Origin of the sequence: Kitasatospora sp. NPDC004669 (assembly GCF_040609455.1) — a bacterium.
Lineage (GTDB): Bacteria > Actinomycetota > Actinomycetes > Streptomycetales > Streptomycetaceae > Kitasatospora.
In genome coordinates this window covers 1-54,074 of record NZ_JBEXKB010000036.1, presented here as the reverse complement: position 1 = coordinate 54,074, position 54,074 = coordinate 1, and the positions used below count along the sequence as shown (strand labels likewise).

The 54,074-nt window shown below is 73.6% G+C and carries 57 protein-coding genes and 4 pseudogenes (1 of these 61 running past the window's edge); 30 read left to right on the top strand and 31 right to left on the bottom strand.

All coding sequences use genetic code 11. From position 1 onward, the window contains the following. The 5 genes from ABZW30_RS27120 to ABZW30_RS27100 all read right to left on the bottom strand — a co-directional run. A protein-coding gene (locus ABZW30_RS27120; RefSeq protein WP_355673804.1) for a hypothetical protein crosses the window boundary here: on the bottom strand, positions 1 to 949 show its 5' portion. Its footprint begins 29 nt before the window's first position; only the first 949 of its 978 coding nucleotides appear in the window; the start codon lies at positions 947 to 949; the stop codon falls past the left edge of the window. A 22-nt stretch (positions 950 to 971) separates the two neighbouring features. Continuing rightward, complete coding sequence (locus ABZW30_RS27115) at positions 972 to 1,415, bottom strand: Imm21 family immunity protein (protein WP_355673803.1); 444 nt, start codon at positions 1,413 to 1,415, stop codon at positions 972 to 974. A 21-nt stretch (positions 1,416 to 1,436) separates the two neighbouring features. Next, entirely contained in the window at positions 1,437 to 2,027 is a 591-nt protein-coding gene (locus tag ABZW30_RS27110) for a DinB family protein (protein ID WP_355673802.1), read from the bottom strand. A 305-nt stretch (positions 2,028 to 2,332) separates the two neighbouring features. Next, on the bottom strand, positions 2,333 to 2,605 hold the full coding sequence (locus ABZW30_RS27105; protein WP_355673801.1) for a hypothetical protein: 273 nt from the start codon (positions 2,603 to 2,605) through the stop codon (positions 2,333 to 2,335). 191 nt (positions 2,606 to 2,796) lie between these two features. Continuing rightward, positions 2,797 to 2,946 carry a DUF6191 domain-containing protein gene (locus tag ABZW30_RS27100; protein ID WP_355673847.1) on the bottom strand — a complete coding sequence of 50 codons (150 nt, stop codon included), beginning with the start codon at positions 2,944 to 2,946 and terminating at the stop codon, positions 2,797 to 2,799. 357 nt (positions 2,947 to 3,303) lie between these two features. Here ABZW30_RS27100 and ABZW30_RS27095 point away from each other — a divergent pair, with 357 nt between their 5' ends. The 3 genes from ABZW30_RS27095 to ABZW30_RS27085 all read left to right on the top strand — a co-directional run bounded on the left by ABZW30_RS27095 (position 3,304) and on the right by ABZW30_RS27085 (position 8,990). Continuing rightward, positions 3,304 to 3,963, top strand: a complete 660-nt coding sequence (locus ABZW30_RS27095; RefSeq protein ID WP_355673849.1) for a hypothetical protein — start codon at positions 3,304 to 3,306, stop codon at positions 3,961 to 3,963. 1 nt (position 3,964) lies between these two features. After that, positions 3,965 to 5,659, top strand: a complete 1,695-nt coding sequence (locus ABZW30_RS27090; protein WP_355673800.1) for a DNA polymerase Y family protein — start codon at positions 3,965 to 3,967, stop codon at positions 5,657 to 5,659. 115 nt (positions 5,660 to 5,774) lie between these two features. Next, the gene (locus tag ABZW30_RS27085; RefSeq protein WP_355673799.1) at positions 5,775 to 8,990 is read left to right on the top strand and encodes an error-prone DNA polymerase; all 3,216 of its coding nucleotides are present in this window, start codon (positions 5,775 to 5,777) and stop codon (positions 8,988 to 8,990) included. A 59-nt stretch (positions 8,991 to 9,049) separates the two neighbouring features. Here the strand turns inward: ABZW30_RS27085 and ABZW30_RS27080 are convergent, their stop codons facing one another. Next, the gene (locus ABZW30_RS27080) at positions 9,050 to 9,868 is read right to left on the bottom strand and encodes a TIGR03084 family metal-binding protein (protein WP_355673798.1); all 819 of its coding nucleotides are present in this window, start codon (positions 9,866 to 9,868) and stop codon (positions 9,050 to 9,052) included. Between the two features lie 157 nt (positions 9,869 to 10,025). Here ABZW30_RS27080 and ABZW30_RS27075 point away from each other — a divergent pair, with 157 nt between their 5' ends. Beyond that, the gene (locus tag ABZW30_RS27075) at positions 10,026 to 10,808 is read left to right on the top strand and encodes a LuxR C-terminal-related transcriptional regulator (protein ID WP_355673797.1); all 783 of its coding nucleotides are present in this window, start codon (positions 10,026 to 10,028) and stop codon (positions 10,806 to 10,808) included. Between the two features lie 77 nt (positions 10,809 to 10,885). Here ABZW30_RS27075 and ABZW30_RS27070 read toward each other — a convergent pair whose 3' ends face one another. The 3 genes from ABZW30_RS27070 to ABZW30_RS27060 are packed head-to-tail and all read right to left on the bottom strand — an operon-like array spanning position 10,886 to position 13,660. Then, on the bottom strand, positions 10,886 to 12,421 hold the full coding sequence (locus tag ABZW30_RS27070) for an AMP-binding protein (RefSeq protein ID WP_355673796.1): 1,536 nt from the start codon (positions 12,419 to 12,421) through the stop codon (positions 10,886 to 10,888). A 51-nt stretch (positions 12,422 to 12,472) separates the two neighbouring features. After that, entirely contained in the window at positions 12,473 to 12,850 is a 378-nt protein-coding gene (locus ABZW30_RS27065; RefSeq protein ID WP_355673795.1) for a MerR family transcriptional regulator, read from the bottom strand. A gap of 45 nt (positions 12,851 to 12,895) precedes the next feature. Continuing rightward, positions 12,896 to 13,660, bottom strand: coding sequence for an SDR family oxidoreductase (locus tag ABZW30_RS27060; protein WP_355673794.1), 765 nt, complete (start codon positions 13,658 to 13,660; stop codon positions 12,896 to 12,898). A 167-nt stretch (positions 13,661 to 13,827) separates the two neighbouring features. Between ABZW30_RS27060 and ABZW30_RS27055 the strand changes: the two genes are divergently transcribed. The 4 genes from ABZW30_RS27055 to ABZW30_RS27040 all read left to right on the top strand — a co-directional run bounded on the left by ABZW30_RS27055 (position 13,828) and on the right by ABZW30_RS27040 (position 16,263). Beyond that, on the top strand, positions 13,828 to 14,289 hold the full coding sequence (locus ABZW30_RS27055) for a group II truncated hemoglobin (protein ID WP_355673793.1): 462 nt from the start codon (positions 13,828 to 13,830) through the stop codon (positions 14,287 to 14,289). Then, positions 14,289 to 14,837, top strand: a complete 549-nt coding sequence (locus ABZW30_RS27050) for a GNAT family N-acetyltransferase (RefSeq protein WP_355673792.1) — start codon at positions 14,289 to 14,291, stop codon at positions 14,835 to 14,837. The genes ABZW30_RS27055 and ABZW30_RS27050 overlap by 1 nt, the downstream gene beginning before the upstream one ends. 4 nt (positions 14,838 to 14,841) lie before the next feature. After that, positions 14,842 to 15,228 carry a VOC family protein gene (locus ABZW30_RS27045; protein WP_355673791.1) on the top strand — a complete coding sequence of 129 codons (387 nt, stop codon included), beginning with the start codon at positions 14,842 to 14,844 and terminating at the stop codon, positions 15,226 to 15,228. A gap of 387 nt (positions 15,229 to 15,615) precedes the next feature. Beyond that, a complete protein-coding gene (locus ABZW30_RS27040) occupies positions 15,616 to 16,263 on the top strand; it encodes an NAD(P)H-binding protein (RefSeq protein ID WP_355673790.1) in 648 nt (215 codons plus the stop codon). Positions 16,264 to 16,286: 23 nt separating this feature from the next. Here the strand turns inward: ABZW30_RS27040 and ABZW30_RS27035 are convergent, their stop codons facing one another. After that, positions 16,287 to 17,069 carry a class III extradiol ring-cleavage dioxygenase gene (locus ABZW30_RS27035; RefSeq protein WP_355673789.1) on the bottom strand — a complete coding sequence of 261 codons (783 nt, stop codon included), beginning with the start codon at positions 17,067 to 17,069 and terminating at the stop codon, positions 16,287 to 16,289. A 114-nt stretch (positions 17,070 to 17,183) separates the two neighbouring features. On the opposite strand from ABZW30_RS27035, the gene ABZW30_RS27030 reads away from it, so the two are divergent. Next, on the top strand, positions 17,184 to 17,651 hold the full coding sequence (locus tag ABZW30_RS27030) for a MarR family transcriptional regulator (RefSeq protein WP_355673846.1): 468 nt from the start codon (positions 17,184 to 17,186) through the stop codon (positions 17,649 to 17,651). On the opposite strand, the gene ABZW30_RS27025 is transcribed toward ABZW30_RS27030, so the two are convergent. Both ABZW30_RS27025 and ABZW30_RS27020 read right to left on the bottom strand, forming a co-directional pair. Continuing rightward, a complete protein-coding gene (locus ABZW30_RS27025) occupies positions 17,617 to 18,924 on the bottom strand; it encodes a sigma-70 family RNA polymerase sigma factor (RefSeq protein ID WP_355673788.1) in 1,308 nt (435 codons plus the stop codon). The genes ABZW30_RS27030 and ABZW30_RS27025 overlap by 35 nt on opposite strands. Positions 18,925 to 18,989: 65 nt before the next feature. Continuing rightward, positions 18,990 to 19,361 (bottom strand): YciI family protein, encoded by a 372-nt coding sequence (locus ABZW30_RS27020; RefSeq protein WP_355673787.1) that lies wholly within the window; start codon positions 19,359 to 19,361, stop codon positions 18,990 to 18,992. 184 nt (positions 19,362 to 19,545) lie between these two features. On the opposite strand from ABZW30_RS27020, the gene ABZW30_RS27015 reads away from it, so the two are divergent. Together ABZW30_RS27015 and ABZW30_RS27010 are read left to right on the top strand one after the other, a co-directional pair. Continuing rightward, positions 19,546 to 19,956: a hypothetical protein gene (locus tag ABZW30_RS27015; RefSeq protein ID WP_355673786.1), complete on the top strand. Its 411-nt coding sequence runs from the start codon at positions 19,546 to 19,548 to the stop codon at positions 19,954 to 19,956. Between the two features lie 394 nt (positions 19,957 to 20,350). After that, positions 20,351 to 20,812 carry a molybdopterin-dependent oxidoreductase gene (locus tag ABZW30_RS27010; protein ID WP_355673785.1) on the top strand — a complete coding sequence of 154 codons (462 nt, stop codon included), beginning with the start codon at positions 20,351 to 20,353 and terminating at the stop codon, positions 20,810 to 20,812. Between the two features lie 13 nt (positions 20,813 to 20,825). Here ABZW30_RS27010 and ABZW30_RS27005 read toward each other — a convergent pair whose 3' ends face one another. Then, positions 20,826 to 21,935, bottom strand: coding sequence for a hypothetical protein (locus ABZW30_RS27005; protein ID WP_355673784.1), 1,110 nt, complete (start codon positions 21,933 to 21,935; stop codon positions 20,826 to 20,828). 109 nt (positions 21,936 to 22,044) lie between these two features. Here ABZW30_RS27005 and ABZW30_RS27000 point away from each other — a divergent pair, with 109 nt between their 5' ends. Continuing rightward, positions 22,045 to 22,563, top strand: a complete 519-nt coding sequence (locus ABZW30_RS27000; RefSeq protein ID WP_355673783.1) for a GNAT family protein — start codon at positions 22,045 to 22,047, stop codon at positions 22,561 to 22,563. Between the two features lie 230 nt (positions 22,564 to 22,793). Next, a complete protein-coding gene (locus tag ABZW30_RS26995) occupies positions 22,794 to 23,831 on the top strand; it encodes a sphingomyelin phosphodiesterase (RefSeq protein ID WP_355673782.1) in 1,038 nt (345 codons plus the stop codon). Between the two features lie 51 nt (positions 23,832 to 23,882). Here ABZW30_RS26995 and ABZW30_RS26990 read toward each other — a convergent pair whose 3' ends face one another. Beyond that, positions 23,883 to 24,911: a LacI family DNA-binding transcriptional regulator gene (locus ABZW30_RS26990; protein WP_355673781.1), complete on the bottom strand. Its 1,029-nt coding sequence runs from the start codon at positions 24,909 to 24,911 to the stop codon at positions 23,883 to 23,885. Between the two features lie 158 nt (positions 24,912 to 25,069). On the opposite strand from ABZW30_RS26990, the gene ABZW30_RS26985 reads away from it, so the two are divergent. Next, positions 25,070 to 26,023 carry a DUF4436 family protein gene (locus ABZW30_RS26985; protein ID WP_355673780.1) on the top strand — a complete coding sequence of 318 codons (954 nt, stop codon included), beginning with the start codon at positions 25,070 to 25,072 and terminating at the stop codon, positions 26,021 to 26,023. Between the two features lie 17 nt (positions 26,024 to 26,040). Here ABZW30_RS26985 and ABZW30_RS26980 read toward each other — a convergent pair whose 3' ends face one another. Further along, complete coding sequence (locus tag ABZW30_RS26980) at positions 26,041 to 26,913, bottom strand: MurR/RpiR family transcriptional regulator (RefSeq protein WP_355673779.1); 873 nt, start codon at positions 26,911 to 26,913, stop codon at positions 26,041 to 26,043. 74 nt (positions 26,914 to 26,987) lie between these two features. Between ABZW30_RS26980 and ABZW30_RS26975 the strand changes: the two genes are divergently transcribed. Further along, complete coding sequence (locus ABZW30_RS26975) at positions 26,988 to 27,845, top strand: DMT family transporter (protein WP_355673778.1); 858 nt, start codon at positions 26,988 to 26,990, stop codon at positions 27,843 to 27,845. 10 nt (positions 27,846 to 27,855) lie between these two features. On the opposite strand, the gene ABZW30_RS26970 is transcribed toward ABZW30_RS26975, so the two are convergent. The 4 genes from ABZW30_RS26970 to ABZW30_RS26955 form a co-directional block, all read right to left on the bottom strand. Beyond that, positions 27,856 to 28,611, bottom strand: a complete 756-nt coding sequence (locus ABZW30_RS26970; RefSeq protein ID WP_355673777.1) for a GNAT family N-acetyltransferase — start codon at positions 28,609 to 28,611, stop codon at positions 27,856 to 27,858. Between the two features lie 105 nt (positions 28,612 to 28,716). Beyond that, positions 28,717 to 29,811 carry an exo-alpha-sialidase gene (locus ABZW30_RS26965; protein ID WP_355673776.1) on the bottom strand — a complete coding sequence of 365 codons (1,095 nt, stop codon included), beginning with the start codon at positions 29,809 to 29,811 and terminating at the stop codon, positions 28,717 to 28,719. A gap of 113 nt (positions 29,812 to 29,924) precedes the next feature. Further along, positions 29,925 to 31,370 carry an NAD(P)/FAD-dependent oxidoreductase gene (locus ABZW30_RS26960; protein ID WP_355673775.1) on the bottom strand — a complete coding sequence of 482 codons (1,446 nt, stop codon included), beginning with the start codon at positions 31,368 to 31,370 and terminating at the stop codon, positions 29,925 to 29,927. Between the two features lie 150 nt (positions 31,371 to 31,520). Then, on the bottom strand, positions 31,521 to 32,255 hold the full coding sequence (locus ABZW30_RS26955; protein WP_355673774.1) for an alpha/beta hydrolase: 735 nt from the start codon (positions 32,253 to 32,255) through the stop codon (positions 31,521 to 31,523). Between the two features lie 75 nt (positions 32,256 to 32,330). Between ABZW30_RS26955 and ABZW30_RS26950 the strand changes: the two are divergent. Continuing rightward, positions 32,331 to 32,651: pseudogene (locus ABZW30_RS26950) on the top strand (HTH domain-containing protein); the annotation flags it as partial. After that, positions 32,647 to 32,739 (top strand): annotated as a pseudogene (locus tag ABZW30_RS26945) (hypothetical protein); the annotation flags it as partial. The pseudogenes ABZW30_RS26950 and ABZW30_RS26945, both read left to right, overlap by 5 nt. 207 nt (positions 32,740 to 32,946) lie before the next feature. Here the strand turns inward: ABZW30_RS26945 and ABZW30_RS26940 are convergent. Next, positions 32,947 to 33,345 (bottom strand): thioredoxin domain-containing protein, encoded by a 399-nt coding sequence (locus ABZW30_RS26940; RefSeq protein ID WP_355673845.1) that lies wholly within the window; start codon positions 33,343 to 33,345, stop codon positions 32,947 to 32,949. A 50-nt stretch (positions 33,346 to 33,395) separates the two neighbouring features. Here ABZW30_RS26940 and ABZW30_RS26935 point away from each other — a divergent pair. The 4 genes and pseudogenes from ABZW30_RS26935 to ABZW30_RS26920 form a co-directional block, all read left to right on the top strand. Continuing rightward, positions 33,396 to 33,587 (top strand): annotated as a pseudogene (locus ABZW30_RS26935) (hypothetical protein); the annotation flags it as partial. An 18-nt stretch (positions 33,588 to 33,605) separates the two neighbouring features. After that, positions 33,606 to 33,734: a hypothetical protein gene (locus ABZW30_RS26930; RefSeq protein ID WP_355673848.1), complete on the top strand. Its 129-nt coding sequence runs from the start codon at positions 33,606 to 33,608 to the stop codon at positions 33,732 to 33,734. Positions 33,735 to 33,767: 33 nt separating this feature from the next. Next, positions 33,768 to 34,340 carry a sigma-70 family RNA polymerase sigma factor gene (locus ABZW30_RS26925; RefSeq protein WP_355673773.1) on the top strand — a complete coding sequence of 191 codons (573 nt, stop codon included), beginning with the start codon at positions 33,768 to 33,770 and terminating at the stop codon, positions 34,338 to 34,340. Continuing rightward, positions 34,337 to 35,107, top strand: coding sequence for a zf-HC2 domain-containing protein (locus ABZW30_RS26920; protein ID WP_355673772.1), 771 nt, complete (start codon positions 34,337 to 34,339; stop codon positions 35,105 to 35,107). Before ABZW30_RS26925 ends, ABZW30_RS26920 begins: the two co-directional genes overlap by 4 nt. A 57-nt stretch (positions 35,108 to 35,164) precedes the next feature. On the opposite strand, the gene ABZW30_RS26915 is transcribed toward ABZW30_RS26920, so the two are convergent. From ABZW30_RS26915 to ABZW30_RS26905, 3 genes are all read right to left on the bottom strand, one after another. After that, positions 35,165 to 35,470 (bottom strand): hypothetical protein, encoded by a 306-nt coding sequence (locus ABZW30_RS26915; protein ID WP_355673771.1) that lies wholly within the window; start codon positions 35,468 to 35,470, stop codon positions 35,165 to 35,167. After that, positions 35,467 to 36,084: a hypothetical protein gene (locus tag ABZW30_RS26910; RefSeq protein ID WP_355673844.1), complete on the bottom strand. Its 618-nt coding sequence runs from the start codon at positions 36,082 to 36,084 to the stop codon at positions 35,467 to 35,469. Before ABZW30_RS26910 ends, ABZW30_RS26915 begins: the two co-directional genes overlap by 4 nt. A gap of 118 nt (positions 36,085 to 36,202) precedes the next feature. Beyond that, on the bottom strand, positions 36,203 to 37,045 hold the full coding sequence (locus ABZW30_RS26905; protein WP_355673770.1) for a YndJ family protein: 843 nt from the start codon (positions 37,043 to 37,045) through the stop codon (positions 36,203 to 36,205). A gap of 157 nt (positions 37,046 to 37,202) precedes the next feature. On the opposite strand from ABZW30_RS26905, the gene ABZW30_RS26900 reads away from it, so the two are divergent. Then, entirely contained in the window at positions 37,203 to 37,472 is a 270-nt protein-coding gene (locus tag ABZW30_RS26900; RefSeq protein WP_355673769.1) for a DUF1876 domain-containing protein, read from the top strand. Next, a complete protein-coding gene (locus ABZW30_RS26895; protein WP_355673768.1) occupies positions 37,469 to 37,672 on the top strand; it encodes a hypothetical protein in 204 nt (67 codons plus the stop codon). Before ABZW30_RS26900 ends, ABZW30_RS26895 begins: the two co-directional genes overlap by 4 nt. 29 nt (positions 37,673 to 37,701) lie before the next feature. On the opposite strand, the gene ABZW30_RS26890 is transcribed toward ABZW30_RS26895, so the two are convergent. The 7 genes from ABZW30_RS26890 to ABZW30_RS26860 all read right to left on the bottom strand — a co-directional run bounded on the left by ABZW30_RS26890 (position 37,702) and on the right by ABZW30_RS26860 (position 45,559). Continuing rightward, positions 37,702 to 38,142, bottom strand: a complete 441-nt coding sequence (locus ABZW30_RS26890) for a PPOX class F420-dependent oxidoreductase (RefSeq protein ID WP_355673767.1) — start codon at positions 38,140 to 38,142, stop codon at positions 37,702 to 37,704. A gap of 28 nt (positions 38,143 to 38,170) precedes the next feature. Next, complete coding sequence (locus ABZW30_RS26885; protein ID WP_355673766.1) at positions 38,171 to 39,784, bottom strand: ubiquinol-cytochrome c reductase cytochrome b subunit; 1,614 nt, start codon at positions 39,782 to 39,784, stop codon at positions 38,171 to 38,173. 205 nt (positions 39,785 to 39,989) lie between these two features. Next, a complete protein-coding gene (locus ABZW30_RS26880) occupies positions 39,990 to 41,528 on the bottom strand; it encodes an MFS transporter (protein WP_355673765.1) in 1,539 nt (512 codons plus the stop codon). A gap of 183 nt (positions 41,529 to 41,711) precedes the next feature. After that, complete coding sequence (locus ABZW30_RS26875; RefSeq protein ID WP_355673764.1) at positions 41,712 to 42,392, bottom strand: TetR/AcrR family transcriptional regulator; 681 nt, start codon at positions 42,390 to 42,392, stop codon at positions 41,712 to 41,714. A gap of 1,064 nt (positions 42,393 to 43,456) precedes the next feature. Beyond that, entirely contained in the window at positions 43,457 to 44,245 is a 789-nt protein-coding gene (locus ABZW30_RS26870) for a VOC family protein (protein ID WP_355673763.1), read from the bottom strand. A 190-nt stretch (positions 44,246 to 44,435) separates the two neighbouring features. After that, positions 44,436 to 44,882, bottom strand: coding sequence for a hemerythrin domain-containing protein (locus ABZW30_RS26865; protein WP_355673762.1), 447 nt, complete (start codon positions 44,880 to 44,882; stop codon positions 44,436 to 44,438). A gap of 80 nt (positions 44,883 to 44,962) precedes the next feature. Beyond that, on the bottom strand, positions 44,963 to 45,559 hold the full coding sequence (locus ABZW30_RS26860; protein ID WP_355673761.1) for a TIGR03086 family metal-binding protein: 597 nt from the start codon (positions 45,557 to 45,559) through the stop codon (positions 44,963 to 44,965). Positions 45,560 to 45,747: 188 nt separating this feature from the next. Between ABZW30_RS26860 and ABZW30_RS26855 the strand changes: the two genes are divergently transcribed. Then, positions 45,748 to 46,320 (top strand): DoxX family membrane protein, encoded by a 573-nt coding sequence (locus tag ABZW30_RS26855; protein WP_355673760.1) that lies wholly within the window; start codon positions 45,748 to 45,750, stop codon positions 46,318 to 46,320. Between the two features lie 239 nt (positions 46,321 to 46,559). Next, positions 46,560 to 48,830: a M9 family metallopeptidase gene (locus ABZW30_RS26850; RefSeq protein ID WP_355673759.1), complete on the top strand. Its 2,271-nt coding sequence runs from the start codon at positions 46,560 to 46,562 to the stop codon at positions 48,828 to 48,830. Between the two features lie 72 nt (positions 48,831 to 48,902). On the opposite strand, the gene ABZW30_RS26845 is transcribed toward ABZW30_RS26850, so the two are convergent. Beyond that, a complete protein-coding gene (locus ABZW30_RS26845) occupies positions 48,903 to 49,664 on the bottom strand; it encodes a PP2C family serine/threonine-protein phosphatase (RefSeq protein ID WP_355673758.1) in 762 nt (253 codons plus the stop codon). A 166-nt stretch (positions 49,665 to 49,830) separates the two neighbouring features. Between ABZW30_RS26845 and ABZW30_RS26840 the strand changes: the two genes are divergently transcribed. The 5 genes and pseudogenes from ABZW30_RS26840 to ABZW30_RS26820 all read left to right on the top strand — a co-directional run. Further along, complete coding sequence (locus ABZW30_RS26840; protein WP_355673757.1) at positions 49,831 to 50,955, top strand: LLM class flavin-dependent oxidoreductase; 1,125 nt, start codon at positions 49,831 to 49,833, stop codon at positions 50,953 to 50,955. Then, the gene (locus tag ABZW30_RS26835; protein ID WP_355673756.1) at positions 50,952 to 51,593 is read left to right on the top strand and encodes an FMN reductase; all 642 of its coding nucleotides are present in this window, start codon (positions 50,952 to 50,954) and stop codon (positions 51,591 to 51,593) included. The genes ABZW30_RS26840 and ABZW30_RS26835 overlap by 4 nt, the downstream gene beginning before the upstream one ends. Before the next feature lie 245 nt (positions 51,594 to 51,838). Further along, a complete protein-coding gene (locus ABZW30_RS26830) occupies positions 51,839 to 52,891 on the top strand; it encodes a Dyp-type peroxidase (protein WP_355673755.1) in 1,053 nt (350 codons plus the stop codon). Between the two features lie 13 nt (positions 52,892 to 52,904). After that, complete coding sequence (locus tag ABZW30_RS26825) at positions 52,905 to 53,756, top strand: family 1 encapsulin nanocompartment shell protein (protein ID WP_355673754.1); 852 nt, start codon at positions 52,905 to 52,907, stop codon at positions 53,754 to 53,756. Between the two features lie 205 nt (positions 53,757 to 53,961). Next, positions 53,962 to 54,074, top strand: a pseudogene (locus ABZW30_RS26820) (electron transfer flavoprotein subunit beta); the annotation flags it as partial.

The following is a 54,074-nucleotide window of genomic DNA, read 5'->3' as shown; positions in this document are numbered from 1 at the left end:
AGTGCCCCGGCAGATCCGCATCGCAGAACACGCACACGTAGTGCTCCTCCCGCACGATCCCGCAGCGCCCGCACTCCGGGCAGCGCCGGAACACCACCGCGTGGGTGAAGCCGCCCGGGTGCGGCAGTCCGACCCGGTCGAGGGCCGCGGCGACGGCGGTCCAGGAGCGGACGTCCGGGCAGTAGCCGGTGGACAGGTTGCTGACCGTCTCCACCTCCCGAGCTTCCCGAGCCTCCCGGGCCTCCCGAGCCCCCCGACCGTCGCCGCCCGAGCGCCGGAACCCGACCTCCCCGGCTCCGAGCACCAACTCCCCGCCCGCGCAGGCCACATGCTCACTGCGGCGCGGGGCGAGCCGCAGCGCTCCGGCCAGGTCGACCACGAAGGTGAACGGCTCCGCCCATTCCGCCGCCGTCCGCTCGCCCGCCCAGGCGGCGAACTCGCCAGCCGTCCGCACCCGTCGACCATCAGGGCCGCCGCCCGACGTCAACTCCCGCAGCTCCGGCGGCCCCACGTACCGGTACGCCCGCCCGAAGCCCTCCTCGACCTCCGTCGCGACGCCCCGCTCGCCCAGCCGCACCTGCCAGTACGCCATCTCGACGGCCGTCCCGCTCAGCCCGGACTCCCGCAGCTCCGCGAGCAATTCTCGCGCCTTCGTAAGCGGAACTCCCTCCCGCAGCACCCGCAGCGCGGCCACCGGGTCGTCGAGTGGCTCCGCGAGCCGCAGCCGGGCCGGACCGTGGGCGGTCAGCAGCGCCTCGCGGACGTCCGCAGGCGCCGCCTCCGGGCCCGCGTGCTCACGCGAGGCGGCGCCGCAGGACGGACAGCGGCGCTCGGCGTCCCACCGCAACTCCCGCCCGCCGTGCAGGAACTGCCCGACGCTCCGGACGGCAGTGCCTCCGCAATCCGTACACCGGACGGCCGTCCTCGCGCCCTGCTCCGCCCACGTCATGCCGACCACCCCGCGAACCCGCTCACGGACGGCGACCGACGTCGGCACGCTCGAACAGCCGGACCAGGACGAGCGTGGTCTCCGGAGCCGGCTCCACGAAGGCGGCCCGGACCAGGTGACGCCCGGCAGGCAGGTCGAAGCGCAGCCGACCTCCGGCGGCGGACTCCTCGGCCGTCCAGTGGGCGTCGAACGGATGGGCCGCTCTGCCCGTCACCTCCCAGTCCAACTCATCCTCCCACTCGGCGAGTTGCAGCGCCCGCGGCGCGGTGGCATCGACGCCTCGCCGGGAACCAGCACCAGCACCTGCGCCCCGCCGACGTCCAGGAGCCCCAGGTACCCGTCGACCTCGACGGCCCGGCCGTGGTCCGCGCCCGCACCCCCCGGTCCGCGCGTCCGGCGCCGCCTCGGGGACCAGCACCAGCGGCCCGATCAGGGGATCGACCCACTCCGGCTCGTTCGGTTCCATCCGGGCACCGTAACCCGCCGGTCAGGCGAGCCCGCCGGCCGCCCGGGCGGCCCGCTCCACGCGGTCGTGGTGGGACTGCCACCAACCCTCGTCGCCCGGAGCGGTGTTGACGCCGTCCGAGCGCTGGCCGGTGGCGCCGTCGATGAGTTCGCGGACCAGGTCGGCGTGGCCGACGTGGCGGTGGGTCTCGGCGATCATGTGGACGAGCACCCGGTGCAGGGTCTGCTGGTAGCGGTTGCCGAACGGCACCCGGCCGACCGCGTCCAGCGGCAACTCCTCGATGGTGGCGTCCGAGTGCGCCCAGACCCGCCGGTAGCGCCCGACGATCTCCTCGGTGCTCTCGTCCGCCCGGGCCCACAGGTCGCCGTTGGGTTCGACGTCGCCGACGATCCACAGCGGGGTCGGCTCGGGGAAGGGCCGCCCGAAGGTGGCGCCGAAGTACAGCGCTTCGGCCCCGGTGACGTGCTTGACCAGCCCCAACAGGTTGGTCCCGGTGGGCGTGAGCGGGCGCCGCAGGTCGTACTCGGAGAGGCCGTCGAGCTTCCACAGCAGGGCGTCACGGGCGTCCTGGATGTAGATCCGGAGGTCGTTCTTGTCGTCTTTCACGGTCATCAGGGTCCTTTCGTGAATACCCCCGGCTTCAGTCGGGGGAGGAAACGAAACTCCCGCGCAGCGGTTCAGCCGCGAGGCTGAGGGGAACCTCCCCCTCGCTCGCGAAGGGGAGGAAGTCAAGGGATCAGTCTGTCGACCGCAGGGGAACTGTCCAATGAATTCGGTGACTGACGAAGCGTCAGTCCATGTCGTGATCGCTGGGCGTGCCGGGCGGGCGCGCACGGCGGGGCGCGGGGGAGCGCCGGGGTGCCTGGGCGCGGGGTCAGGCCGGGGACCTGCCGTCGGGCGCTGACCCCGAAGCCACGTCAGAACCCCCGGAAGACACCGTCCTCGTCGACCTTGTCGGCGAATTCCGCGAAGTCCATGTTCGCGATCGAGAGGTTGTTCTCGACCGAGTGGAGCTCGGTGGCGACCACGCGGAACATCTGCCCCCGCTCCTCGTGGCGGCGGACGACGAGGAGCGGGTACTCCTCCGTGGCCAGGGCGGTGCTGTCCACCGCGAGGAGGAAGGTCCGATTGTCCGGCGTGAGGCCGATGAGCTGTTCGGCTGTGAGGTCCTGGTGGGTGGGGTCGTCCACGACCTCCACGTAGGCCGGAAAGCCCTCCGGGCTCGGAGTCCGGAGGGCGCGGAGGAACCCTTCCCAGGCCGTCTGATCGGCGAAGCCCGTTCGAACCAGCAGTGTGTTCCGGCTGTCCGGCAGCGGTGTGATCATGTGTCCCCCACGCGGGCGCCCCGGGAGAGTCCGGGTGCGCCGGACAGCCTAGGGGCTTACGGGAGCCGGATCGTTGCCGTGCCCTCGGCCAGGTCCACACCGGTGCGGTTCGGCGGCGCCCAGCTCTCGTCGCCGTTTCGCTGAATCAGCGAGGACTGCCGTTCCTTGGGCTCGTGCTGCTTGCCCGCCGAGAAGACGGCGTGCAGCTGCTCGAACCCGGTCGCGAAGGTCCGCCCCTGGCGGCCTGGGGTCCGCCAGGGCAGCCCCGAGCGGGACCGGAACGAACGCGGAACGAGCCCTGCGGCAGCCCGACAGCGGCCCGACGTCCACCGCGACGAGCACGGAGAGTGACGGGTTGGGCGGATGAGGCGGACTTGAATCTTTGCGAACGAATGTTCGATCCTGGGGTTGTGCCCGTTTTCGAATCTGTTTTCGAATCTGCCGCCGAGCAGCCCGAACGCCCCGCGCTTCGGCCGGTGGCGTTCCCGGCTGCCCTGGCGGGAGAGCCAGGGGAGCCGGGGGAACAGGAGGAGCCGAAGACGAAGACGGTGACGCTCCGCCCGGTGGCATCCGCCGTCGTGCCCGAGGACGGGCAGGCGGCGGTGCGCGGGCTGGTGCCGGTGGTGCCCGCGCTGCGGGAAGTGCTGCCGGACGGCGGGCTGCGGCGGGGGACGGCGGTGTCGGTGGCGGGCGGGGACGCAGGGCTGCTGCTGGCGCTGGCCGCCGGGGTGCGGGAGACCGAGGGCGGCTGGGCGGCGGCGATCGGGCTGCCGGACCTGGGGCTGGCCGCTGCCGAGGGGTATGGGCTGGATCTGCGGCGCCTGCTGGTCGCGGACGACCCGGGGCCGCACTGGCCCGAGGTGGTGTCGGTGCTGGCCGGTGCGGTGGAGCTGATCATGCTGCGCCCGGCCGGACCGGTGCCGCCGAAGTCGGCCGCCCGGCTGGCCGCGGTGCTGCGGCGCAGCGGTTGTGTGCTGCTGGTGGCCGGGCCGTGGCCGGGGGCGGTGCTGCGGCTGGGCGTGCGGTCCGGGCGCTGGTTCGGGCTGGGGGACGGCTACGGGCAGCTCGCCGGACGGCAGGTGGAGGTGGTGGCCGAGGGCCGTGGCTCGGCGGTGCGCGGCCGGTCGGCTCGGCTCTGGCTGCCGGACGAGCACGGCGCGGTGCGCCCGGTCCGGGAGCAGCCCCTCAGGGAGCGCCCGCAACCGGTGGCGGCGGTGGTGTGACATGCCGACGATGCGGGACGGCGACCGAACTCCCCGGGTGCTGGTGGTCTGGTGTCCGGACTGGCCGGTGGTGGCCGTCACCGGCGACGACCCGGTGGCGGTGACCGAGGGCGGGCGGATCCTCGCCTGCTCGGCGGGCGCCCGGGCGGCCGGGGTGCGGCAGGGGCAGCGGCTCAAGCTGGCCCAGCGGCTCTGCCCGGAGCTGGAGCTGCGCGACCGCGACCCGGAGGCGGAGACCCGCCGCTTCGAGCCGGTGGTCGCGGCGGTGGAGGCGTTCACGCCCCGGGTGGAGGTGATCCGCCCGGGCCTGTGCGCCATTCCGGTGAAGGGTCCGGGCCGCTACTTCGGCGGCGAGGAGGCGCTGGCGGTCAAGGTCGGTGCGGCGGTGGCGGAGGCGCTCGGCCGACCGCCCGTTCCGGACGCCGTCCCCGGCGCGGTGACGGTGCCCGACGCGGTACCGGCAGCACCGGCCGACCACGCAGACCAGTCCGACCGAGCCGACCACGCAGACCAGTCCGACCGAGCCGACCGAGCCGACCCGGCAGCGCCGCCGACCGCCCCCCACGCCCAGGTCGGCGTCGCCGACGGCCTGTTCGCCGCCGTGCTCGCCGCCCGCGCCGGGGTGCTGGTGCCCGCCGGACGTACGGCGGAGTTCCTCGCCCCGTACCCGGTGGGCGCGCTGGGCGACGAGACGCTCGCCGATCTGCTGGGGCGGCTCGGCCTGCCCACCGTCGGGGCCTTCGCCGCGCTGCCCGCGGAGGCGGTCGCGGACCGCTTCGGCCCGGCCGGGACGGCCGCGCACCGGCTGGCTCGCGGTCTGCAGCCGCGCCCGCTGGTGCCGCGCGGCGAGGAGCCGGACCTCTCCGTCGAGCAGCGCTTCGACCCGCCGGAGCCGCTCGCCGAGCCGCTGGTGTTCGTCGCCCGCACGCTGGCCGAGCGGCTGCACCAGCGGCTGGCCGGGGCCGGGCTGACCTGCCGCCGGGTGGCCGTCGAGGTGGCCTGCGCGGACGGCCGGACCGCCTCGCGGCTGTGGCGGCACGAAGGCGGGCTGTCGGCGACGGCGCTGGCCGAGCGGGTCCGCTGGCAGCTCCAGGCCTGGCAGGGCGCGGGCACCTTCGAGGACGGCGGACAAGAGGGCTTCACCCTCCTCCGTCTGGCCCCCGACGGCCTCTCTCCGGACCAGGGCCGCCAGCTCGCGCTGTGGGGGCAGGCCGTCGCGGACGACCGGGTGGAGCGCGCGGTGGCCCGGGTGCAGGCGGTGCTCGGGCACGCCGGGCTGCGCCGGATCGAGCCGGCCGGCGGGCGCGGCCCGGGCGAGCAGCAGGTCAAGGTGCCGTGGGGCGAGCCGTACGAGGCGGCGGCCCCGGCCGACGCGCCCTGGCCGGGGCGGCTGGTGGACCTCTGGCCGGCCGTGGTGCTGCGCGAGCCGGTGCCGGTGCGGGTGCTGGACGAGGCGGGGCAGCCGGTGACGGTGGACGGCCGGGCGGGGGTGTCGGGCCGGCCGGCCCTGGTCGTGGCCCGGGGACGGGAGGAGCGGGTGGAGGGCTGGACCGGGCCCTGGCCGGCGGTCGAGTACTGGTGGGACCAGTCGCTCACCCGCCGCCGGGCGCGGTTCCAGGTGGTGGTGGACGGCGGCCGCGCGCTGCTGCTCACCGTGGAGGGGGGTGCGTGGCACCTGGAGGCCGGCTACGACTAGCGGTCCCGGAACCCGGAGGGCCAGCGGTCCCGGAACCCGAAGGAGGGCCTTCGGCCCCCGGGACCCGGAGCAGGGGGGAGCAGGACGAGCACGAGAACGACGAAGGCAACCCCCGATGGGCTTCACCAGCCACCCCACCCTCCCCTGGAGCGAGCTGCACCGACGGCTGACCGGCGCGGCGCCGGACCGTACGGTCGTCCCGCTGCGCCGCCCCGTCGGGGACCCCCCTGCCGTGAGGGTCGACAGCGACGAGCCCTGGGCCGAACTGCACGTCCACTCCGCCTTCAGCTTCCTGGACGGCGCCAGTGACCCGGAAGACCTGGTCGCCGAGGCGGCCCGGCTGGGCGTGGAGACCCTCGCGATCACCGACCACGACGGTCTGTACGGCGCCGTCCGGCTCGCCGAGGCGGCCCGGGGGACGGGCGTGGCCACCGTGTTCGGCGCCGAGCTGACCATCCGCCACGAAGCGGGCGACATCGAACACCTACTGGTCCTCGCCCGTGACCCGGCCGGCTACCGCCGTCTCTCCGCCGCGATCGCCGCCGCCCAGCTGGCCGGCGGCGCCAAGGGCCGCCCGATGTACGACCTCGCCACGCTGGCCGGGGCGCACGACGGCCATTGGGCGGTGCTCACCGGCTGCCGCCTCGGCCGGGTCCCCGCCGCGCTCAACGGAACACAGCGTCCCGAACACCAGCTCCGCACCCTCACCGAGGCGTTCGGCCGCGGGAACGTGCACGTCGAGCTGATCGACCAGTGGCTGCCCGGCGACGACCGGCGCAACGACGCCCTCGCCGCGCTCGCCGCCCAGGCGCGACTTCCCGTCGTCGCCTCCACCAACGCCCACCACGCCGGCCCCGCTCAGGGCCGCCTGGCGCAGAGCCTGGCCGCGCTGCACGAGCGCCGCACCCTGCAGGAGGCGGCCGGCTGGACCAGGGCGGCCGGCACCGCGCACCTGCGCTCGGGCCGGGAGATGGCCGCCCGGCTGGCCCGCTTCCCCGGGGTGCAGCGGGCCACCGTCGAACTCGGCCGGTCCTGCGCCTTCGACTTCGCCAAGCTGGACCCGGAGCTGCCCGGCTACCCCGTCCCCGCGGGCGAGACCGAGATCAGCCATCTGCGGGCCCTGGTCGCGGCCGGCGGCCCGGCCCGCTTCGGCCCCGGCAACGCCGCCGCCCGCCGCCAGCTCGCCAAGGAGCTGGACGTGATCGAGGACCTCGACCTGGCCGGCTACTTCCTGATCGTGCACGACATCGTGGACTTCTGCCGCCGCGAGTCCATCTGGTGCCAGGGCCGCGGCTCGGCCGCCAACTCGGCGGTCTGCTTCGCCCTCGGGATCACCGCCGTCGACCCGATCCACTACAAGCTGCTGTTCGAGCGCTTCCTCTCCACCGCCCGGGACGGTCCGCCCGACATCGACCTGGACATCGAGAACCGTCGCCGCGAGGAGGTCATCCAGTACGTCTACCGCCGCTACGGCCGCGAGCACGCCGCCCAGGTCGCCAATGTGATCACCTACCGGCCCCGGCTGGCGATCCGCGATGCCGCCCGGGTGCTCGGCTACCCGCAGGGGCAGGTGGACGCCTTCAGTCGGCAGACCGACTTCCGCTCCGCCCCCGGCGCGGACGCCGTCATCCCCGCCGACGTGCTCTCGCTCGCCACCCAACTCCACGGCCTGCCACGCCACTTGGGCATCCACTCGGGCGGCATGGTGCTCACCAGGGAGCCGATCGGTGAGATCTGCCCGACCGAGTGGGCCCGGATGCCCGGGCGCTCGGTGCTGCAGTGGGACAAGGAGTCCACCGCCGGCGCCGGGCTGGTGAAGATCGACCTGCTCGGCCTCGGCATGCTCGCCGCGCTGCACGACACCTGCGACCTGGTCGCCGAACACCACGGCCTGCGCTACGACCTGGCCACCATCCCGGACGACGACCCGGGCGTGTACGCGATGCTGCGCCGCGCCGACACCGTGGGCGTGTTCCAGGTCGAGTCCCGGGCGCAGATGGCCACCCTGCCCCGGCTCAAGCCGGACCACTTCTACGACCTGGTGGTCGAGGTCGCGCTGATCCGCCCCGGCCCGATCCAGGGCGGATCCGTCCACCCGTACCTGCGCCGCCGCGCCGGGGCGGAGCCGCCCGGCTGCCCGCACCCGCTGATGGAGAACGCCCTCGGCAAGACCCTCGGGGTGCCGCTGTTCCAGGAGCAGATGATGCAACTCGCCATCGACTGCGCCGGGTTCACGCCCTCCGAGGCCGACCGGCTGCGCCAGGCGATGGGCGCCAAGCGCTCCCACGAGCGGGTCGCCCGGCTGCGCGAGCGGCTACTGGGCGGGATGGCCGAGCGCGGCATCCCGCCCGAGGTGGCCGAGGACGTCTACGGCAAGATCGAGGCCTTCTCCAACTACGGCTTCCCCGAGAGCCACGCGATCAGCTTCGCCTACCTGGTGTACGCCAGCGCCTGGCTCAAGTACCACTTCCCGGCGGCCTTCACCTGCGCCCTGCTGGCCAACCAGCCGATGGGCTTCTACTCGCCGCTCAGCCTGGTCGCGGATGTCCGGCGGCACGGCGTACGGGTGCGCGGGGTGGACGTCAACGCCAGCGGGCCGCGCCCCACCCTGGAGCCGTACCGGGGCCCGACGCCCAAGCCGCCGCTGACCGCCGGCCGCCCCCAGCCGGCCATCCGGCTCGGCCTGGAAACGGTGCGCGGCATCGGCACCCCGCAGGCCGAGGCGATCGCGGCCGGGCAGCCGTACGCCGACCTGGAGGACTTCGCCCGCCGCACCGGCCTGCCCGCGTCCGTCCTGGAAGCGCTGGCGACGGCCGGCGCCTTCGACTGCTTCGAACTGACGAGGCGTCAGGCGCTGTGGGCGGCGGGCGCGTTCGCCGGGATCTCGGCCGAACTGCTGCCCGGCACCACCCCCGGCACCGAGGCGCCGGAGCTGCCCGAGCTGAGCCCGGTCGAGGCGACCATCGCCGACCTGTGGGCCACCGGCACCTCCGCCACCAGCCACCCGCTCCAGCACCTGCGCGCCCACCTGGAGCGCGGCGGTGCGCTCTCCGCCGCCCAACTCCCGGACGTGCCACCGGGAACGGCGGTGATGGTCGGCGGCCTGGTCACCCACCGGCAGCGGCCGCCGACGGCCGGCGGGGTGCTCTTCCTCAGCCTGGAGGACGAGACCGGCCTGATCAACGTGATCTGCAACCGCCCGGTCTGGGAGTCCCAGCGCCGCACCGCCCTGGACCGGGCCGGCCTGCTGGTGCACGGCCACATCGAGCGTGACCGGGGCGCCACCAACCTGATCGCCACCCGGCTCACCCCGCTCCGGATCGGCCTCTGAACGGGGTGGGCCGGGGGAGGCTCGGAAGGAGGGCTCGTCCGCCGGGGGTCCGACAGGTCCTACGCCCGGGGCTGTCGCCCCTTGCCGGGCGGCCCGGCGAAGGCCTGGGCGATCGGGAGCCAGGCGGTGGCGGTCGGGCCGGTGGCGGTGAGGGCGAGGTCGTCCCGGTGGCGGCGCTGGGTCACCAGCAGACAGAAGTCCAGGGCCGGGCCGGTCACCACATCCGGCGCGTCGGCCGGGCCGAGGGCCCACAGCCCGCCGTCGGGGGCGGTCAGTTCGAGTCGCACCGGCCGCTCCGGCGCGGGCAGCCCGTGTGCGGCGAAGGCGAAGCCCAGGGTGCGCAGCCCCAGGTGGGCGATGTGCCGCAGCCGGGCGCTGGGCTCCCGGGTCGCGCCGAGCGCGTCCGCGACGTCCTGGCCGTGCGCCCAGGTCTCCATCAGCCGGGCGGTGGCCATCGAGGCGGGCTTCATCGGCGGGCCGAACCAGGGCAGCCGGACGTCGGCCGGGGCGGCGGTCAGCGCGGCCAGCACCTCCTCCCGGCCGGCCCGCCAACGGGCCAGCAGCTCTGCGGGCTCGGCGGCCGCGCCCTCCCGCGCCCCCTCCTCGACCGGGTCGGCCCCGGAGGCCAGCAGCTCGGTGAAGCGGCCACCGAGCGATGCGGTGAAGCCCTCCGGGTCGCGTGCGGCCAGCGCCGTCCAGTGGTCGGTCCACGCCAGGTGGGCGATCTGGTACGCGACCGTCCACCCCTCGGCGGAGGTCGGCCGGGCCCAGTCCTCGGCCGCCGTCCCGGCCACCAGGCCGTCCACGACCGCGCTCTCGGCCCGCAGGTCGGCCAGCAGGCCGCGCAGGACGTCATCCGGGGCGTTCGGGTCGGTCATCGGCTCTTCCTTTCGAGGAGTGCCATCAAGGCAGTTGCTACCCGCCGGTAGCTCGCGGCCGCACCCTACGCCGGGCCCGGCACCGGCGTCCGCCACTCCACGAAACACGCACGTCAGGACTCTCGCCACCGGCCCCACCGCGTGTGACAATTCCGCGATGACCAGGGCCGCGGACACCCCCACCGCTGCGCGAACGAACGACCCGACCGTCGCGCGAGCCGACGACCCCGAGCTCGCCGCGCGCGCCGCCGAGCTGGTCCGGGACGCCGTGCTCGGCGACCTCGCCCGCCGGGTGGTGGCCGAGTGCGGCGCCGACGTCGGCCTGGTCGGCGTGCCCGAGCCGCTGCCCGGGAGCCGCCCCGGCAGTGAGGGCATGGTGCTGCGCCACTGGGCCGGTACCCGGGCGGACCTGCTGCACGACGTGCCCGTCCCGGCCGGCCTCGGCCTCGGCGGCCGGGCGCTCGCCGAGCGCGCGCCCACCTGGGTGCCCGACTACCGTGCGGCGACGACCATTTCGCACCACTACGACGCGGCCGTGGCCGCCGAGGACCTGTACGCGATGCTCACCGTCCCGCTGATGGACGGCGGCACCGTGCACGGCGTGGTGTACGCCTCGCTGCGCGCCGTCGTGCCGTTCGGGGACGTCCGGATCTCCGCCGTCGGCAAGCTGGCGGAGGCCGCCACCCGGGCGCTCGTCGGGGCGGCCGCCTGGAACCGGGAGCGTCCCCGACCGGCCGCCCCCGTACGGCCGTTGACCCCGCGCGAGCACGAGGTGCTGCGCTGGGCGGCGACCGGCCGGACCAACCCGGAGATCGCCGCCCGACTGGGCCTGACCTGTAACACCGTGACCGGCTACCTCAAGTCCGCGATGCACAAGCTCGGTGTCCGCAACCGGACCGAACTCGCCCTCGCGGCACGCGAATCTGGCCTCGTCAGCTGAGCCCCGACGTCGGCTGAGCCCCGACGTCGGCTGAGCCCCGACGTCGGCTGAGCCCTGATGTCAGCCGAGCCCCGACGTCAGTTGACCTGGCGCTCCCGCCCCGACCAGTACGGCTCGCGCAGCCGGAACTTCTGCAGCTTCCCGGTCGCGGTGCGCGGCAGCGTGTCCCGGAACTCCACCGAGGTGGGCGACTTGTAGCCGGCCAGCCGCTGCTTGCAGTGCGTGATCAACTCCGCCTCGGTGACGGCCCCCTGGCCCTCCCGGAGCACCACCAGCGCCTTGACCGTCTCGCCCCACTTCTCGTGCGGCACCCCGATCACCGCCGCCTCCGCCACCGCCGGGTGGCCGTACAGACAGTCCTCCACCTCGATCGAGGAGACGTTCTCCCCGCCGCTGATGATGACGTCCTTCTTCCGGTCCGAGATGGTCAGTTGACCGTCGGTGAGGGTGCCGCCGTCGCCGGTGTGGAACCAGCCGTCCCGCAGCGCCTCGGCCGAGGCCTCGGGCTGCTGCCAGTAGCCGTCCAGCACGGTGTTGGAGCGCACCAGCACCTCGCCGGAGGGGTCGATCCGCAGCTGGGTGCCGAGCGCCGGGGCGCCGGCCTGCACCAGCTTCTCGGCCCGCTCGGCGGCCGGCAGGGCGTCCCACTCGGTGCGCGAGCGGTTGACCGTGACGATCGGGGCGGTCTCGGTCAGGCCGTAGAGCTGCATGAACTCCCAGCCCAGCTGCTCCTCGACCTGCTGCACCACCGAGGTCGGCGGTGGCGCGCCGGCCACGATCATCCGCACCCGGTCCCGGCCGGGCACCGGGCCGTCCCAGTCGGCGGCCGCGTCCAGCACCATCTGCACCACGGCGGGCGCGCCGGACAGGAAGGTCACTCCGTGCCGCTCGACCCGGCGCAGGATCTCCGCGCCGTCCACCTTGCGCAGCACGATGTGCTGCGCGCCGAGCCCGGTGAGCGAGAACGGCAGGCCCCAGCCGTTGGCGTGGAACATCGGCAGGGTGTGCAGGTACACGTCCCGGTCGTTCGCTCCGTAGTGCAGGCCCATCAGGGTCGCGTTCAGCCAGGCATTGCGGTGGGTGAGCTGAACGCCCTTGGGGCGGGCGGTGGTTCCGCTGGTGTAGTTGATCGTGGCGGTGTCGTTCTCGGAGACGGCGTACCGGCGGGGTGCGTTGTCGAAGTCGTAGAGCACGGCGTCGCTGTCCGCGCCGAGGACGAACTTGTGCTTGGCCACCACCCCGGCCAGCGCGTCGGCGAGTTCGGGGTCGACCAGCAGCACGGAGGCGCCGCTCTGCTCGACGATGTACGCGACCTCCTCGGCCTTCAGCCGGAAGTTCACCGGCACCAGCACCCGGCCGTACCCGCTCACCCCGAAGAAGGCGGTCAGCAGCCGTGCCGAGTTGTGCGAGACGATCGCGACCCGTTCGCCCGGCCCGACGCCGAGCCGGTCCAGCCCGGCGGCCTGGGCCCGGGCGAGTTCGGCGATCCGTCGGTAGCTCAGCTCGCCCCAGGTTTCGGCCGGCTGCACCGGCTCGTCGACGATGCCGACCCGGTCGCCGTAGACCAGCTCGGCCCGGTCGAGGAAGTCCATCACGGAGAGTGGAATCTGCATGCGCCCACTGTCCTCTCCCGCCCGCCCCCTGCACACCCCCGATCGGGGGTGTCACCCGTCTGTGCAAGGCCTGTCCGCGCGTTGTCCGACGGTCGCCAGCACCGCGACCAGCCGGTCCCGCGCCTCGGTCTGGGCGGCGATCCGGCGCTCCAGCACCGCCAGCCGCTCCCGGACGATCCCCAGCACCCGCTCGGACGGCGGGCGCGAGAGCACGTCCCCGTCCAGGCAGCCCAGCAGCGGCCGGAGGTCCTCCAGGGTGAGCCCGGCGCCCACCAGCGCGCGGATGTTGCGCACCCGGACGACCGCCGACGCCCCGTACTCCCGGTAGCCGTTGGCGGCCCGCTCGGAGTCGATCAGCCCGGCCTGCTCGTAGTGCCGCAGCGCCCGGGCCGTACTGCCCGTCCGCTGCGCCAGCTCACCGATCCGCACTCGCCACCGCCCCCGCCGCCCAACCCGTCAGGGCGCCCCCACTGCCTAACCCACCAGCGCGCCCCCGTCGACCGACAACACTACGCCGGTCACGAACGAGGCCTGCGGCGAGGCGAGTTGGGTGATCGCCCAGGCCACCTCCGCCGGTCGGCCGATCCGGCCCAGCGGGGTGCGCTCGATCTGCCACTTGCGCACCGCCGCCCGCTGCTCGGGGCTGTACCCGGAGTGGTCGGCGATCGGGGTGTCGATCGCCCCGGGCGCCACCGCCGCCACCCGGATGCCGCGCGGCGCCAGCTCCACCGCCCAACCGCGGGTGATCGTCTCCAGCGCGGCCTTGCTCGCCGCGTACACCGAGTTGGTCGGCCAGCCCCGCTGCCCGACGGCGGTGCTCACGTTGACCACCACCCCGCGGCTCTCGGTCAGCGCCGGGACCGCGGCCTGCCCGAGTAGCACCGGCGCGACCAGATTGACGGCCAGCAGCGCCTCGATGCCCGCCGCGTGGTAGCTGCCCAGGCCCTGCCCGCTCTGCACGATCCCGGCGTTGTTGACCAGTACGTCCAGCCGCCCGAACTTCTCCAGCGCCGCCCCGACGATCGCCTCCGGCGCGTCCGGCCCGGTGATGTCCGCGGCCAGCGGCTCGATCAGCCCCGGGTGTGCGGCCGCCGTCTCCGTCAGCGGCTCCACCCGCCGCCCGACCGCCAGCACCCGCGCCCCCGCGGCCGCGAAGGCCCGCGCGGTCTCCCGCCCGATCCCCGTCCCGGCCCCGGTGACCACCACGACCCGCTGCTTCACCACGTTCTCGTCGCTCATGCGGAGAACCCTCCGACCCTGCCGCCAGCGTCAAGGTCAAACCGAGGTCCCGGCCTCCGCTTACTGAGCCCCGCGCGAACGGCGCCGCCCCGACCCCGCCCGAGCGGCCACCCGCCTGCTAGGAAGGTCATAACGCGCAGCCACACGCACCCACGGGGAGAACAGCCATGAGCGACCAACGTCCTGACACCCTCTACGAGGCCGTCGGCGGCATCGAGGCCCTGCGCCGCCTCAGCCACACCTTCTACCGGGGCGTCCTCGCCGACCCCCTGCTCGCGCCGGTCTTCGCCGGCTTCACCGACACCCACATCGAGCGCGTCACCGTCTGGCTGGCCGAGGTGTTCGGCGGCCCCACCGCCTTCACCGACGAGCTCGGCGGCCACCAGGCCCTGCTGCGCGCCCACGTGGGCCTGGTCATCCCCGAGGAGCAGCGGCTGCGCTGGATGGAGATCATGGCCGAGGCGGTCCGCGAGGAGCTGCCCGAGGACGAGGCGCTGCGCCGCCGGGTGCTGGACTACTTCGACTGGGGCACCCGGATCGCGGAGGACGTCTCCGCCTCCCCGGCCGGCACCGATCTCGGCGAGCCCGGCCCGGTGCCGCGCTGGGGCTGGGAGGGGCTGGAGAAGTGATGGTCACCGACTACCCGACAATCGACGGCCTGCTGCTGCGCCCCTTCCAGGACTCCGACGCCCCGGCCCTGATCGAGGCCTACCGGGACGAGACGCTGCGCCGCCGCAACCGCAACGTGATAGGCGACGCCGAGCAGGCCGCGCACTGGCTGGGCCTGCAGTACGAGGGCTGGGCGGCCGGCACCCGCTACTCCTTCGCCGTCCTCGAAGCCGGCGAACTGGTCGGCAACGTCGTGCTCAAGCGCGGCGTCCCGGGCGGGGAGAGGGCCGAGGTCGGCTACTGGACGGCGGCCCCGGCGCGCGGCCGGGGGGTGGCCCCGCACGCGGTGGAGGCCCTCACCGACTGGGCCTTCGCCACCTTCGCCGAGGACGGCCTGCTCCGGATCGACCTTTTGCACGAGGGGGACAACGACGCCTCCTGCCGGGTCGCGGAGAAGAGCGGCTACGCCTTCACGGAGATCGTCCCGGCCTTCCCGCCGTATCCGCTGGACGGCCACCGGCACACCCGGAAAAGGCTGGACACGTCCGAACGGCACAGGTCAGAGTGAGCGCATGGCTTCTCTGGTACGGCATGTGACGTTCGACTGCGCCGACCCGTTCGCCCTCGCGGGCTTCTGGGCGCAGGCGTTGGACGGCACCCTGGCCGATGACGACAACCCGGGCGACCCGGAGGCGGTGGTGAACTCCGCCGGCGCCTCGCTGCTCTTCATCAAGGTGCCCGACGGCAAGTCGGTGAAGAACCGGACCCACCTCGACCTCCAGCCGCAGGACCGCACCCGGGACGAGGAGGCGGAGCGCCTGGTCGCCCTGGGCGCCACGGTGCTGGCGGACCACCGCCGCCCGGACGGCACGGGCTGGATCACCATGGCCGACCCGGAGGGCAACGAGTTCTGCGTCGAGCGCAGCCAGGCCGAGCGCATCGCCACCGGCGGCGCCTGAGCGAGCGCCCCGGTCCGGCCACTCGCCCATGGCCGCCCGCCAGTTCCACGAGGACTTCTGCGGGCGGCCGTTCAGTTCCCGGCGCCCGGTGCACCGGAGCAGGGCCTCCGCCGGGTGGGCGTCCGGCTCCTCCGGTGCGTGCGGGAAGAGCCGGTCCGGCACGAAGCCGTACGGCTCGGCGGGCCGTGGCACGAGAACGGCCACGGTGCGAGAAGGGCCACGGTGCGGGACGGGTCACGGTGCGGGACCGACCGCAGCGCGCGGGTCGCCGCAGGAGACGGGCCGTCACACGATCGGCCGAGGCCCCGAGCCACCGCCGGGAATTCGTCCGATAATCGACCCTGTCTGACGCCATCCCTCCCGTGCGAGCAACCAGGCAGGTACCCCATGGCCAGAATCGTCGTGATCGGCGCCAACGGCAGCATCGGCAGCGCCGTCGTCGCGGAGGCGGCGGCCCGCGGACACGAGGTCACCGCCGTGGTCCGCGACCCGGACCGCTACCGGGGTGAGGCCGCCTTCGTGGAGCGCGCCGACGTGCTGGACCCGGCCGACGTGGCCCGGGTCGCGGTCGACCGGGACGTCCTGGTCAGCGCCGTCGGCGGCGGCAACGGCCCCGGCCACCTGGCGCTGATCGAGCCCGCCGCGCGCTCCCTGGTCGAGGGCCTGCGCGCGCTCGGCGACGGGGCGCCCCGGCTGGTCGCGGTCGGCGGCGCGGGCAGCCTGGAGACCGCGCCGGGCGTCCGGGTCTGGGACACCCCGGGCCTGCCCGAGCCGCTCCTGCAGATCATGCACGCCCACGGTGCGGCGCTGGACTACTACCGGACGGTCTCCGACATCCGCTGGACGGTGCTCAGCCCGCCCGCCGAGATCGGCCCGGGGGAGCGGACCGGCCGCTACCGGACGGGCCTGGAGCAGTTGCTCACCGACGCCGAGGGGCACAGCCGGATCTCGGTGCCGGACTACGCGGTCGCCCTGGTGGACGAGGTCGAGCAGCCGGAGCACATCGGCGAGCGCTTCACCTGCTGCGCCCTGTAGCCGTCGGCGGCGGGAACCCCCGGTCAGCCCAGCTGGATCGACCGCTTGGCCAGCCCCATCCAGAACCCGTCGATGACGCTGCGCTGGCTGCCGAGGTCGGCCTCGCCGGCGCCGAGGGTGACGAACAGCGGGGCAAAGTGCTCGGTGCGCGGGTGGGCGAGGCGTCCGGCCGGAGCCTTGTGCTCGAAGTCGAGCAGCGCGTCCAGGTCGTGGGCGTCCAGGGCGCGTCGGCCCCAGTCGTCGAACTCGGCCATCACCGAGCTGATCCGGCCGTCGCTGCTGAGCGCCCGCAGGTTGTGGGTGAAGAAGCCGCTGCCGATGACCAGCACGCCCTCGTCGCGCAGCGGGGCGAGCCGGCGGCCGATCTCCAGCAGGCGCTGCGGGTCGAGGGTGGGCATGGAGATCTGCAGCACCGGGATGTCGGCCTCCGGGAACATCTCCACCAGTGGCACGTACGCGCCGTGGTCGAGGCCCCGGTCGGGGATGTCCTGGACGGGCGTGCCGGGGGCGCGCAGCAGCTTGCGCACGCGCTCGGCGAGTTCCGGGGCGCCGGGGGCGGCGTACTGGACCGTGTAGTAGTGCTCGGGGAAGCCCCAGAAGTCGTAGACCAGCGGGACGGTGGTGACGGCGCCGACGGCCAGCGGAGCCTCCTCCCAGTGGGCGGAGACCATCAGGACGGCCTTGGGGCGCGGCAGGTCGGCCGACCAGGCGGCCAGCTCGCCCGGCCAGATCGGGTCGTCGGCGAGCGGCGGCGCGCCGTGCGAGAGGTACAGGGCGGGCATACGCTCGGGGGCCGCGGCGCTCACGGCGTCCTCCTCGGATCGAATCGGGGCAAGTAGTTCAAATTTGAACCTCTGCGCTCGACGGTACACCTTCGTTCGAATTTGAACAACAGGAGTAGGCTTCGCCCCATGTCCTCACTGAACGAACCCCGCTGGCTCGACCAGGACGAGATGGCCGCCTGGCGGGGCTTCGTCGTCGCGAGCAACCTGCTCAACCGTCGGCTGGAACGCCAGCTCAAGGAGGACTCCGGCCTCTCGCACCAGCAGTACGAGATCCTGGTGCACCTGTCCGCCGCCCCGGGCGACTCGCTGCGGATGACCGAGCTGGCCGACAAGCTGGTCACCTCCAAGAGCGGACTGACCTACCAGGTCACCCAGCTGGAGCGGACGGGCCTGGTCGCCCGCCGCTCGTGCCCCAGCGATGTGCGCGGCGTCATCGCCGAACTCACCGACCAGGGGCGGGAGATGCTCCGCCAGGCCGCCCCCGGGCACGTCGCCCTGGTGCGCGAGCTGCTGATCGACGTGCTCACCCGCGAGCAGCTGGCCGTCCTCGCCGAGGGCCTCGGCGCGGTCAGCGCCCGGCTGCGCCAGGACGAGACCCCTTAGCTCCCCTGAACTCCCCCTGATCTCCCTGGTCTCCCTGATCCCCCAGCGAGGCGGCCCGCCCCCGCAGCAGCTCCCGCTCCCGCGCGTTGCGGGTCAGCTCCGCCGCCCGCTCGAACTCCGCCCCGGCCTCCGTCGTCCGCCCCAGCCGGGCCAGCAGGTCGCCCCGCACGCTCGGCAGCAGGTGGTACTCGCGCATGGCCGGCGCCGCCGCCAGCGCGTTCACCAACTCCAGTGCGGCGGCCGGGCCCTGGGCCATCGAGACGGCCACCGCACGGTTCAGCGCCACCACCGGCGAGGGCGTCAGGACGAGCAGTCGCCCGTACAGCGCGGCGATCGTCGTCCAGTCGGTGTCCTCGTACCGCCGGGCCTTGGCGTGGCAGGCGGCGATCGCGGCCTGCACCGAGTACGGCCCGCTGCCCGCCCGCTGGATCGCGTCGAAGCCGCGACGGATCAGCAGCCCGTCCCAGCGGGCCCGGTTCTGCTCGGCCAGCAACACCGGCCGCCCGTCCGGCCCTGTCCGGGCGGCCGTCCGCGAGGCCTGGAACTCCAGCAGCGCGGCCAGCCCGTGCGCCTCCGGCTCGGCGGGCATCAGCGCGGCCAGCACCCGGGCCAGCCGCAGCGCGTCCTCGCACAGCTGCGGGCGCAGCAGGTCGTCCCCGGCGGTGGCCGAGTAACCCTCGTTGAAGACCAGGTAGATGACCTCCAGCACCGAGGAGAGCCGCCGCGCCCGGTCGTCGCCGTACGGCACCTCGAACGGCACGCCCGCCTTGGCCAGCGTCCGCTTCGCCCGGACGATCCGCTGCGCCACCGTCGCCTCGGGCACCAGGAAGGCCCGGGCGATCTCCGAGGTGGTCAGCCCGCCGAGCAGCCGCAGGGTGAGCGCGATCCGGGCCTGCTCCGGGAGCAGCGGGTGGCAGGCGGTGAAGATCAGCCGCAGCAGGTCGTCGTCGATGTCGTCCGGCTCGACCGGCTCCGGCGGCGGTACGTCCTCCACCGACCGCCCCACTTCGGCGAGTTTGCGGGCGTAGACCTCCCGGCGGCGCACCAGGTCGATCGCCCGCCGCTTGGCGGTGGCCGTCAGCCAGGCACCCGGGTTGTCCGGGACGCCGTCGCGCGGCCACTGCTCCAGCGCGGCCACCAGCGCGTCCTGCGCCAGCTCCTCGGCGATGCCCACGTCCCGTACGATCCGGGCGACCCCGGCGATGATCCGCGCGGACTCGATCCGGAACACCGCCTCGACGGCCGCCGCCGCATCCCTCTCCGTCACGGCCACCCATCAGAGCAGTCGACGGAGAGGGAGGCAAACACTGCCGCGGCTGTCGCCACTGCCCACGCCGGTCACTGCGGGGGCTGCGGCATCTCGTCGATCTGCCGGACCTCCGCCTCGACCGTCCACTTCGCCGGGTGGGTCTGCAGGAAGCGGCGGGTCCACTCCAGGGCCTCGGCCTTGTCCTTGCACTGCAGGATGGCGTAGCCGCCGACTACCTCCTTGGTCTCGGTGAACGGCCCGTCGGTGCAGCCGACCTTTCCGTCGGTCCAGGTCAGCCGGGTGCCTTCGGCGGTCGGGGTCAGCCCGGCGGTCTCCAGCATCACCCCGGCCTTGGTGATCTCCTCGAACAGCGCCCCCATCCGCTGCTCGAACCCCGGGTCCGGCTCCCAGCCGCCGCGGGCGTTCTCGTCGATGCGGATCAGCGTCATGAAGCGCGGCATGGTGACTCCTCGGTCGTGCGGGCGGGGCCTGTCCCCGCCTCTCACCCCTGCGTCGATCGGGCCGGTGCCGGATCGACACCCGCCGCGAAGAATTTTTCCGCCGGTTCCCGGGCCGGGGTTCGCGGACTGCTCCGTCCGTGGTCGAATGATTCGAACGCGACAGCGACGGTGGGGGGAGAGGACGATGCTCGGGGACATTCTTCTGGCGGTCGGAGAGATGCTGGGGACCACGATCGGGGAGGGGAGGACCGAAGCCCGGAAGACGCGTGACGGCTTCGCCAAGGGGCAGGTGGTGGTCGTCGAGGGCTGCGTCGCGGGCGCCCGGCCGTACTGCCGCCCGGAGTCAGGCTTCCTGCACGTCTCGGCCACCGCGCTCGCCATCTCGCCGGTGCGGGAGCCCAGCGCGCTGGCGCGCTACCTGCCGAGCGGCAGCCTGGAGCTGGTTGAGCTGCGCCGGTGGCGCCAGGGCGACCCGAAGACCATTGCGAGGCATTGGGACGTGTTCGTGTGCCGGGACGGCGAGGACGTCGTTCTGATCGGCTGCTCGGACTACGCGAGCCTCGTCCGTACGGCGCTTCAGTTCGACGAGGCCTGAGGCGCAGCCGCCCCCGCCACCCCCGCCACCCCCGCCGCCTCCAGCGGGTGCAATGCCTCGGCCGGCGCGTGCGCCGCCCAGCCGACCGCCGGCCCGGCCGCGCCGCGTCCGGCGGACCCCTTCTCCCGGGTTGCGGCGGGCGGGGCGTCGCGGCCGGTGCCCGGAACCAGTCGCCCACCCGATTGCCGGGTTGCTCCGATCGGTGCGGGCGCGTCGGGCCGTCTCCTCCGGCGCGCGACCACGACCGAACTCGCAGCTGCGAGCTGAAGGCCGCCCATGTCATCGCAACTGCTGATGAAAGACGGCATTCAGCGCCGCAACTGCGAATGCCGGGGCTTCCCCTCGGGTAACCCTCTCCCGGGCCGCAGCGGCGCGGCCCGGGAGGAGGAACACCATGACCCCGGCGAGACCCACCGTCCGGCTGCACGGCCACCTCGACCAGCCCGCCGAGTTGACCGTGGAGCAACTGCGCACCCTCCCCGCGCACCGGGTCGAGGTCAGCTTCGACTGCCTGACCGAGGGCGAGCAGCGCCACGGCTACGAGGGCCCGGCGCTGCTGGACGTCCTGCTCGCCGCCCGGCCCCGGATCGACTTCTCCGGCCGCAAGCAGCGGCTGCGCTTCCTGCTCAACGTGGTCGGTGCCGACGGCCACCGGGCCGTGGTCTCCTGGGCCGAGATCGACCCGGACTTCGGCGGCCGCCGGATCCTGCTCGCCACCAGCATGGACGGCGCCCCGCTGGACACCACCGGCCCGCAGCTGGTCGTCCCCGACGACCACTGCGGCGCCCGCTACGTCAGCGCCGTCACCGCCGTCTGGCTCGGCCCGCTCGGCGACCCGGCGCCACCTGCCGCGTGACTCCCCGACTCCCTTACCGCAGGCCCGCCTTGGGCCGCAGCTCCGGCGGCAGCGGCTGCGCCCCGGAGAGCCGGACGGCGGCCCCGCGCGCCTGCTCGAAGGCGGCCACCGGGTCGTCGGACCCGGTCCACGGCTTGCAGCCGCAGTACGGGCCGATCGCCCGGAACTGCTCCAGCGCGACGTCGTGCAGCTCCGCCCGGCCCGCGTAGGCGGCGAGCAGGTGCCGCGGCATGGTCAGCCGCTGGTCGTCCGGCCGGACCTGCGTCAGCGAGGCGGCCACCTGCTTCAGCCGACGCTGCGTCGCGTGACTGGTCAGTCCGCCGAGGGTCTTGCGCAGCTCCAGCTCGTACAGCGCGAAGAGGTAGACGCCGGTCAGCGGGCTGCCGGCCGGGGCCGAGTCCATCGCCTTCTCGGCGAAGGCCATCATCTTCTTGTCCGAGCCGAACCACTTGGCGCACCAGTACTGCAGCGCCTGCAGGTGTCCGTCGTAGTGGAACGGCGCCCGCTCGACCAGGCCGCGCCACAGCTCCTCGAACTGCTCGGGCTGGTACTGCGCGCCGCGCGCGGCGGTCACCATGACCACCCAGGGCGCCGGGTTGGCCGGGTCGAGCAGCGAGGCCCGCTTGGCCGCCTCGATCGCGGCGGGCAGCATCGCCCGGAAGCGGTTCATGTCCTCCTCGGGCACCTCGTGGGCGTACTTGCTCCCCCGGATCTCCCAGGCCGCGTGCACCATCCGACTGGCCTCCAGGGCCGCCGCGTCGCAGTGGCCCGGGTCGGCCGCGCGCCAGGCCTTGAGCCAGGCGTCGTCCTGGTCGGCGATCGAGTCCAGCAGGTCCAGCCGGGACCAGCGCTCGTCCCAGTCCTGCCCGGCGGCCTCGACGTACTCGGCGGCGGGCCGCCAGTTCCCGGCCCAGGCCGCGTCGGCTATCGCCTGCGACTCCTTGCGGCGGTGCGGGGCGGGCGGCGGGCCGGCCCGGCCCGGGTCGAGCCGGTCGCGCGGGGCGAGTCCGTAGGCCGCGGCGTCGAATGCGGTCCGCGTCCAGGTGGCGGCCCTGGACTTCCGGGCCCTGGTCACGGCGGCGGAGATCGCCACGACCAGCACGATGATGATGAAGTGTGTCACGGCGGAGCATCATCCCTGGTCGCGCGGGGTGCGGGCAATGCGGTCAAGGCTGCGGGCAAGGTGGTCAAACCGCTCGCCGCAGGCCGGTTTCCGTGCCAACATGCCCCATATGGGGACGATTCTTCACGGCACCCTGGTCACCCTCCGCCCGGCCACCGGGGACGACATCCCGGCGCTGGTGGCGATCCGCAGCACGCCCGAGGTGTTCGCCCGCTGGCGCGGCGGTGACGACCTGGCCGACGAGGTCGCGGGGGACCTGGAATCGCCCGACACCGAGACCTTCGCGATCGACCTGGGTGGCCGGGTGGTCGGCGCCATCCAGTGGTACGCCAACAACGACGACGAGTACCGGCACGCCGGGATGGACCTGTACCTGGACCCGTCGGTGCACGGCCTGGGCCTGGGCACCGACGCCGTCCGCACCATGGCCCGGCACCTGGTGCACGACCACCACTACCACCGGCTGGTGATCGACCCGGCCGCGGACAACGCCGCCGCGATCCGCTGCTACGCCAAGGTGGGCTTCCGCCCGGTCGGCACCATGCGCCAGTACGAGCGCGGCCCGGACGGAAGTTGGCACGACAACCTGCTGATGGATCTGCTCGCGGACGAACTGTTGGACGGCTGACGGCGGTTCACCGGGCCCCGGGTGTCGGGTGCGAGGGTGTACAGACATCTTGTCGTCCACCCGCCCAGAGCTGTACAGACATCTCATGGCCACGCGATCTGCCGGAACTGATCGCCTGGCGTTCTTCCCGACGTACCGAGCGGTAGCTAGCGTTCCCCCGCCAATCCCCGGCGGCCGGTCCCCTCCGGCGCCGGGACCACCGGATTGACGGATCCCCCAGGAGAACGCCCATGCTCTCGCGTCGTACGGCCACCGCCCTCACCTCGGCGGCCGCCGCCGCACTGCTGCTCGGCGGCACCGCCCCGACCGCTTCCGCCGCCGCCTCGGCGAACCCGACCACGCTCTCCGTCTTCGCCTTCAACGTCGACCTCGGCACCGCCGTCGTCGACAGCACCCAGAACGAGCAGGCCGCCCGCCGCACCCCGGTGATCGAGCAGATCGTCCGTCAGCACAACGCCGACGTGGTCATCCTGGACGAGCAGTTCAACAACAGCTCGACCGCCGACATCAACAGCAAGCTGGCCGACCTCTACCCGTACCGCACCCCGGTGGTCGGCGAGACCTGCTCCGGCGGCGGCTGGACCGGCATCAGCGGCAACTGCTCCAACTCGTGGTTCGTCATCAACGGCGGCACGATGATCCTCTCCAAGTACCCGATCACCGCCCAGTACGCCCACGTCTTCAGCAACTCCACCTACGGCACCTGGGACTACCACGCCAACAAGGGCGCGGCGCTGGTGCAGGTGAACAAGGGCGGCAACACCTCCTGGGTGGTCGGCACCCACCTGCAGGCCGACGAGTCGGACGTCTCCACCGACACCACCCAGTCCACCCGGCTCGGCCAGCTCGCCGAGATCCGCGCCTGGGTCGACGGGATCGTCGGCAGCGGCGCGCCGGTGCTGATCGGCGGCGACCTCAACGTCGAGTACTTCCACGGCCAGAGCCGCGGCGACTACACCAACGCCCAGAACGCGGTGAACGGCGTGCTCGGCACCCCGGCCACCGACCCCGGCCAGGACCGCACCACCATGGACTGCCCGGTCTCGTCCTGGTGCCAGTACATGGCGGGCGTCGAGACCTTCCCCAAGGACTACCGGGACGACCTCGACTACATCGGCTACCTCAACGCCCCGGGCCGCCCGGTGCCGGCCGGGATGTCCAACGTGAAGGTCGACTTCGACCCGCAGGCCGGCTGGACCCCGGGCCAGCTGGACACCAACGCGCCCAGCGACCACTACCCGGTCGAGGCCACCTTCCAGCTGAACTGACCCACCGCGTCACGGCCTTGGCATCACGGCTGTGACATCACGGCTGTGACATCACGACAGGCGGCTCGGAGCCGGGCAGCCGCAGGAGCGCCGCACCACCAGCTTGGCCGGGAAGGTCCGGGCCCCGGCGGCGCGGCGCTCCGGCCCGCCGAGGACCAGCTCCAGCGCGGCCCGGGCCATCTCGTCCTGCGCGGTGGTGACGGTGGTCAGCGCCGGTCCGGCGATCACCGCCTCGGCGATGTCGTCGAAGCCGGCCACCGCGAGGTCCTCCGGCACCCGGATACCGAGGTCGTCGGCGGCCCGCAGCAGGCCTATCGCCTGGTCGTCCGTCGCGCAGAACACGGCGGACGGCCGGTCGGGCCGGCTCAGCAGGGCGAGCGCCTCGGCGTGCGCCCGGACCCGGTCGAAGGGCGCCTGGATGAGCCGGCCCTCGGGGGACAGCCCGGCCTCGGCCAGCGCCTCGGCCCAGCCGGCCGTCCGCCCGGTGACCGGGTCGAGCGGGCTGAGCGCCAGGGTGCCGCCGAAGCAGTGCACCTCGGCGTGGCCGTGGGCCAGCAGGTGGCGCACCACCTCGCGGGCGCCGCCCTCGTCGTCCGCCACCACGGCCACGCCGTCAGCACTCTCCGCCCGGTGGTGCAGCAGCACGACCGGGGTGCCGTCGGCCGAGTCGAAGCCGGTCAGCCCGGGGGTGGCCGGGTCCTGGGTGACCAGGATCAGCCCGTCCACCTGCATGCCGAGGAAGGCGCGGATGTAGTGCGCCTCGCGTTCGTCCGCGTAGTCGGAGTTGCCGATCAGCAGCAGCCGCCCGTGCTCGGTCGCGGCCTGCTCGACGGCGTGGGCGAGCCCGGCGAAGAAGGGCTGGCGGGCGTCCGGCACGACCATCCCGAGCAGGTCGGTCCGCCGCCGCGCCATCGCCTGGGCGACCCGGTTGGGCCGGTAGCCGAGCTCCTCGACCGCGGCGAGCACCCGGGCCCGGGTGGCCGGTGCCACCGGCCGGGGCCCGTCATTGATCACATAACTCACGACCGCCGTGGATGTCCCCGCCACCCGCGCCACATCGTCCCGTGTCACCCTCGCCATGACCATTGAGCCTACACAGCACCTCCGACCAGAGGGTTTCCCGAGCCCGGAGCGGGCCCCGATCGGCCCGTCGGGTTTGCGGAACCGGTGGTGCCGTGCCGAGGCTGGCGGGACGGGCGGTATTCGGTGCCGCCACCGCCGACCGTGGGAGCAGGTCGATGAGCACGTCGCCGCACCACCGGACCACCCGGCCACCGCGCCCGACGACCCGGCCGCGGGTCCGCATCCACACCCGGGTGCGCGCCGTCAGCGCCACCCGGCCGAAGGTCAGGCCCTGGAGCGCCTACGCCGTGGTGGCGACGATCGTGCTGTCGGTGGCCGCCGGGCTGCTGTTCCACCTCAACGAGCGCTCCAGCCGCAGTCACGCCCAGGTGGTGAGTACCGCCTCCGGACCGGACTTCGTGGAGGTCGACGTGGTGCTCCAGCGGGTGGACGCGACCGCGCAGACGGTCGCCGCGAAGGTCCTGGTCCAGCCGCGCGGCACTCTGCAGGGGCCCGCCGACCAGTTGGTCCCCGCGCAGGACACGGTGCTGGAGACCACCTCGCTGGAACAGAACCTGCTCAGGTACCCGGCCGGGCAGCCGATCGGTTCCAACCCGGTGTCGTTCAGCCTGTTCGGCGGGCGGATCACGGACTACCCCTTCGACGGCTACCGGGCGCAGATCGGCTTCCGGGCCACCGCCGGCGGCAAGCCGACCCCGGTGGTGGTCGGGATCGAGGAGGCGGACCCGTTCTTCGCCTTCAGGCCGGGAGACAAGGAGACCGAGGGCCTCGGCGTCGGGGTGGCCGAACGGATCGGCCGCTCGCGCAGCACGTTCATCCTGGCCTGGTTCATGATGGCGGCGATGTGGGCGCTGGCCCTGGCCGTGCTGCTCGCGGCCTGGCTGATCGTCCGGCAGCGCCGCGGGATCGTCTGGCCCGCCCTGAGCTGGATGGCGGCGACGCTGTTCGCCCTGGTCGGGATGCGCAACGCCGCGCCCGGCAACCCGCCGATCGGCTCGCTGCTGGACTACGCGGCGTTCTTCTGGGCGGAGCTGCTGGTCGCGGTCGGCCTGACCATGGTCGTGGTGCGCGGCGCCCGCGTCGAGGGCGAGCACCGGCCCCGCCCCTAGCCCGCTCACGGGCGAATCTAGTAGACGTAGCGCGCGCAGGCGTCCGCCGAGAGGCGGAGGGCCTGCTCCGCGCGCGGCCCGCGCAGTGCCAGCAGGGTCTGGGCGAGCGCGTCCACGGCGGCCAGGTGGGCGAGCCGGCTGGCCGTGGTCTCCAGGCCGAAGACCAGGTCCTGCCCGCCCGCGATCAGGGCGCAGGTCGCCGTCTCGGTGAGCGGCGAGCGGGCGTAGCTGGTGAGCGCCAGCACCTCGGCCCCGGCCACCCGGGCGCTGCGGGCGGCGTCCACCACGCTGCGGGTGGCGCCGGTGTGGCTGACGGCCAGGCAGACGGCGCCCGGCGGCAGCCCGGCGGCCACCAGCTGGGCGGTGATCGAGTCGGCAGGGGCGTCCACCGGCAGGCCGAGCGCGCGCAGCCGGTAGGCGAGGTCGAGCACCACCGCACCGGACAGCCCGGTGCCGACCAGGAGCACCTGGGTGGCGCCGCTCAGCAGCTCGGCCGCCGCCCGCAGGTCGTCCGGGCCGAGCGTGGCGGTGATGCCTTCCAGGGCCTCCCGGGCGGCGCGCAGGGTGTCGGCGAGCGCCCGGGCGGCCGGGTCGTCGGCGTCCGCGGCCGGTCCCGGGGCGGGGGCCGCGGAGGCGTGCAGGGCGGCGGCGATCTTCAGCTCCTGGAAGCCGCGGAAGCCGAGCCGCTGGCAGGCCCGGACCACCGAGGAGGGTGCCGTCCCGGCCAGCGTCGCCACGTCGCTGACGCTCAGGTGCACCAGGTCGGCGCCCCGGTCCAGCACCACCTGGGCGACCCTCGCCTCGGTGCCGCGCAGCTCGCCGAGCCGGGCCCGGATCTGCGCGGCCAGCTGGGATTCCAGGGGCGTGAAAAATTCGGAACGTTCTTCCATGGGGCTAGGGTAGCGTGGAATTCGGTTCCAAGCCTGCCGGAAAACCGGCAGGCTGACGGGAGGGGAGCTTCGCCATGTCCGAACTCGGGTCGGCCGTGCCGGTGGCCGTGCTCACGGCGGCCGTGCTGCACGCCGTGTGGAACGGGCTCGCGCACCGGATCCCCGACAAACTGGTCGGCTTCACACTGATCAACCTGACCTACACCGCGTGCGCGCTGGTCCTGGTCGCGGTCAACCCGTTGCCGGCCGCCGCGGCCTGGCCGTACCTGCTGGCCTCGACGGTCGTCCAGACGATCTCGACGGTCCTGCTGCTGCGGGCGTACCAGTTGGGCGACTTCGGGCAGATGTACCCGATCGCCCGCGGCTCGGCGCCACTGTTGGTCGCCGTGCTGTCGGTCACCGTGCTCGGCCAGCACCTGGGCACGGGCGAGCTGGTGGGCGTGGTGGTGATCTCCTGCGGCCTGATCGGACTGGCCTTCTCCCAGGGCATACCCGGGCGGGCACAGCTGCCCGCACTCGCGGCCGCGGCCGGTACCGGCGTGATGATCGCCGGGTACACGGTGCTGGACGGCAGCGGCGTCCGGCACGCCGGGACGGTCGGCGGCTATGTGGCCTGGCTGTTCCTGCTCCAGGGGCCGACGCTCGTTCTGGTCGTCTGGGCCCGGCGCGGCCGCACCCTGCTCGCCGGGGCGGGCAGGGTGCTGCCGCTGGGGATCGCGGGCGGGGTGCTCTCCCTGACGGCGTACGGCCTGGTGGTCTGGGCGCAGTCCCGGGGCAGCCTGGCGACGGTCGCGGCGCTGCGCGAGACCAGCATCGTCATCGCCGCGCTGATCGCCACCGTGGTGTTCCGGGAGCGCCTCGGGCGGCTGCGGCTGACCGCCGCGCTCACCGTCCTGGGCGGGATCGCCGTCCTGGAGCTCGCCCGCCCCTGAGATTCGAGCGCTACCCGGCTTCGGGCACGATCACGGTCAGCGAGGTCTCCTGCAGCAGGAAGCCCAGCGACTCGTAGACGCGGCGGGCCGGGTTGCCCTCGGACACCACCAGGTGCACATCGGCCAGCCCGCGGTCGGCGGCGTCCGCGACGGCGCGGCGCAGCAGGTCGGCGCCGAGGCCGCGGTAGCCGCGTCGGGGGTGGCGGAAGACCTCGGCGACCCACGGCAGGCCGTCGCGGTCGGTCAGGGTGGCCCCGGCGACCACCCGGTCCTCGGCGTCCACCGCCAGCACGCTGGAGGGCAGCACCGGGCCGATGGCCTTTCCGGCGAGCAGCGGGCCGATCCGCTCGGCGATCGCTCGGGCGTCGTCGCCGGGGAAGTGGTCCACATGGTCGGGGTGGAAGGCGGCCCGCCAGGCCTCCAGCAGTTCCTCCGGGGCGCGGTCGCAGGGCACGGCCCGCAGGCCCTCGCGCAGCGGCGTCCCGGCCCAGTCGGCGGGCGGGGGATCGGCGCGCAGGTCGCGCCGGAAGGTGTGGGCGTGTCGCAGGGGCTTCGCGCCCAGCTCCAGCAGCCGCTGCCCGAGCTCGGGGGTGCCGGAGACCACCCACCCGGGCAGCTCGGTGCGGATGAACCCCGCCGCGTCCACCGAGTCGTCCAGGACCTCCAGCAGGTCGGCCCAGGGCCGGCCCTCCCGCTCGCCCGGCTGGTAGCGCACCACCGGTACGCCCTCGCTGTTTTGCCTGATCACCCAGTCCGCTTCGGGCATGGCCCACCCCACTTCACGAGATCGTTCGTCGGCGGCCCATGCTCACCAGAACCGGAGCGACGCGGCAACAGGTTTTCGACCAGCGACTTTGCCAGCGGCTGCGGTTCAGGCCACCACCGCCGCGCGGACGCAGAGCACGTCCGGCAGGTGGGAGAGCAGCAGCGACCAGTTCTCGCCCTCGTCCCGGCTGCCGTACACGTCGCCGGTGCGGTTACCGAAGTAGATCCCGGCCGGTTCGGCGTCGTCGGTGCGCAGGGCGTCGCGCAGCACGATGCCGTAGTGGTCCTCGCCGGGCAGGCCGTTGGCGAGCTGCTGCCAGCTGGTGCCGCCGTCGGTGGTGCGGAAGACCCGGCAGCGGCGGCCGGGCGGGATCCGGTCGTCCGAGCCGCCGAGCGGGAAGAGGTAGGCGGTGTCGCCCCGGCGCGGGTGGGCGGCGACGGCGAAGCCGAACTCGGCGGGCAGCCCGTCCACGACGGAGCGCCAGCTGCCGCCCCAGTCGTCGCTGCGGTAGACCCCGCCGTGGTTCTGCAGGTAGAGCCGGTCCGGGTGGGCCGGGTCCCGGGCGATCTTGTGGACGCACTGGCCGAACTCGGGGTACTGGCTGTCCGGCGGGAGGAACTCGGCGCGCAGGCCGGTGTTGGAGGGCTCCCAGCTGTCGCCGCCGTCCTTGCTGCGGTAGACGCCGCCGCTGGAGACGGCGACCAGCAGCCGCTGTGGGTCGCGCGGGTCGGTCAGGATGGTGTGCAGGCCCTGCCCGCCGTAGCCGGCGCCCCACTCGCTGCGCTGGGGGTGGTTCCACAGCGACTCGACCAGGGTGAAGGTCTCGCCGCCGTCGGTGGAACGGAACAGCGCAGCGGGCTCGGTGCCGGCGTACACGACCCCGGGGGACTCCGGTCCGGCGGGCTGGAGCTGCCAGACCCGGGTGAGGGAGACGCCGGTGGACTCGGGGAAGCGGATCGCCGGCCGCGGCGGCTCGTACCAACTGGCGCCGAGGTCGTCGGAGCGCCAGACCGAGGGCCCCCAGTGGCTGCTGTCGGCGCCGGCCAGCAGTCTGGTGCGGCCCTCGCGGCGGTCGATCGAGATGGAGTAGATCGCGTTCATCCGGAAGTGCGGCCCGCTGAACTGCCAGTCCAGCCGGTCGCGGCTGCGGCCGAGAAAGAGGCCCTTCTCGGTTCCGACGGCCAACAGCACCTCGGTCATGCCTCACACCACCTGGTCACCAGAACGGCCCCCGGGACGCCCTCCCCGACTGCCAGTGTCCCGCCGTCCACCGAAGGTCACATCTCGCCGCGCCGCTCGCCCGGGCCGCACGGCTACCCGCGGCAGCCCTCCAGTAGCCGCAGCCACACCTCGCTGATCGTCGGGTACGCCGGTACGGCGTGCCAGAGCCGGTCGATCGGCACCTCTCCGACCACCGCGACGGTGGCCGAGTGCAGCAGCTCGGCGACGGCGGGCCCGACCAGGCAGGCGCCGACGATCACCTCCCGGTCCAGGTCGTAGACCACCCGGGCCCGGCCGCGGTAGCCGTCGGCGTACAGCGAGGCCCCGGCGACGGAGCCGATCTCGTGGTCCACGGCCCTGACCCGCAGCCCGAGTTCCTCGGCCGCCGCCAGGGTCAGGCCGACGGCGGCGACCTCCGGTTGCGTGAACACGACCTGCGGCGCGCCCGCCAGGTCGGCGGACGCGGAGTGCGCGCCCCAGCGCGAGGTGTCCAGCGGGCGCCCCTCGGCGCGGGCGGCGATCGCCGCGCCGGTGATCCGGGCCTGGTACTTGCCCTGGTGGGTGAGCAGCGCCCGGTGGTTGACGTCCCCGGCGGCGTAGAGCCACTCGCCGTCCACCCCGAGCACCGTGCAGCTGTCGTCCACCTCCAGCCAGCCGCCCGGCCGCAGCCCGACCTGCTCCAGCCCGATGTCGGCGGTGCGCGGGGCCCGGCCGGTCGCGTAGAGCACCTCGTCGACGGTCAGCTGCTGGTCGTCGGAGAGCGTCAGCACGGCGGGCCCGGCGGCCCCGGCCCGCTCCAGCGCGGTGACCACGGCGGCGAAGCGCAGGTCCACCCCCGCCTCCCGCAGCCGCTCGGCGACCAGCTCGCCGGCGAAGGGCTCCATCCGCGGCAGCAGCGCGTCGCCGCGCACCAGCAGGACGACCTCGGCGCCGAGCGCCCGCCAGGCGGTGGCCATCTCGACCCCGACCACCCCGCCGCCGACCACGGCCAGCCGCCCGGGGACGGTCGGCGAGCCGGTCGCCTCCCGGTTGGTCCACGGGTGCGCCTCCGCCAGCCCGGGCACCCCGGCGGGAAGCACCGGGCGGCTGCCGGTGCACACGGCGACGGCGTGCCGGGCGGTGAGCACCCGCTCGCTGCCGTCCTCCTGCTCGACCGTGACGGTCCGCACCCCCGCCAGTCGGCCGTGGCCGCGGACCAGCTCGATGCCGGTGTCCCGCAGCCACCGCACCTGGCCGTCGTCCTTCCAGTTCGAGGTGAAGGAGTCCCTCCGGGCCAGCACCGCGGCCGCGTCCAGCCGCCCGTCGCCCACCGCCTCCCGGGCGCCGCCCACCGAGCGGGCGTCGGTCAGCGCGGCCGCCGGGCGCAGCAGCGCCTTGCTCGGCATGCAGGCCCAGTACGAGCACTCGCCGCCGACCAGTTCGGCCTCCACGATCACCGTGCGCAGCCCGGCGGCGACCGTACGGTCCGCCACGTTCTCGCCGGTCGGGCCCGCGCCCAGAACGATGACGTCGTACTCCTCGGCGGTGTTGCTGGTCATGTCCCGTCCTCCGTGGTCTCGATGGCCACCCCGCCCCGGGGCGGGGGCTGCGGCTGCCCGTGCTCCCGTACGCCCACCCGTACCCGGGCGTGGCGTGGGCCCATCCTGCGACGTGGACGGGCCTTCGCGCGGGCGAACACGCGGACGGGGTCAGATTGCCGCGAGCTCCGCCAGCAGCGCGGCCGTGTCGGCCGGGCGGGAGAACATCGGCCAGTGCCCGGTGGGCAGTTCGCGCAGTTCCCAGTTCGGCCCGTCCATCCCGACGAACCACGGGTGGCCGGCCGCGATCATCGCCCGCACCCGGTCGATCGGGAAGGAGCAGGACACCAGTGCCTGCGGCAGCGCCGCCCCGGCGCCGGTCAGCCGCAGCCGGTCCCGGAACGTCCCGGCCGGCTGCGGGGTGACCCGCGCGCCGACCCGGGCCAGGGTGGCCTCGTCCAGGCCCTCGATGCTGGCGCCGTGGGCGGCGATGACGTCCCAGGGCGGCATCGGCAGGCGGCCGTCGACCACCGTGGCCTCGGCGGCCTCGCGGTAGTCGGGCTGCCAGAGGTCGTCCAGCGAACCGCCGTCGATCATCGGGCCGCTGTCCAGGTAGACCACCCGGCGGATCCGCTCCGGCATCCGGTCCGCGACCCCGCCCACCGGGGCGCAGGCGCCGCTGTGCGCGACCAGCACGACGTCCCACAGGTCCTCGCGCACCAGCAGCTCGGCCAGGTCGGCGATGTGGTCCTCCAGTCCGAAGTCGCCCTGCTCGCAGGCCCGTTCGGCCACCCCGGGCAGGCTCACCGGGTGGACTTCGTGTCCGGCCGCGCGCAGCGGCGCGGCGACCTCGTCCCAGGCCCAGGCGCCGAGCCAGAACCCGGGGACCAGTACGAACGTGCTCATGGTGGATCGCTCCTTCGTCGGTGGGGCCTCCGTCACCGCCGACTCTAGGATCGAATCCGGACAGATCCCGCCCGGATGTCAGGGCAAGGAAGGAACGCCCCGGTGGAACACCCGGTCAGCCGTGTGCTCGCCCTGCTGGAACTGCTCCAGGACCGCCCCGGCCCGACCGGCGCCGAACTGGCCGCCCGGCTCGACGTGGACGAGCGCACCATCCGCCGCTACACCGCGCGCCTGGCCGAACTCGGCATCCCGGTCCAGGCCGAGCGCGGCCGCTACGGCGGCTACCGCCTGCTGCCCGGCTACCGGCTCCCGCCGTTGATGCTCAACCCCGACGAGGCCGCCTCGGTGGTCCTCGGCCTGCTGGCCGGGCGCAGCTCGGGCCCGTCGCCGGCTGCCGCCCGCCGCCGGCACCCTCACCGAACTCGCCGAGGAGCGGGTGCTGCTGCGGGCCCGGGCGCAGAACCTGGACGGCGTCGCGGTGCTGCTGGCCGGCCTGGGCCGGCCGTTCACCGTGCGCGAGCCCGCCGAGCTGCGGGCGGAGGTCCCGGGCACTCGCGGCCCGGCTCGCCGCCTGGGGCGAGGAGGGCGGGCAGGAGGAGGGCGGGCAGGCGGGTCGGCAGCAGGAGGGCGGGCAGCCGTCATGACGAGGGCCCGGGGAGACATCGCTCCCCAGGCCCTCAGGCGGGACCGGTCAGGCCTGGCCGTCGGCCGCCTGCTCCTCCGCGACCTTGCGCTTCACCTCGGCCATGTCCAGCTTGCGGGCCTGGCCGATCAGGTCCTCGAACACCGCCTCCGGCAGTGCGCCGGGCTGCGAGAAGACGAGCACGCCCTCGCGGATGATCGCCAGCGTCGGGATCGACTGGATGCCGAAGGCGGCGGCCAGCTCCTGCTGCGCCTCGGTGTCGACCTTGGTGAAGACCAGGTCCGGGTGGCGCTCGGCGGCCTTCTCGTACACCGGGGCGAACTGGCGGCACGGCCCGCACCACGCGGCCCAGAAGTCGATGAAGACGAAGTCCTTGCCCTCCGGGCCCGGGACGATCTCGTCGAAGTTCTCCTTGGTCAGCTCGACCGTGTTGCTCATCTCGCGAATCCTTCCCTTCCGAAGGTGGCGGTACGGACCATCTGCCGCACACAACGGTGATGCCCGCCGGGGTATTCCGAGGCCCTTCCGGATCGAGCACGGGGCCACCACCGACCGTACAGAAGGGTGTCCGGTCCGGGGCGTCGACAGCGAGCCGGTCGGCAGCGTCACCCGCTCCGACGGCACCGAGCGGGTCACCCGCAACGGCCGGCCGGCCGGTCTACCGCCACTCGTCGGACAGCAAGCCCGGCGACACCAGGGGCCAGGGCGTGGCCGGCGCCTGGTTCGCGCCGACCCCGAGCGGCGCCAGGGCGATGGCCGGCACCGACCGGATGCGCGGCACCCCGGCGTCCTCGAACCCCACCCCGGCGCCCGGCTCCCCCGGTTACGGGTACTGACCGATGTCGACCGCTCTCGCCCGGGAGGCACGGGTGCGCAACGATGTAGTGGTGACCGAGGAGCATCCCGTCGGCGGCCGGGCCGCGCACGGAGCGGGGGCCGCGGACGAGGAGTTGATGCGGGCCCTGTACCGCGAGCACGCCGGTCCGCTCTTCGGCTTCGTGCTCCACCTGGTCGCGGGGGACCGGCAGCGGGCCGAGGACGTCGTCCAGGAGACGCTGTTCCGGGCCTGGCGCAACATTCACCGGCTCGACCCGCAGGCCGGCTCGCTGCGACCCTGGCTGATCACCGTCGCCCGGCGGATCGTCATCGACGACCACCGCAGCGCCCGCGCCCGGCCGCGCGAGGTGGGCGCGGCGGCGCTGGAGCAGCTGCCCGCCGAGGACGAGATGAACCGGGCGTTGCGGATGATGACCGTCGCGGACGCGCTCGGTGACCTCTCGCCCGCGCACCGCGAGGTCATCGTCGAGACCTACCTGAAGGGCCGCACCGCCAAGGAGGCGGCCGCCGAACTCGGCATCCCGGCCGGCACCGTACGGTCGCGGGTGTTCTACGCACTGCGCTCGCTCAGGCTCGCGCTGGAGGAACGGGGAGTGACATCGTGACCAAGCCCTCCGGCGCCGACCCCGACGGACCCGACCGCGCCCCCGGTCTCCCCGATGTGCCCGCCAGCGCCGAGCACGTCGACGCCGGCGCGTACGTCCTCGGCCTGCTGGAGCCCGCCGAGCGCGCCGCCTTCGAGCGGCACCTGGCCGACTGCCCGCAGTGCACCGAGCAGGTGGGCCGACTCGGCTTCCTGGAGCCGGTGTTGGCCGGTTACGCCGAGTCGGCGACGGCCGCCGGGCTGAACCCGGCCGAGCCCGCCCCGCGCCCGGACCCGCGGCTCCTGGACCGGCTGGTCGCCGAGGTCACGACCGTCCGGCGGCGGGGCCGGGTACGGCGGCTGGTGCTCGCCCTGGCCGCGACCGCGATGGTCGCGGCGGGCCCGGCCGTCACGGCCGCGGTGCTCACCGCCGACGGCGCCCCCGCGGTGGTCGCCGTCGCCGAGCAGTTCAGTGCCACCGACCCGGGCACCGGCGCCAAGGCCACCGTCGGCGTGGACAGCACGACCTGGGGCAGCCAGGTCAGCCTGCAACTCTCCGGCGTACAGGGCCCGTTGACCTGCAGCCTGGTCGCCGTCTCGCACACCGGCGAGCGCCAGACGGTCACCACCTGGAGCGTCCCGGCAGCCGGCTACGGCGGGCCGGCCGGCCAGGGCGCGGTGCACACCATCGGCGGCGCGGCCCTCCAGCCGGGCGACATCGACCACTTCGAGGTGCGGGTCCAGAACACCGGCGCCCTGCTGGTCGCCGTGCCCGCGCACCACGCCTGACCCACCATGCCTGACCCACCGTGCCTGACCCGCCATGCCCGCCCCACCAGGGCGGAGTCAGCGCAGCGGGTGCTTGATCACGTACGCGGCCCGCTTCTCCGCCTGCCGCTGCGCCTTGTACTCCTCCAGCCTGGCCGCCCACAGTTGCCGCGCCTCGTGCAGCTCCTCCACCGCGCGTACCAGCGAGTCCGGGTCGGCCTCCAGCAGCCGGGGCATCCGGGCGCTGACGGTGAGGTGGTGGTAGGTGGCGCGCAGGCCGTAGGGGGCGAAGCAGGTCAGGCAGGTGCGCAGGGCGCTGTGGCGCCGGTACGGCGGGAGGGAGGTGTCGAGGACGCGGGCACGGCGGGTGAGGAAGCTGGTCACGCCGGATCCGCCCGTTCCGCCAGGTCCAACGCCCGGGCCAGCGCGGCGGTGACGGCGGCGGCCTGCCCGGGGAGCCGCCGCTCGGCCCAGCCGCCCGCCAGCCGGACGAAGTCGCGCAGGTCCTGCTCCGCACCGGCGAGCAGTCGGCGCAGCTCGTCCACCGGCAGCTCGATCACCGCGCTGTCCTCGGCCTCGACGTCCGCCGTCAACCGCACCACGCCGTCGAGGCGTTCGGCCTGTGGGACGCGTCCGTGGCCGAACCGGGCCTTGCCGGAGCCGTCGGTCACCTCCAGCCAGTCGCGCCACTCCTCCAGGCCGTTGCAGCAGCCGGGTGCGAAGACGGCGCCGGTGGCGGTGTCCGTCACCCGGAAGCCGCCGTGGGCGATCAGGTCCTCGGCGGTGAGCAGCCCGTACAGGAAGGCGTCCAGCGGGTCGGTCAGCTCGCCCTCCTCGGGGGCTTCCTCGTTGGCGCCGGCGATCCGCCACACCGCCGAGCCGACGTCCTCCGGCGTCAACCTCCCGTCCAGCACCAGGAATCCGTACGGCTCGAACGAGCCCGTGGGCCAGAGCGTGAAGTCCTCGTCGGGGGCTTCCATCTCCAGGACCGGCTGCATCGATGTCACCCGCCGATGATGCCGGGGCCGCGGGCCACGGCACCAACCGATTTACGCCGGTACCCGGCGGGCAGCTCGCCGGTGCGGCCGGCGCCCTGCTCGGGACAGCTGTAGTCGTTCATCGGGCAATCTGCGCGGCGGTGTTGATCCGGCGCCAGGCGAGGAGCGCGCAGAGGGCGAAGCCGAGCGCGTTGCCGAGGCCGTGGGTGGCGGCCATCCAGGCCAGGGTGGGGTGGGGGAGTCCGGCGGCGCGGCCGAACGCCCACCACAGGGCGAGCAGCATGGTGAGCGCCGGCACGGCCGAGGAGGCGGCCAGCAGCCGGGCGGTGGCCGCGTCGCCCGCGCGGGGGCGCAGCTCCCGCCAGCTGACCAGGCCGACCAGCCACATCCCGGTGGTCAGCACGACGGCTCCGGCGAACTGCCACCAGTTGCCGAGGAAGTAACCGGCCAGCACCAGCAGGGTGCCCGCCGGAACGCTGAGCGCCGCGCAGCGGGCCGGCCGGGAGGCGGGGTCGGCCCGGCAGACCAGTCCGGCGACCAGCGCGGCGGTGAACCCGGCGTAGTGGAAGTGCGGGACGGTCAGCGCCAGGACGTGCGGCTCGAAGCCGAACAGCGGGTAGTCCGAGCGTTCGGCGGCCAGGGCGACCCCGGCCACCGAGGGCGTGGCCAGCGCGGTGAGCACCGCGACCTCGGCGGGGGCGAGCGAGCGGGTCCGGGCCAGCCGCAGTGGCGCGTGCAGGGCGATGGCCAGGGTGCCGAGCGCGTGGACGACCGCCGGGCCGGTGGCGAGGGCGCCGCGCGGCAGCCAGAGCGAGAGCGCTCCGAGGACGGCGGCGAGCGGCCAGAGCCGGCGGATCCGGGCGAGCCCGGGTTCGTCGATCAGCGCCAGGCCGAGTGGCAGGACGGCGCCCATGCCGAGCAGGACCAGGAGGTCCACCAGTTCCGTCGTGCCCTTGTCCACGGCGGGCGAACCCCCTCTTGAACGCGTTCAAACGAGCTTCGAAGTCGACTCTACGCCGCTGACTTGAACGCGTTCAACTCGCCCCCGCTCCGGCTGCTCTGGTGTTCACGCTGGGTGCGGCGCACTCTGGAGGAGTAACCGATGGAGGTGATCCGCCATGCAGACTCTGGTCGGTTGGCACATCGAGATGGAGTTCCGCGAGGAGGGCCCGCGCACGACCGCCGCCGCCCTGCTCCGGCTCGGCGACGGGACCGAACTGCGCGCCCACGGCTACAGCAGCCGCCACCCCTCCGACCCGGAACAGCTGCGGGTCGGGGAAGAGATCGCGGGCGCCCGCGCGCTCAACGACCTCGCCTCGCAGCTGCTCACCAAGGCCCACGGCGAGATCCAGGACGTCAGCCCGGTCCCGACCCACCCGCTGACGTGACCGCCCCGCACCTGGGTGGAGACCAGGCCGGACGGGAACCGTACCGCCCGCGCATCCCGCTGATCTGCCCGCGCTGCGGGCACGAGCAGCGGGTCGTCCCGGGCGGCCCCGAGCGGACGGTCAAGGTCGTGCACGTGGGGACCGGCCGGGAGGCCTGTGAGCCGGGGGACCTGGCCAGGGCGCCGGACGACGGGTTCTGACCCGAGCGGCCGTCAGTTGACGCGGCACGTCAGTTGACGCAGTACGTCGCCGGCGGCCGCCACTCCGGCCCCACCAGCCGCTGCTCCAGCTCGTTCAGCGTGATCCGGATCCCGACCGTCCCCGCCAGCCCCACCCGGAACCGGCTGCGGGCCAGCGCGATCAGTGCCGTCAGGCCGTACTTGTTGATCAGTGAGGTGCGGTAGCTCGCCGTCGTCTCGGGGTCGCAGAGTCGTGCGCGGGCCGGGAGTCGGCGGCCGGTGGGGCGCCCGTGGGCGTCGCAGGGGCCGATCAGCACCCGGGGGTGGCGCCGGATCCGCTCGGCCTCGCCGGAGTGGGCGGGGGTCCAGACGCCGAGCGCCGTGCCGTCGGACACCACCCAGAGCTGGGAGTCCACCCGGCTTCCGTCGTCACCGAAGGTGGTCAGCAGGAGGTACCTGTTGTCGGCGAGCTGGTCGGTTCGGTCGTGCACGATGTCCTCCCTCTGGCGTGGGGGCCGGTCAGTGCCCGTGGCCCTCGGTGATCCCGCGGTACTCCTCGGCGGTGGGCCTGGGGATCCGCGCGTGCCCGCCGTGGAACCCGCGGGACAGCCTCGCGCGGGTGCGGGTGAGCGCACCCGCGGGGTTTGCCACTCCATTCTCGTCCACCGCGGGCGGCGGTTCGAGGGGGCGGGGCTGCTCGTGTGCGGTCAGCCGGTGCAGTTCGGCGGGTGCGAGCCGGGCGTGCACCTCGGTGAACTCGCCGTGCGGCAGCCGCTTGATCACGCCGGTCTCCCGCCCGTGCAGCACCTTGTCCCGGTCCCGTCGCTGCAGGCCGAGGCACCAGCGCTTGGTGATCACGAACACAGCCACCGGGATGACGAAGAAGCCGACCCGGACCGCGTAGGTGATCGCGTTCAGTGACAGGTGCAGATGGGTGGCGATCAGGTCGTTGCCGCCGCCCGCGAGCATCACCAGGTAGACGCTGATCCAGGCCGCCCCGAGCGCGGTGCGCACCGGCGCGTTGCGCGGCCGGTCGAGCAGGTGATGCTCGCGCTTGTCGTCGGTCACCCAGGCCTCGATGAACGGGTGGACCGCGATCGCGCCGAGGACCAGTGGGAAGATCACCATGACGGGGAGGAAGACACCCAGGTTCAGGGTGTGGCCCCACAGGTTGATCTCCCAGCCCGGCATGACGCGCACCAGGCCCTCGGCGAAGCCCATGTACCAGTCGGGCTGGGCGTCGGTCGACACCTGGTCCGGACGGTACGGGCCGTAGGCCCAGATCGGGTTGATCGAGGCGATCGCCGAGATGGCGGCGATGAGGCCGAAGACCAGGAAGAAGAAGCCACCGGCCTTGGCCATGTAGACCGGCATCAGGGGCATGCCGACGACGTTCTTCTCGGTCCTGCCCGGGCCCGCCCACTGGGTGTGCTTGTGGTGGAAGACCAGGACCAGGTGCGCCACCAGCAGGCCGAGCATGATGCCCGGGATCAGCAGCACGTGGATGGTGAAGAACCGGGGCACGATGTCGTGGCCGGGGAACTCGCCCCCGAACAGGAACATCTGCAGGTAGCTGCCGACCAGCGGCGTTGCGAGGATCGCGCCTTCCATGAAGCGGATACCGGTGCCCGACAGCAGGTCGTCCGGCAGCGAGTAGCCGAAGAAGCCGTCGAACATGCCCAGGACCAGCAGCAGGAAGCCGAAGACCCAGTTGATCTCGCGCGGCTTGCGGAACGCGCCGGTGAAGAACACGCGCATCATGTGGACCAGCATCGCGGCCACGAAGACCAGGGCGGCCCAGTGGTGGATCTGCCGGATCAGCAGACCGCCACGGACCTCGAAGCTGATGTCCAGGGTCGAGGCGTACGCCTCGGACATGCCGATGCCCTTGAGCGGGACGTACGACCCGTTGTAGACGACCTCGCCCATGGAGGGCTTGAAGAACAGCGTCAGCCAGACGCCGGTCAGGATGATGATCAGGAAGGTGTAGAGGCAGATCTCGCCCAGCATGAAGGACCAGTGGTCCGGGAAGATCTTCCGCAGGTTGGCCCTGGCCAGGGTGTAGATCCCCAGCCGGCCGTCCGCCCAGTCGGCGGCCCGCTGCCCCCGCCCTGGGTTCTGATTCCGGGTCATGTGCACGCACCTCAGTCCGATGGAAGCGGGGATCATTCCCCGATTCATGCTGGGGTCACCATAATCGGGGAGTGATCCCCACTTCCACTTCGGGGGGTGGGGCACGGTGCCCGGGAACGCGAGCGGCCCGCCCGGTGTCGTGGAGGACACCGGACGGGCCGCGTACGCACCCGCATCGCCCGGGACGGGCGGTACCCCGGGAGGGTCAGTGCACCAGCACCGGTACCTCGTCGCTCTTCGCGGCGTCCGAGCCCGCACCGGCACCCGCACCCGCCGCGCCGGGCCGGCCGGCGTTGACGAAGGTGAAGGCGACCGCGGCGGCCGCCACCAGGATCCCGAAGGACACCCAGATCGCGGTCGAGAAGCCGTGCACCATGCCCCCGAACTGCAGGGCCTTGGCGGCCGCCGGCGAGGTGGCCGCGGCGGCGGTGGCGTGCGAGGCCACCCAGCTGCTGGTGGCGCTGGCCGCGATGGTGTTCAGCAGCGCGGTGCCGATGGCGCCGCCGACCTGCTGCGAGGTGTTGACCATGGCGGAGGCCACACCCGCGTCACGCGGCTGGACGCCGTGCGTGGCGAGGCTCATGGCCGGCATGAAGGCGGTACCCATGCCGAGGCCCATCAGGATCAGGCCGGGCAGGATCAGCGCCGGGTACGAGGTGTCCAGACCGATGTGGGTCAGCAGGAACATGCCGACCGAGGCGGTCAGGAAGCCGGGCGCCATCAGGTAGCGCGCCGGGACCCGGGTCATCAGCCGGGCGCCGATCTGGGTCGAGCCGGTGATCATGCCCGCCACCATGGGCAGGAAGGCGACACCGGTCAGCACCGGGCTGTAGCCGAGCACGATCTGCAGGTAGTAGGTCAGGAAGAGGAACAGACCGAACATGCCGATCACGGCCATGCCCAGCGACAGGTACACCCCGCCGCGGTTGCGGTCGAGCACCACGCGCAGCGGCAGCAGCGGGGCCTTGACCCCGCGCTCCACCAGGACGAAGGCGGTCAGCAGCACGGCGGCCGCGGCGAACAGGGCCAGGGTGCTGCCGGCCGTCCAGCCGCTGGACTCGGCGCGGGTGAAGCCGTAGACCAGCGAGACCAGACCGGTGGTCACCAGCAGCACGCCGGGGACGTCCAGCTTGTTGCGGTTGCGGCCCTCGGCGGGCTCGCGGATCACCATGACGGCGCCGGCGGCGGCCACGATGGCGAACGGGATGTTGACGAAGAAGGTCCAGCGCCAGTTCATGTACTCGGTCAGCAGGCCGCCGAGGATCAGGCCGATGGCGCCACCGCCACCGGCGATCGCACCGTAGATGCCGAAGGCCTTGGCGCGCTCCTTGGCCTCGGTGAAGGTCACCGCGAGCAGCGACAGCGCAGCCGGTGCGAGCAGCGCGCCGAACACGCCCTGCAGGGCGCGGGCGCCGAGCAGCATCGTGGTGTTGGCCGCGGCGCCGCCGAGTGCGGAGGCGAGGGCGAAGCCGGTCAGGCCGACCACGAAGGTCCGCTTGCGGCCCCAGAGGTCCGCGATCCGGCCGCCGAACAGCAGCAGGCCGCCGAAGGCCAGCGCGTAGGCGGTGATCACCCACTGGCGGTTGCCGTCGGTGATGCCCAGGTCCTTCTGGGCGGAGGGCAGGGCGATGTTCACGATGGTCGCGTCGAGGACGACCATCAGCTGGGCGAGGCCGATGAAGATCAGCGCCTTCCAGCGCCGGGGATCGGGCAGCGTCGCCGGGCGGGCGTCGGTTTCAGGCATGGGGGTACTCACTTCACGGTGCGTGGCGTGCGAGAACGGTCAACTGCCGTACGGGAACGGCAGGTTGCCGCACGGACTCAGATGCGGGGTGCGGGCGCGCGAAGGCGTCCGGGCGGTGCCGGTCGGCGGCGCGACGGTAGGGGGCTGGTGGGTCGGATCAGTGGTGTCGGTCCAGGTGGTGGGTCAGTCCTGGGGTCGGAAGTCCTCGAAGGTCGCGGGGCGGCCGGGCAGGACCGAACGGGCCGGCGCGCGCAGGCCGTCCAGGAGCAGCTGCAGGTGCCGGTGGACGAACTCGTCGAGAAGCCCGCAGGAGGTGCCCGGCAGCGGCCGGGTCAGCTGGCTCATCGCGATGAACAGGTCCCCGTGGTCCACGTCGGACCGCAGTTCGCCCGCGGCCCGGGCGCGTTCCATCAGTCCGCTCACGGCGGTCCGCAGGCGCTCCCGGATCTCGGTCAGCTCAGGGTCGTAGGGGTCGATGGTGCTGGTGAAGACGGCGCAGAGCCCGCCGACCTTCTCCGCCACGGTCGCGTGCACGAACCGCTGCAGAGCGTCGAACGGACCGCCGCCCTCGCCCGCATCCGCCTCGGCCGCCGCCGTCTCGGCGAGGGCCAGGATGCGGTTCTTGACGAGCAGCGCCACCTCGCGGATCAGTGCCACCCGGTCCGGGAAGTTCCGGTACAGCGTGGCATTGCCGACCCCCGCCCGCTTCGCGATCTCGTCCAGCGGCGCATCGGCGCCGTGTTCGACGAACACGTCCCGGGCCGCCAGCACGATCCGCTCCCGGTTCCGGCTCGCGTCCGCGCGCAGCTTGGGCGCGCGCACACTCTCCGGGGTACGGGCCGACTCGGCGGCGACGGTGGTCATGGCGACTGCTCCTCCAGGATACCGGGGAAGTTCTCCCCGCTTCTGCCAACGTAGTCGGAAACGGGGAATCCGTCCCCGGAATTTCCGCCCAGGCTGTGACCTGCGCCACACTCCTTTCGTGATGTCCGCCGCCGACCGCATGGCGGCCGGCCACCTGCGCGTCCTCCGGAACACCCTCAGCCTCTCCCACGAGGTCCTCCGGAACCCCCGGCGGCCGCCACCCCGGCCTCCGGTCGCGCGACGGGCGCTGACGGACTGTCGGACCCGTCGACCAGGGTCGCCGCCATGAGCACCGTGATCGACGCCACCCTGCCCGAACCCGCCGCGCTCGCGGCCTTCGTGGACGTGCTGCTGGCCGGCGCCCCGGCCGGCACCGACCGCGCCGAACTGGAGCGGGCGGCCCGGGAGGCCTTCGTCGCCGAGGAGCCCGACCGGCTGCCCGACCACTGGTGGCTGGCCGTCCCCGGCGCGGCGTACGAGGCCGCGTTCGAGGTGCTCGGCCTGCACGACCGGATACCCGTCCCGGTGCGCTACGGGCTGGCGACCCAGACGTACGACGACAAGCACACCCCGGAGGGCGTCGTCCACCGGGTCTTCGTCACCCCGGAGTACGCCGGCTGGCGCCTGATCTACGCCGAGAGCCCGCTACGGGAGACCACCTGGTGGCTGCACGAGACCATCGAGCGCCTCAGCGCCGCCTGCGGCAGGGCCCAGGTGTACTACCGGGACGAGTTCTCCGACGCCCTCTGCTGGGCGGCCGCCGAGGACGGCGCCGTCGTCCGCGGCTACTGGCGCTACAACGACCCGGAGTGGACGGGCGAGCCGCTGGCGTGGGAGGAGGTGCTGACCGCCGCCGACTTCGAGGACGAGGAGGACTTCGAGGACTACTACACCGAGCCCAACGCCTCCGAGTCCGAGGACCACAACACCGCCGCTGCCCACCTCTCCCTCGACCCGTCCGCCATCACCCCCGCCACCCCCACCCGGCGGGACTCCGCCGAGGTCGTCGTTCGCAGTCGGTCCGACGACGTCCGCTACGAGAACGCTCGGCCGCTCGCGGCCGCTCAGCCCTTCGGGCAGATCACCGCGAACCGGGCGCCCTCGCGGTCCTGCAGCCGGGCCACCCGCCCGTACGGGGAGTCGAAGGCCGGGCCGACCGCCGAGCCGCCCAGCTCCAGGGCCCGGGCCAGGGCCCGGTCGGTGTCCGGGACGGCGAAGGAGACCTCCCAGTGCGGCGGTGTGCCCGCCGGACCGCCCGCCTGTTCCCTGGCCAGCGCCGCGACGCTGTGCCCCTCGGCGCGCAGCACCACCCGGTTGTGCTCCCAGCGGACCTCGAAGCGCTCCGGGTCGCGGCCGTCCCAGCGGAACACCTCGCCGTAGAACAGCGCCGCCGCGAACGGGTCCGGGGTGCGCAGCTCGATCCAGACCGGTGCGCCCGGCAGGTCGAGTTTCCGGGCGCGGCCCAGCGGGCCCTCCCAGATGCCGAACACCGCCCCGGCCGGGTCGGCCGCGAAGGCCACCCGCCCGGCGTCGAAGGGCAGCGGGCCGACCGCCAGGGTCGCACCGCGCTCGCGCACCGCGTCGGCGGCGGCGTCGGCGCTCTCCGTTCCGAAGTAGCTGGTCCAGGCCAGCGGCACGGCGCCGAGGCCGGCGAGCCCCAGCCCGGCCACCGCCTCCCCGCCGGTCACCGCGTGGACGTACGGGCCGAAGCGCTCCGGCCCGGGCTCGAAGTCCCAGCCGAGCAGCGGGCCGTAGAACTCCTCGGCGCTCTCCAGGTCCCGGGCCATCAGGCTCACCCAGCACGGAACGGCCGCCACGCAGCGCACCGCGGCGGTCGTCTCACCGCTGCCCATCGCGAACCTCCTCGCCCACCCGGCCGCCGGGCCCCTCCCGACTCCCACGGCCCACCGGCCGCCCGGGACGCCCACAGCCTAGGCCGACGGGGGTACGACCCCGGTGCAGGCACGGCCGGGGTGGGCGCACCCAGTTCCTGATCGGCCCGTGGGCCGGGGTTGGAGGCTCCGCCGGTGGTCGGCGGCCTCCTCAGGCCTCGGCTCGCTCCGCCCGCAGCCGCTCGCCCAGCGCCGCCCGGGCCGCGGCGGGCAGGGCCTTGCGGGCGGCCGGGAAGAGCAGCTTCTCCTCACCGGCCAGGTGTCGCCGGAGGGTGTCGGCGAGGCCGCTCAGCAGGGCGTCGAAGGCCGGGTCGGCCGGGCCGAGTCCCTGCAGGTCGGAGAGGTACTGTCCGATCGCGAGGTGGTCGTGGATGCTGCTGAACACCAGCGCCCCGCCGTCGGGCACGTCGTGCTGGACGACCGGGAAGAGGTACTCCTCCTCGGCGGAGCAGTGGGTGAACAGCAGGTCGGTCAGCCGGGCCACCAGCTCACCGCGCTCGGCGGAGCCGGCCGCCGAGGCCTCGACCCGGTCGAGCAGCTCGGTGACCGCCTTGTGGTCGGCGGTGAACTCGCCGAGGATGTCCGGCCTGCGGCTCATGGCGTGCCCGCCTCTCGTACGGGATCAAGGACGTACCCCCCCGTACCCTCCAGTATCCGGCGTGCCCGCTCCGACCCGCCTCACCCTCCGTCGCGCCGCCCGGTGAGGGCGAGCAGCCGGGCCTGCGCGCTCGCGTCCTCGGTGACGGGCAGCGGCGGGTCGAACAGCCCGCTGCCGGAGAGGTCCCCGTAGCCGCTGATCTCGCCGAGCGCGAAGTCCACCAGCTCCGCCGGGAGCCGGGTGCGGGTCCCGATGCCCTCGGCGAGGTCCCAGGTGTGCACCACCAGGTCGGTGGTGAGCTGGTCCAGGTAGTACTGCCCGGAGACGTCCGCGAAGGACAGGTGGACGGTGAGCTCGGCGGCGCCGGGGACGGCGAAGGCCTCCCGGGCGGCCTCGGCGGCGGCCGTCCAGGCGGCGACCGGGTTCGGGCCGAGCACGTCGCCGTCGAAGCGGCTGCCGACCTCGGCGATGGTGGCGCCCATCAGCAGCTCGGGCACCCAGAGCTGCTCGCCGGTGAGGTGGTTGACCAGGTCACGGACCGACCAGTCGGCGCACGGGGTGGGGGAGTCCCACTGGTCGGGTGTGACCAGCCGGACCCGTTCGTCGAAGGCGGCCAGCGCCTCGGGGTAGGGCGTGCCGGACCGGGCGGCCCGTCGGTGTTGCCTGCGTTGAGCCATGTCTCCACCCTGCCCCGGTCCGGGCGGGGCCCGCGACTCGCTCACGGGCCGTCAGTTGTTCAAATTCGAACTCCAAGGTACGGTCGAGGAGCGGCCGGTTCAAATTTGAACAACAGGCGTGGTTCACCGTCATCCGCCCGGTCGCATCACCACACCCCGACGACCGACCCCGATCGATGGAGACGCGCATGCCGAGCAGCAGCCCGAGCACGACCGCCGCCACCACCCCCGCCGTCCGCCCCGTCCGGGAGGGCGTCGGGTCCGCGACGACCTCCCCGCACGCCTACGACGCCGGCCTCCTGCTGCTGCGCCTGGCCATCGGCCTCACCATGGCCGCGCACGGCGGTCAGAAGCTGTTCGGCTGGTTCGGCGGTGGCGGCATCGACGGCACCGGTCAGTTCTTCACCATGAGCGGCTACCCGGCGGGCAACGCGATGGCCGTGGTCGCCGGCCTCGCCGAGGTGCTGGGCGGACTGGGCCTGGCCGTCGGCCTGTTGACCCCGCTGGCGGGCGCCGCGATCGTCGGCACGATGGTCAACGCGATCGCCGTCGTCTGGGGCGGCGGCTTCTTCGCCCCGAAGGGCAACGAGTACGAGCTGCTGCTGACGGCCGGTGCCGCCGCCCTCGCGCTGACCGGCCCGGGCCGCTACGCGGTGGACCGCTTCCTGCCGGTGCTGCGGGCGCATCGCCTGGCCTACGGCGTGGCCGCCGTGCTGGTCGGCCTGGCCACCGCCGGGGTGATCCTGCTGCTCCGCAAGTAGCCCGACTCGCCTGTCCGGAGGCCGTGGTGGCCGATCGCCGCCACGGCCTCCGCGCGTTTCCCGCGCAAACCGCGCACAATCCGGAGGCTTCCCAGGGGTATGTGATGTGTGCCATGGTACATGTCACATCCCCTGCCGTGTCCACGACAGCGCCGCCCCACGCGGCGCCGTCGCCAACGGTCCTCGCCCCCACCGGCCGCGCCCCGAGCCGCGGCCGACGACGGCCCGGAGGCCTCCACGTGAGTCCCGCACGTCTGCTGCGACTTCCGCAGCTGGCACGACTGTTAACGCTCGCCCTGACCCTGGTCCTGGCGATCGGCCTGTTCGCCCCGAGCGGCCACGCCACCCCCGCCGCCGCCCGCGGCGGCGCCGCGCCCGCCCCCACCGGCCCGGCCCCCCAGCCGGCCACCGGCACGCCCGAAAGCGCCGACGGCGAAGGGCGGTTCGCCTCCGCCGACCGGCGCTCCCCGCTCCCGCTGGACACCCGCCCGGCCGAGGCCCGCCCGTCCGTGAAGGCGGCCGGCCTGGCCGCCCAATCGGCCTGCAACGTCGGCGACTTCACCGGTCGGACCGGCAGCGCGCTGGTCCAGCAGATCACCTCCGTCGACACCCAGTGCATCAACCAGCTGTTCCAGCTCACCGGCACCGACGCCGGCGGCGCGTTCCGCGAGGAGCAGATGACCACCGTGGCGTACGCGCTGCGCGACGCCTCGGCCGGCTACCCGGGCGACGACAGCACCGCCGTCGGGCAGTTGGTGCTCTACCTGCGCGCCGGCTACTTCGTGCAGTGGTACCACTCGGGCGACGTCGGCACCTACGGCACCACCCTGCAGACCGCGATCCGCGCCGCGCTGGACGCCTTCTTCGCCAGTGCCCACTCGCGTGACGTCAGCTCGGCCAACGCGGCCATCCTGGGCGAGGCCGTCACCCTGATCGACAGCGCCCAGGAGAACATCCGCTACCTGTGGGTGGTCAGGCAGCTGCTGAACGACTACGTCAGCGCCACCTGGAACCCGGTCGGCATGGCGTGGGCGGTGAACCCGGCGTTCACCGTACTGTTCCGCGGCCACCAGCTGACCGGCTTCGAGGCGGCCGTCGAGGCCGACCCGAGCGTGCTGGACGCGCTGTCCGGCTTCGTGGCCCGCAACGAGGACCAAGTCGGCGGCGCCTACGGCGTGTTGGAGTACAACTCCGCCAAGGAGCTGGGTCGCTTCCTGAAGTACCCCGGGCTCCAGGCCAAGGTCCGTCCGCTCGCCCAGGCGCTGGCCGCGCAGGCCGCGCCGAGCGGCCGCATGGTCTACCAGTGGGCCGCGGTCGCCGAGTCGGTCGGCTACTACGACGCCGCCAACTGCTCGTACTACGGCACCTGCAACGCCGCCGACCAGCTCAAGTCCGGTGTGCTGAAGGTGAACTACACCTGCAGCCAGAGCATCAGGCTGATCGCCCAGGCGCTGGACAGCGCCCAGCTCACCACCGCCTGCACCAGCCTGACCGGCCAGGACGCCTACTTCCACTCGGTGGTCCGGGACGACGGTCCGGTCAAGGACGACCACAATGACACCATCGAGGTCGTGGTCTTCCACTCCTCCTTCGACTACCAGGTGCTCGCCGCCGCCATCTACGGCATCGACACCAACAACGGCGGCATCTACCTGGAGGGCGACCCGGCCGCCGTCGGCAACCAGCCGCGCTTCCTCTGCTACGAGGCCGAGTGGGTCCGCCCGGCGTTCCAGATCTGGAACCTCAACCACGAGTACACCCACTACCTCGACGGCCGCTTCGACATGTACGGCGACTTCAACGCCGGGATGTCCACCCCGACCGTCTGGTGGGTCGAGGGCTTCGCCGAGTACGTCTCCTACTCGTACCGCCAGGTCACCAACGACGGCGCCGTCGCCGCGGCCGCCCGGCACACTTACAAGCTGAGCGACCTCTTCGACACCGTCTACGGCGACCAGGAGCGGGTCTACCGCTGGGGCTACCTCGCCGTCCGCTACATGCTGGAGCAGCACCGTGCCGACGTGGACGCCGTGCTCGCCAAGTACCGGGTGGGGGACTGGAACGGCGCCCGCACCCTGCTCAAGACCACCATCGGCACCGGCTACGACGCCGACTTCGACAGCTGGCTGACCGCCTGCGCGAACGGCGCCTGCGCCACCACCCCGACCGTCCCGAAGGTGCCCGAGTGCACCGCCGCCGACACCCGCCAGCTGGGCGCGAACTGCGGCCGCAGCAACGTCGCCGCCACCACCGGCAACTACGCCCACTTCTACCTCCTGGTGCCGGCCGGCACCCAGCAGGTGAAGATCACCACCAGCGGCGGGACGGGCAACGCCGACCTCTACTACAACCCCGGCAGCTGGGCGTACACCAACGCCTACGCGGCACGCTCGGCGGGCCCGGACAACTCCGAGACGCTGACCGTCACCAACCCGCCGGCCGGGTACGTCTACTTCAGCCTCTACGCCCAGCAGGGCTTCAGCGGGGTGAACGTCACGAGCCAGTTCTGATCGGCCCGGCGAACCGCCCCGGCACCCCGCCGGGGCGGTTCCGTGTGCCCGGGGCCGACCGTGCCCCGGCGGTCAGTCGCCGATCTGCACCAGCGCCAGGGTGATGTTGTCCGGCCCGCCCGCCTCGATCGCCGCCTTCCACAGGTCGAACGCGGCCCTCCCGTCGGCCCGCTCCGACCCCTCGTACGGCCGGGCGAGCAACTCGGCCAGCTCCTCCTCGGGCACCGGGTCGGTCAGCCCGTCGCTGCACACCAGGTAGCGGTCGCCGGTGGCCAGTGGCGCGGCCCGCACATGCGGCTCGACGAAGGTGAGCCCGAGCGAGCCGCCCAGGGTCTGGGTGACCATCGAGGTGGTGCGCCGGCCGGGCGGCAGCGGCGGGCTGTCGTCCACGCTGACCCGGTGCAGTCCGTCCCCGGTGATCCGGTAGACCCGGCTGTCGCCGACGTTGAAGGCCACCGCCTGCTCGGGCAGCAGCACCAGCCCGGCGACCGTGGTGCCCATCGCGGCCAGCTCCGGCGCCCCGGCCGCGGCCGCGTACACCGCCCGGTTGCACTCCTGCAGCTCGTCCCGGACGGCCTCCTCGCCGTCCAGTCCGCCCCCGGCGAGGGCCAGCCGGCGGGCGACCAGGGCGCTGGCCACCTCGCCGCCGGGGTGGCCGCCCAGGCCGTCGGCCACCGCGACCACGCAGGGCGGGCCGAGCGGGAAGAGCAGGGTCTGCGGGTTGGTGGTCACGGTGGCGCAGAGCGTCCACGGCCCGACCGTGAGGCTGTCCTCGTTGTGCTCCCGCACCAGGCCCTCGTGGCTCAGTGCGCTCACCGCGATGTACGGCGCCATCGTTTGCCGCCTTCCGGAGCCCTCCTCCCATTGTCGGTGCCCCGCCTTCCGTTGTCGGCGGGAGCGGCGGGAGCGGCGGGAGCACAGGGGAATAGCGAGCCCCGTCCGGATGCTAAGGTGGTTGAAAGTTGAACGACCTGGAACCATCTGGAGTGTGGTGAGCAGCATGCAGTTCGGAATCTTCACCGTCGGCGACGTCACCCCCGACCCGACCACCGGCCGCACCCCGAGCGAGCACGAGCGGATCAAGGCGATGACGGCCATCGCGCGCAAGGCCGAGGAGGTCGGCCTGGACGTCTTCGCGACCGGCGAGCACCACAACCCGCCGTTCGTCCCGTCCTCGCCGACGACCATGCTCGGCTACATCGCCGCGCAGACCGACCGCATCATCCTCTCCACCTCGACCACACTGATCACCACCAACGACCCGGTGAAGATCGCCGAGGACTTCGCGATGCTCCAGCACCTCGCCGAGGGCCGGGTGGACGTGATGATGGGCCGCGGCAACACCGGCCCGGTCTACCCCTGGTTCGGCAAGGACATCCGCCAGGGCATCCCGCTCGCGGTCGAGAACTACGCGCTGCTGCACCAGCTGTGGCGCGAGGAGGTCGTGGACTGGCAGGGCCGCTTCCGCACCCCGCTGCAGGGCTTCACCTCCACCCCGCGCCCGCTGGACGACGTCCCGCCGTTCGTCTGGCACGGCTCGATCCGCAGCCCGGAGATCGCCGAGCAGGCCGCCTACTACGGGGACGGCTTCTTCGCGAACAACATCTTCTGGCCCAAGGAGCACTTCCGGAGGCTGGTCAACCTCTACCGCGAGCGCTACGCCCACTACGGCCACGGCACGCCCGAGCAGGCGATCGTCGGTCTCGGCGGGCAGGTGTTCATGCGCAGGAACTCCCAGGACGCGGTGCGCGAGTTCCGTCCGTACTTCGACAACGCGCCGGTGTACGGGCACGGGCCGTCGCTGGAGGAGTTCACCGAGCAGACCCCGCTGACCGTAGGCAGCCCGCAGGAGGTCATCGAGAAGACGCTGACCTTCCGCGAGACCTTCGGCGACTACCAGCGCCAGCTGTTCCTGATGGACCACGCCGGGCTGCCGCTGAAGACCGTACTGGAGCAGTTGGACCTGCTCGGCGGGGAGGTCGTGCCGGTGCTGCGCGAGGAGTTCGCCAAGGGCCGCCCGGCCGAGGTGCCGGACGGGCCGACCCACGCTGCGCTGGTCGCGGCCCGCGACGGGAAGGCCGACGAGGAGAAGGCCGACGACGAGAAGGCGGAGGTGGCCAAGTGACCGTGTTCAAGCTGGCGGTGGTGAGCGCCGGGCTGAGCAAGCCGTCCTCGACGCGCCTGCTGGCGGACCGGCTCGCCGAGTCGACCGTACGGCAACTCGCCCTGGACGGTCGGGAGGTGGAGGTCGCCGTAGTCGAACTGCGGGACCTCGCCGTGGACATCGCCAACAACTTCGTCACCGGCTTCCCGGCCGCCGCGCTGCGCGAGGCGATCGACACGGTGACGGAGGCGGACGCGGTGATCGCGGTGACGCCGATCTTCACGGCCTCCTACAGCGGCCTGTTCAAGTCCTTCTTCGACGTGATCGACCAGGACGCGCTGACCGGCAAGCCGGTGCTGATCGCCGCCACCGGCGGGACGCCCCGGCACTCGCTCGCCCTGGAGCACGCCGTCCGGCCGCTGTTCAGCCACCTGCGCGCGGTGGTGCTGCCGACCGCCGTGTACGCGGCCACCGGCGACTGGGGTACGGCGGGCGACGCGCTCACCGACGACCTGCCGGGCCGGATCGACCGCGCGGCGGGCGAGCTGGCGGCCCTGCTGGCCGGCCGCGGCCCGGCGGCGCGGCACCAACGGCTGAGGGACTCGCTGCCCGAGCAGGTGGTGCCCTTCGCCGAGCAGCTGGCGGCGCTGCGGGGCTAGGGGCGGACCACCCCAACGGCCCTGCCGGAGCACCCTCCGGCAGGGCCGTTCGGCTGTGTGTCGACCGTGCCGAACTGTCCGCTATGCGATGTAATCATTGGCATGATCGGATTGGCACTGATCCATCACGCTCTGTGCACACCGCTGCGGGGGCACCCGTCGCGAGCCGGCTGCGTGAGGCGGAGATCCGCCGACCACCGCGCCGAGTGGGAAGCCACCCGGGCGTCGTGAGGAGGAGCGCTTCCATGCAGCCCGAACCGCAGGCCGTGCTCTCCCCGCTGACCAGCGCGGCCGTCTTCCTGGTCCTCACCGTCGAACCCGGCGGCGAGGACGCCGTGCGCGAGCTGCTGCCCGACCTCGCCGGACTGCGCCGGGCCGTCGGCTTCCGAGCCCCCGAGGGTGGTCTCACCTGCGTCACCGGCATCGGCTCCGACGCCTGGGACCGGCTCTTCACCGGCCCCAGGCCCGCCGGGCTGCACCCCTTCCGCGAGGTGGCCGGCCCCCGCCACCGGGCCCCGGCCACCCCCGGCGACCTGCTGCTGCACCTGCGGGCAGCCCGGATGGACCTCTGCTTCGAACTGGCCACCCGGATCACCGACCGGCTCGCCGGGGCGGCCACCGCGGTCGACTCCGTCCAGGGCTTCAAGTACTTCGACGACCGGGACCTGCTCGGCTTCGTGGACGGCACCGAGAACCCCGAGGGCAGGGCCGCCGAGACCGCCGCCGTGGTGGGGGAGGAGGACCCGGACTTCGCCGGCGGCAGCTACGTCATCGTCCAGAAGTACCTGCACGACCTGGACAAGTGGAACGCGCTGGGCGTGGACGTGCAGGAGCGGGCGGTGGGCCGGACCAAGCTCACCGACATCGAGTTCGACGACGACGCCAAGCCCGCCGACTCGCACGTCGCACTCACCACCCTGACCGGCCCGAACGGCGAGGAGCGGCAGATCGTCCGCTTCAACATGCCGTTCGGCTCCTTCGGTTCGGCCGGCTCCGTCGGTTCGGCCGGCAGGGGCGGCGAGTTCGGGACCTACTTCATCGGCTACGCCCGTGACCCCGAGGTCACCGAGGAGATGCTGCGCAACATGTTCGTCGGCCGCCCGCCGGGCACCACCGACCGGCTGCTCGACTTCTCCACCGCCGTCACCGGCTCGCTGTTCTTCGTCCCGACCGCCGACTTCCTGGACTCCCCGTCGCCCGCGCCCGTCGCCCCCGCTGCCGACCCCGACCCCGACCCCGCCCCCGATCGTGCCGGGGACGGCTCGCTCGGCATCGGCAGCCTCAAGCAGACCCCCTGAACAGGACCCGCGCATGAACAACCTCCACCGGGACCTCGCCCCGATCTCCGCCGCCGCGTGGGAGGAGATCGAGGAGGAGGCCCGTCAGACCTTCAAGCTGCACATCGCCGGCCGCCGGGTGGTCGACCTGCACGGCCCCGAGGGCGCCACCCTGGCCGCCGTCGGCACCGGCCACCTGACCGACCTCGAACCGCCCCTCGACGGGGTCCAGGCGCACGCCCGCGCCAGCCGCCCGGTGGTCGAGCTGCGCGTCCCCTTCACCGTCGCCCGCTCGGCCGTGGACGCCGTCGAACGCGGCTCCCGGGACTCCGACTGGCAGCCCGCCAAGGACGCAGCCCGCACCCTGGCCCTCGCCGAGGACCGCGCCGTCTTCGAGGGGTACGACGCCGCCGCCATCGAGGGCATCCGGGCCGCCTCCGGCAACCCGTCGGTCCGACTCCCCGAGGACGTCCGCGAGTACCCCGAGGCCGTCAGCCGCGCCCTCACGGCGCTGCGCCTGGCCGGGGTCGGCGGGCCGTACTCACTCCTGCTCGGCGCGGCGGCCTTCACCGCCGTCAACGAGACCAGCGACCACGGGTACCCCGTCCACAACCACCTCGCCCGCCTGCTGGACGGCGACATCATCTGGGCCCCCGCCATCGAGGGGGCCTTCCTGCTGTCCACCCGAGGCGGTGACTTCGAGCTCTTCCTCGGTCAGGACGTCTCCGTCGGCTACCTCTCCCACGACGCCGACTCCATTCGGCTCTACCTTCAGGAGTCGTTGACGTTCCGCGTCTACACGGGGGAGGCGGCCGTGGCCCTCGGCGGACCGGCGGCGACGCCCGTGGACGGCCCCCGGGCCCCCGGCCACCGGGAAGGGTACTGAGTGCCTTTACCAGGGGTACTGAGTGCCGTAAGCTCTCGGTGGAGCCTCTGACGCCAGTCGAAGAGAGCCGACACGGCATGCCGGTCCAGGTGGCGCTTGCGGCGCATGGGTCGCGGCCGGGCCGGACTTGGCACTCAGTACCCTCGGCATGACCTGAGGCCATGGATCCAGTGCATCCGTGCACCCGTGACAGGAGATACCGCTCATGAGCTTGAGGATCGTCGTCTGTGTGAAGTACGTGCCGGACGCGACGGGTGACCGTCGTTTCGCGGACGACCACACCACCGACCGGGAGGGCGTGGACGGCCTCCTGTCGGA

Bases quoted from the DNA above. Each gene is read 5' to 3' on its own strand.
- ABZW30_RS26985 (WP_355673780.1), top strand. From the start codon at position 25,070: ATGAGCACGTCGCCGCACCACCGGACCACCCGGCCACCGCGCCCGACG.
- ABZW30_RS26855 (WP_355673760.1), top strand. From the start codon at position 45,748: ATGCCGAGCAGCAGCCCGAGCACGACCGCCGCCACCACCCCCGCCGTC.
- ABZW30_RS26910 (WP_355673844.1), bottom strand. From the start codon at position 36,084: ATGCAGCCGGTCCTGGAGATGGAAGCCCCCGACGAGGACTTCACGCTC.
- ABZW30_RS27115 (WP_355673803.1), bottom strand. From the start codon at position 1,415: ATGGAACCGAACGAGCCGGAGTGGGTCGATCCCCTGATCGGGCCGCTG.
- ABZW30_RS27000 (WP_355673783.1), top strand. From the start codon at position 22,045: ATGGGGACGATTCTTCACGGCACCCTGGTCACCCTCCGCCCGGCCACC.
- ABZW30_RS27010 (WP_355673785.1), top strand. From the start codon at position 20,351: ATGACCCCGGCGAGACCCACCGTCCGGCTGCACGGCCACCTCGACCAG.
- ABZW30_RS27015 (WP_355673786.1), top strand. From the start codon at position 19,546: ATGCTCGGGGACATTCTTCTGGCGGTCGGAGAGATGCTGGGGACCACG.
- ABZW30_RS26870 (WP_355673763.1), bottom strand. From the start codon at position 44,245: ATGGGCAGCGGTGAGACGACCGCCGCGGTGCGCTGCGTGGCGGCCGTT.
- ABZW30_RS26900 (WP_355673769.1), top strand. From the start codon at position 37,203: ATGCAGACTCTGGTCGGTTGGCACATCGAGATGGAGTTCCGCGAGGAG.
- ABZW30_RS26845 (WP_355673758.1), bottom strand. From the start codon at position 49,664: ATGGCGCCGTACATCGCGGTGAGCGCACTGAGCCACGAGGGCCTGGTG.
- ABZW30_RS26885 (WP_355673766.1), bottom strand. From the start codon at position 39,784: ATGACCCGGAATCAGAACCCAGGGCGGGGGCAGCGGGCCGCCGACTGG.
- ABZW30_RS26825 (WP_355673754.1), top strand. From the start codon at position 52,905: ATGAACAACCTCCACCGGGACCTCGCCCCGATCTCCGCCGCCGCGTGG.
- ABZW30_RS27110 (WP_355673802.1), bottom strand. From the start codon at position 2,027: ATGACCGTGAAAGACGACAAGAACGACCTCCGGATCTACATCCAGGAC.
- ABZW30_RS26975 (WP_355673778.1), top strand. From the start codon at position 26,988: ATGTCCGAACTCGGGTCGGCCGTGCCGGTGGCCGTGCTCACGGCGGCC.
- ABZW30_RS27060 (WP_355673794.1), bottom strand. From the start codon at position 13,660: ATGAGCGACGAGAACGTGGTGAAGCAGCGGGTCGTGGTGGTCACCGGG.
- ABZW30_RS26970 (WP_355673777.1), bottom strand. From the start codon at position 28,611: ATGCCCGAAGCGGACTGGGTGATCAGGCAAAACAGCGAGGGCGTACCG.
- ABZW30_RS27040 (WP_355673790.1), top strand. From the start codon at position 15,616: ATGGCCAGAATCGTCGTGATCGGCGCCAACGGCAGCATCGGCAGCGCC.
- ABZW30_RS26860 (WP_355673761.1), bottom strand. From the start codon at position 45,559: ATGGCTCAACGCAGGCAACACCGACGGGCCGCCCGGTCCGGCACGCCC.
- ABZW30_RS27070 (WP_355673796.1), bottom strand. From the start codon at position 12,421: ATGCAGATTCCACTCTCCGTGATGGACTTCCTCGACCGGGCCGAGCTG.
- ABZW30_RS26980 (WP_355673779.1), bottom strand. From the start codon at position 26,913: ATGGAAGAACGTTCCGAATTTTTCACGCCCCTGGAATCCCAGCTGGCC.
- ABZW30_RS27055 (WP_355673793.1), top strand. From the start codon at position 13,828: ATGAGCGACCAACGTCCTGACACCCTCTACGAGGCCGTCGGCGGCATC.
- ABZW30_RS26865 (WP_355673762.1), bottom strand. From the start codon at position 44,882: ATGAGCCGCAGGCCGGACATCCTCGGCGAGTTCACCGCCGACCACAAG.
- ABZW30_RS26960 (WP_355673775.1), bottom strand. From the start codon at position 31,370: ATGACCAGCAACACCGCCGAGGAGTACGACGTCATCGTTCTGGGCGCG.
- ABZW30_RS26830 (WP_355673755.1), top strand. From the start codon at position 51,839: ATGCAGCCCGAACCGCAGGCCGTGCTCTCCCCGCTGACCAGCGCGGCC.
- ABZW30_RS27090 (WP_355673800.1), top strand. From the start codon at position 3,965: ATGCCGACGATGCGGGACGGCGACCGAACTCCCCGGGTGCTGGTGGTC.
- ABZW30_RS26990 (WP_355673781.1), bottom strand. From the start codon at position 24,911: ATGGCGAGGGTGACACGGGACGATGTGGCGCGGGTGGCGGGGACATCC.
- ABZW30_RS27085 (WP_355673799.1), top strand. From the start codon at position 5,775: ATGGGCTTCACCAGCCACCCCACCCTCCCCTGGAGCGAGCTGCACCGA.
- ABZW30_RS27050 (WP_355673792.1), top strand. From the start codon at position 14,289: ATGGTCACCGACTACCCGACAATCGACGGCCTGCTGCTGCGCCCCTTC.
- ABZW30_RS27080 (WP_355673798.1), bottom strand. From the start codon at position 9,868: ATGACCGACCCGAACGCCCCGGATGACGTCCTGCGCGGCCTGCTGGCC.
- ABZW30_RS26995 (WP_355673782.1), top strand. From the start codon at position 22,794: ATGCTCTCGCGTCGTACGGCCACCGCCCTCACCTCGGCGGCCGCCGCC.
- ABZW30_RS26965 (WP_355673776.1), bottom strand. From the start codon at position 29,811: ATGACCGAGGTGCTGTTGGCCGTCGGAACCGAGAAGGGCCTCTTTCTC.
- ABZW30_RS27045 (WP_355673791.1), top strand. From the start codon at position 14,842: ATGGCTTCTCTGGTACGGCATGTGACGTTCGACTGCGCCGACCCGTTC.
- ABZW30_RS27075 (WP_355673797.1), top strand. From the start codon at position 10,026: ATGACCAGGGCCGCGGACACCCCCACCGCTGCGCGAACGAACGACCCG.
- ABZW30_RS26875 (WP_355673764.1), bottom strand. From the start codon at position 42,392: ATGACCACCGTCGCCGCCGAGTCGGCCCGTACCCCGGAGAGTGTGCGC.
- ABZW30_RS27020 (WP_355673787.1), bottom strand. From the start codon at position 19,361: ATGCCGCGCTTCATGACGCTGATCCGCATCGACGAGAACGCCCGCGGC.
- ABZW30_RS26955 (WP_355673774.1), bottom strand. From the start codon at position 32,255: ATGAGCACGTTCGTACTGGTCCCCGGGTTCTGGCTCGGCGCCTGGGCC.
- ABZW30_RS26880 (WP_355673765.1), bottom strand. From the start codon at position 41,528: ATGCCTGAAACCGACGCCCGCCCGGCGACGCTGCCCGATCCCCGGCGC.
- ABZW30_RS26840 (WP_355673757.1), top strand. From the start codon at position 49,831: ATGCAGTTCGGAATCTTCACCGTCGGCGACGTCACCCCCGACCCGACC.